Source organism: Vogesella indigofera (assembly GCF_003633895.1).
Taxonomy (GTDB): domain Bacteria; phylum Pseudomonadota; class Gammaproteobacteria; order Burkholderiales; family Chromobacteriaceae; genus Vogesella; species Vogesella indigofera.
In genome coordinates this window covers 109,449-154,179 of sequence record NZ_RBID01000001.1, presented here as the reverse complement: position 1 = coordinate 154,179, position 44,731 = coordinate 109,449, and the positions used below count along the sequence as shown (strand labels likewise).

Genomic DNA, 44,731 nt, shown 5'->3' with positions numbered 1-44,731 from the left:
CGGCAAGATCCAGTGGCTGAAAGACTGGGAAAGCAATGTGCCGCCACCGCTGCCTGGCGAGGCGCGCATAGTCGAGATGGCCAGGGCCAAGGGGCTGGACCCGGTTACCGGCATACCTGTTACCACGACAACGCCATGAATCTGCTCCGTCCCGGTTACCGTTTCCTGGCATTGCGGCCAACGCTGGCCGCAATCTGCCTGTTGCTGGTCGCCTGCAGCGCTAGCGCCATCAAGAGCCCGGACATGGACACCATCGACAAGCTACCTACCAAGCTGGAAGAACAGCTGGCCTTTCGCTGCGCCTACGAGCAGGCGCGCACGCCGCAACGCGGCCCGGAAGCCGAGCAGCTGTTCCAGCACGCGCGCTGGCTGCAGAAGAAGAACCGGCTGAAGGACGAGGCGGCGAAATACTCGGCCTTCGAGCGGCTGTACTGCATCGCCGCCGCCTGGGACCACGACAAGGCGGCACACAATCTGCTGCTGATGCTGATGCGTGGCCAGAGCGCCAGCGAGCTGCCGATCACCGAGGGCGTGGATCTGGTGCAGAGGCTGGTGGATCGCGGCCTGCCGCTGGGCTACTACGACATGGGCGTGCTGCTGTACCAGGGGTATGGCGTGGAGGGGTGCGAAGGACTGGCATTACAGTACATGCGCCATGCCGCCGATCTGGGGCGCCCGGACGCGCAGCATTACATCGGGGACAAATTGACCAGTCTAGGTGTTGATTACCTAGAGGCCTACAAGGCTGGGAACCAGATGCTGAAATGTGCAGCGGAACAGGGAAATCAAGAAGCAGCTTTTGATTATGCTACTGATGTAAAAATTGACAAAAACTACTCCGAAGCGCTCAGGTACTACCAATTGGCAGTGAAAGCAGGGCGCTCGGCCGGTGCACTGTGGCTATCTGATGCATTTCGCGGCCCCTCTCCCAGTGACGAGTTGGATTACCTAGGACTGACCAAAGACGAAGAGCGCTCTCGTCGCTACAACATTCTGTCCGACATTCTGGGGCGCTATTCCTACTTCCACCCTACGGTAGACGACATCGACGATATTGTGCCCTTGCCACCGGCCAAGTTGCCGCCATGGGATGGCAAGATCCAGTGGCTGAAAGACTGGGAAAGCAATGTGCCGCCACCGCTGCCTGGCGAGGCGCGCATAGTCGAGATGGCCAGGGCCAAGGGGCTGGACCCGGCTACCGGCATGCCTGCAACCACGACGGGGCCGCCATGAGCGTGCTTAGTCCCTGTCTCCGGCGCCTGACATTGCGGCCAACGTTGGCCGCAGCCTTTCCGCGGCTGACGGCTACCTCCGACTACCTGGAAACACCGCATGCCGTTAGCTGCGGCAATGGGCGGGAGCACAATCCTGTAACCCGGAATACCTGACATGCTCGAATCCCTTCTCCCCTATTACGAACGTGAGCTTGGCCATCTGCGCGAGCTGTCGGGCGAGTTCGCCCGCCGTTACCCCAAGATCGCCGGCCGCTTGCAACTGGAAGGCGACCAGTGCGAAGACCCGCATACCGAGCGGCTGATCGAGGCGTTTGCCTTTCTGACGGCGCGGGTGCACAAGAAGCTGGATGACGACTACCCGGAGGTAGCCACCAGCTTTCTGGACGTGCTGTACCCACACTACCTGCAGCCGATGCCGGCGGCGACAGTGGTGCAGTTCGAATGCGATGCGCAGCGGCCGGAGATCGGCAAGCGCTACCGCATCGAGCGCGGGCAGCAGGTGCTGGCGCCAGCCATCCAGGGGGTGAACTGCAAGTTCCGCAGCGTCTACCCGGTGGACCTGTACCCGCTGCAGCTGCAGGAAGCCAAGCTGGAGTTGACCAGCGGCTCGCCCTACCTGCGCAGCCTGGCGCCGGATGCCGCCGCCGTGCTGACGCTGAAGCTGCAGACCCAGGGCGGGGTGGCGCTGAATGCCATCGATCTGCAGTCGCTGCGCTTTTTCCTCGATGGCGAGCCGGCCTTGATGCACCTGTTGTACGAGATGCTGCTGTCCAATGTGCTGCGGGTGCAGGCAGGGGACGGCAGCGAGGACCCGGCGCGCACGCGCACGTTGGCCGCAGACAGCCTGCAGGCGGTGGGTTTTGGCCGTGACGAGGGCATGCTGGAGTACGACGAGCGCTCGTTCATGGGCTACCGGCTGCTGTCGGAGTACTTCAGCTACCCGGACAAGTTCCTGTTCGTCGATCTGCTGAACCTGGCGCCGCTGGCGGCGCGCCTGACGGGCGACACCCTGCAACTGCGCCTGCACCTGCGCAGCTACCCGGACAGCGAGCGTCATCACCGCCTGCAAAGCCAGTTGCAGCCGGCGCACTTGAAGTTGGGCTGCACGCCGCTGATCAACCTGTTTGTGCAGCCGGGCGAGCCGGTTCGCGTCACCCACCAGAAAACCAGCTATCCGGTGCTGACCGACGCACGCAAGCAGCAGGCTTACGAGGTGGTGCAGATTCGTAAAGTGGTGCGGGTGGAGAAATCCGGCGAAGGCGAGAGCAGCGAAGAGGTGCTGCCGTTCTATGCCACGCGTCACGGTAGTGGGCAAGCGCCCCGCTTTTACTGGCATGCCAGCCGCGAACCGTCGGTACGGCAAGGGGACCGCGGTACCGACATGGCGCTGCACCTGGTGGATCTGCAGTTTGAGGCGGTACGACCGGCGGGCGAGGTGCTGAGTCTGACGCTGCTGTGCAGCAATCGTGACCTGCCGGAGCAGATTCCGTTTGGTGGCAGTCAGGCGACCCAGCGTACCGATTTCCAGTTGCCCGGGCATTCGGTGGTGAAGCGCGTGCGCCTGTTGCGCAAGCCGGGTGCCAGCCAGCGCAGTCCGCTGGGACGGGCGCTGCAGTGGCGCTTGATCTCGCACCTGTCGCTCAACTACATGTCGATTGTCGAGGCAGGGCGTGAAGCGCTGCAGGAAATGCTGACCCTGTACAACCTAGGTGAGGCTGCGGCCAACGTGCGCCAGATCCAGGGCATTGTCGGCATCTGCAGCCAGCCGGCGGTACAGCGCGTCAACGGCCGCCACTTTTCCGGCTTCGTGCGCGGCACTGAAATCACGCTGACGCTGGATGCCGATTACTACGTCGGCGGTAGTGTTTACCTGTTTGCTTCCCTACTGGAGCGCTTCTTTGCGCTGTACTGCGCCCCCAACAGCTTTACCCGCCTGCGGGTGAAAACCGTGCAACGAGACGAGGAGGTCGCCCTATGGCCAGCCCGAGCCGGCGAAGCCCTCGTGATCTGAGGCAGGCACTGGCGCAGGACGCCAGCCAGTTCAGTTTTTTCCAGGCGGTGCGCCTTCTGGGACTGTGCGAGGGCACGCGCCGGGCACGGCGCACGCTGCCGGCGCAACTGCGCTTTCGTACCCTGGCGTCGCTGTCGTTTCCGGCCAGCGAGCTGGTGCAGTACCGCCCCCTGCCGCAGGGCGAGGCGACCTCGCCGGCCGAGATGACCGTGAGTTTCATGGGGCTGACCGGCCCCAGCGGCGTGTTGCCGACCTCGTACACCGAGTTGCTGCTGGAGCGGCGGCAGCAATTCCGCGATAGCACCCTGCACGCGTTCCTGGACTTGTTCAGCCATCGCGCCATTGCCCTGTTCTACGGTGCCTGGCGCAAGTATCGCTTCTGGTTGGCCGAGGAGGCCGGCGAACAGGACGGTTTTGGCCGCAACCTGCTGGATCTGGCCGGAGTCGGCATCAGCCGGCTGCGTGGCCAGGCGAGCAGGGACGGCCTGCTGGACGAGCGCGTGTTCATTTATTACGCCGGTCTGCTGAGCCAGAAGCCGCTGTCGGCGCAGACGCTGCAAACGCTGGTGGAGGGGCTGTTCGCCACCCGTGCCCAGCTGCAGCAGTTTGCCGGCCAGTGGCTGGCGGTGCCGTTGGCCGAACAAAGCCGGCTGGGTGGCCAGTCGTGCGAGCTGGGGGTGTCGCTGTTTGCCGGTGAGCGGCAGTGGGACCGCCAGACCCGCTTGCAGCTGCGGCTGGGCAGCCTGCGCCGTGCGCAATTCGATGCGCTGTTGCCGGGGGGCGACGGAGCCCGCGCCCTGCAGGCACTGCTGCAGTTTGCCGTCGGGCATCAGCTGGCGGTGGATGTCTGCCTGGTGCTGGACAAACGCGACGTGCCGCCGGCGCGGCTGGATGCCGCCCTGCCGCCTCGACTGGGGGCCAGCAGCTGGCTGGGGCCGCAGGCGCAGGACCCGGACGACGTGCGCTATGCGCTGTTGCATTGAGCGGCGGCCGCTCTCTTTCTTTCTTATCTGGACGAAAACACCATGTCAGTACCCTTGAAATCCCTGATCGAGCGCCTGACGCCTCCTGCCCGCCACTGCGTGGAACAGGCGGCTAGTCGGGCGCTGGCGCGTACGCATTTTGAAATCGAGATCGAGCATGTGCTGCTGACCATGCTCGACCAGAGCAACAACGCGGCCATTGCCGCGCTGTTGGCGGCAGGGGCAGATCTGCCCGCCTTGCAGCAGGGGATGGAGCAGGAGCTGGACGGTTTCCGCAGCGGCAACAGCCGCAACCCGGTGCTGTCCGCCTGGCTGCCCAAGTGGCTGGAAAAAGCCTGGTTGCTGGCCAGCGCGGAGTTCGGCGAGGACAGCGTGTCCAGCCTGGACCTGCTGCTGGCGTTGCTGCGCGACGAATCGCTACGCCCGGCACTGCAGAGCGGTTGTCCGGCCCTGCTGCAGCTGGACAGCAGCCGTTTGCTGCCGGCTTATGCCGCACTGCGCCAGCATGGCGGCGAGAGTGCTGCTGCCGCGGCGCCTGCGGCCAACCCTGTTGCCGCCGAGGCGTCCCGGGCCGCGCGTGGCGGTGCCGCGCTTGACAAGTACACCATCGACCTCACCGCGCAGGCACGCGCCGGCAAGATCGACCCGGTGCTGGGCCGCGAGGCGGAAATCCGCCAGATGATCGATATCCTGATGCGCCGCCGGCAGAACAACCCCATCCTCACCGGCGAGCCGGGCGTGGGCAAGACCGCGGTGGTGGAAGGGCTGGCGCGCAAGATCGTGCATGGCGAAGTGCCGTCGGTGCTGGCTGGTGTGGTGCTGCGCACGCTGGACCTGGGCCTGCTGCAGGCCGGGGCCAGTGTGAAGGGCGAGTTCGAGAACCGCCTGCGCCAGGTCATCGACGAGGTGAAGGCCAGCCCGGTGCCCATCATCCTGTTCATCGACGAGGCACATACCCTGATCGGTGCTGGCGGTGCCGCCGGGCAGAACGATGCGGCCAACCTGCTCAAGCCGGCGCTGGCGCGTGGCGAGTTGCGCACCATCGCTGCCACCACCTGGGCCGAGTACAAAAAATACTTCGAGAAGGACGCCGCGCTGGCGCGCCGCTTCCAGGTGGTGAAGGTGGAAGAGCCGGCACCGGAGATCGCGGTGCAGATGGTGCGCGGTCTGGCACAGGCCATGGCCGAACACCACCAGGTGGAGATCTTGGAAGAGGCGGTGGCGGCGGCGGTGCACCTGTCCAGCCGCTACATCACCGGCCGCCAGCTGCCGGACAAGGCCATCAGCGTGCTGGATACCGCCTGCGCCCGCGTGGCGCTGTCGCGTGCCGGCAAACCGGGGCCGATCGAAGACGTGGCGGTGCTGATCGCCAACGTGGAGCGCGAGATTGCCGCGTTGCAGCGCGAGGAGGGTCATGGCGAGAGAATCGGTGAGCTGAAGGCCCGTCGCGAGCAGCTGCAGGATGATCTGGCGCAATTGCATGCCGCGTGGCAGACACAGCAGCAACTGGTCGCCGAGATCGACGCGGCTCACCAGCAGCCGGCCGAGAGCAAAGGCGGTAAAACCCGCAAGGTCAGCCCGTTGCAGAGCAAGCGCAAGGCATTGCGCGAGCTGCAGCAGACGCAACCACTGGCGTTCGAGTGCGTGGACGAAAACGTAATCGCCGACGTGATCTCCGGCTGGACCGGCATTCCGCTGGGACGCATGGTCAGCAACGAGCTGGCCCAGGTGCAGCAGCTGGCGCGCCTGCTGGGCGAGCGGGTAATCGGCCAGGATCACGCGCTGCGGCAGATCGCCGAGCGGGTGCAGATCGCGAAGGCCGGGTTGGAAGACCCGGGCAAGCCCAAGGGTGTGTTCCTGCTGGTGGGACCGTCCGGCGTGGGCAAGACCGAAACCGCGCTGGCGCTGGCCGAGGCGCTGTACGGCGGCGAGCGCAATCTGGTCACCATCAATATGTCGGAATACCAGGAGGCGCACAGCGTGTCCGGGCTGAAAGGCTCGCCGCCGGGCTATGTCGGCTACGGCGAGGGTGGGGTGCTGACCGAGGCGGTGCGGCGCAAGCCTTACTCCGTGGTGTTGCTGGACGAGGTGGAAAAGGCGCACCCGGATGTGCTGGAGCTGTTCTTCCAGGTATTCGATAAGGGCGTGCTGGAGGACAGTGAAGGTCGCGAGGTGGACTTCAAGAACACCATCATCCTGCTCACCTCCAATGCCGGCACCGAGCTGGTGATGCGCGCCTGCGAGCACGGCGTGACGGTAGAGGGCGAAACCCGCACCCCCGGTGCCGAAGATCTGGTAGAGGTGCTGCGGCCAACCCTGCAGCAGGTATTCAAGCCGGCCTTCCTTGGCCGTCTGGACATCGTGCCCTACTTCCCGATCAGCGATGACGTGCTACACGCCATCGTGCAGCTGAAACTGGAGCGCATCCGCCAGCGCATCGCCAGCAACCATGGCGCGCAGGTGGAGTTCCCGGACGAGCTGGCCGCAGCCATGGCCGCGCGTTGCATGGACGTGGACAGCGGCGCGCGCAATGCCGACGCCATCCTTACCCGCACCCTGCTGGCGCAGATCTCCAGCGACTTGCTGGCGCGCATGGCCAGCGGCAAGCCGGTGAAGAAGATCGCCGTGGCGCTGAAGGGCGACGCGCTTAAGGTGCGCGTGAGCTAGGAGGGCGGGACGCATGCTGAAACTACTGGCCCTGCTGGGGCTGTCCACCCTGCTGTGGTGGTCAGCGCTGTGGCTGCTGATCCCGGTGCACTGGCAGCAGCTCAGCCCCACTGTCATGCTGCTGCTGCACCTGCTGCCGCCCATCATGCTTACCGTGCTGGTGCAGCTCTGGCGATTGCGCCAGCAGCGGCAGGAGCAGACTGCCGCCCAGGCGCAAGCCGATGCAGAGGCCGCCGCCCAGCAGGAACGGCGCGATGCCGCCCGCACGCAGCACCAGGCGGCGCTGCACGAGCGACAGCAAACGATAGCCTGTCGCTGGTTATGGGGGCAGGCGCTGCCTCAGCGTGACGAACCCGCCTGGCTGGCGGCACTGCCTGACGCTTGCCAGTGGTCGGTGCTGACGGCGGAGGAGGTGGCCGAGGGCGCGGTGCTGGACAGCCTGCAAGCGAGTGTGGCCGACGCCTTGCTTGCCCTGTATGGCGAGCTGCCGGGTGCCGCTGCGTTGCCGTTGTTGCTGGAGGTGCTGCCGCAGATCTCCGGCATTGAGCAGGTTGGCCGCATGCGTGAGCTGCAGCAGCAAGCCTGGTTCAGCGCACAGGGCGATGTGCCGCAGCCGGACAGCGATTGTCGCTTTCTGCCCGGCAGCGGCCCGTTGGCCGAACGCGTCCTGTCGTTTCTGGCGCAGGACCCGACGTTGCCCGGAGTGGTGGTGCTGGCCGCCGATGCGCCGCGGGCATTGCTGGATGCGGATGAGGAGCCGGACAGCCATACCCGCCAGCAGTGGCGCCAGCTGGGGCGCCAGCTGGGGCGCCCCGGTGCCGCCGTGGTGCTGATGCTGTTCCTGCGCGAGGGGCTGCTGGCGGCGGAAGGGCACGCCCCTGCGGCCGGCGCTGACCCCTACCAGCCCTACTGGGAACGAAGTGCTACCGCCATCCCGGCGGGCTGGGGGCCGGTGCCGGCATCAGCTCAGGCGGCCCTGTCTGCCTTGCCCGTGCTCGCCTGCCTGGCCCCGTCCAGCGGGACGGCGCTGGCGCAGCAGGGAACCCTGCAGCTCACCCGCCAGTTGCAGGCGCTGCTGGACAACGCGCTGGTGAATGCGGCGCTGCTGGACTACCCGTTCAGCGAGGAAGACGCCCGGCCGCAGGACAACCGGGCCGACAGCGTGGCCTGGCTGGTGCACAACAGTGGTGATGTCGAGGTTGGTGGCGCGCGGCTGTCCGCCATTGCCAGCAATCTCACCCGCCATCAGATCGCGCTGCACCCTATCGACGAAGCCTGCAACCTGGTCCGCGACTGGGGCGATGTCGGTGCGGCTACGTCCGCCATGCTGGCGGCGCTGGCGGTTACCCATTGCGCCCGGCTGGCGGCGCCGGCGGTCATTACCCAATTTCATCACGATCATGCTGCCCTGGCGGTGGCGCGGCCGGCCTGCAAGGAGAACACTCTATGAAACGCGCCATTCGCCTGGGCGACCCGACCAGCCACGGTGGCAAGGTGGTGAGTGCCGCATCCACTACCGTACTGTTCGGCAAACAGGTCGCCCTGCTGGGCGACCAGGTAACCTGCCCGCAGCAAGGGCATGCCAATTGCACCATCGTGGAAGGTGACGGTAGCTGGCTGGTGGGCGGCAAGCCGGTAGCACTGGAAGGCCACAAGGTGAGCTGCGGTGCCATGCTGATCTCCACCCTGCCCGAACTGGGCAAGGGCTGAGGCGCACCGTGATCCGAACACAAGCAACAGGTACATTTGCATGACACCAGAACAACTACTGGCTCCGATCGCCGGGGCGCACCCTGCTGGCGAGGATATGGCCTACTCGGCACTGTTTGACCAGATACGCGAGGCCCGTCGCAGCGACGACCCGACCCTGACGCAAGGCGAGTGGGAACAGACCCTCAAGCAGGCCGAATGGCCGAAAGTGGTCAAATTGTGCGAAGAGGCCCTCGTCTCCTACAGCAAGGATTTGCAACTGCTGGTGTGGTATGCCGAAGCGCAGGTCAAGGTGGCCGGGCTGGCCGGCCTGCAGCTGGCGCTGGCGGCACTGGACGGCTGGCTGCAGCAGTACTGGGACAGCGGCTTTCCGGAGCTGGACCCGCACGATCTGGACGAGCGCGTCGGCAAACTGGAGTGGTTGAACCTGCAGCTGGGGCAGGGCGTGCGCGAGCTGCCGCTGATCCGTCCCGAATTCGGTGGCTACAGCTGGTTGCAATGGCAGCAGTCGCGCGAGGTGGACAACCTGGGACTGAAGAACCCGGAAGCGCGCGAAGCGGCCATCGCCGAAGGCAAGCTGGCCGGTGAGACCTTCGACAAGGCCGCGCAGCAGTCGGGGGTCGCCTGGTTCCAGCAATGCATGGAGCAGCTGGTGGCGGTGCTGCAGGCCTACGAGGCACTGGATGCCGGCATCGAGCTGCGCTTTGGCGAGCAGGCACCCAGCCTGGCCGAGCTGCGCAATGCCATCTACGCCTGCCAGGACCTGGTGCTGCGTTACCGCCAGCAGCTGGGTGGTGGTCAGACCGGCAGCACGCCGCCCGCGGCCACCGTAACCGAGGAGAAGAAGCCCGTGAGTCCGTCCCCCGCCACCATGACCCCGCCACCGCTTGCCGCACCGGCCATCGCCTTTGACGGCAACATTGCCAACCGCCAGCAGGCGGTACAGATGCTCACCGAGGTGGCGCGCTACTTCCGCCACAACGAGCCGCACAGCCCGGTATCGCTGCTGGCCGAGCGCGCGGCACGCTGGGCGGAAATGAGCCTGGAGGAGTGGCTGCAGCACGTGGTGAAGGATGATTCCACCTTGCGCCAGCTGCAGGAGCTGCTGGACGTGCGCCAGGATTGAGTCGTCGCGACTGTCTGCTTGACCCCTGCTGCGGCCAACGTGGTTGACCGCAGCAGGGGACATGCGGATAATCCACCTTCTTTTCAAATGCTTAGCGCAGCCTGTCGCCAGTTTCGATGACCGTAGCACCCTCCGCCTTACCCCCGCGCCGCCTGTCCGTGGCCCCGATGCTGGACTGGACCGATCGCCACTACCGCTATTTTGCGCGCCTGATCAGCAAGAACACCTGGCTGTACACCGAGATGGTGACCACCGGTGCGCTGCTGCACGGCGATGTGCCGCGCCATCTGCGCTACCACGACGCCGAACACCCGATCGCGCTGCAGCTGGGCGGCTCCGAGCCGCAGGAGCTGGCGCAGTGCGCCAGGTTGGCCGCAGAGTGGGGCTACGACGAGGTCAATCTCAACGTCGGCTGTCCGTCGGAGCGGGTGCAGAAGGGTGCCTTTGGTGCCTGCCTGATGGCCGAGCCGCAGCTGGTGGCCGATTGCGTGAAGGCGATGCGCGACGCGGTCGACATCGACATCACTGTCAAGCACCGCATCGGCATCAACGATATCGACAGCTACGACGCGATGCGCGCCTTTGTCGACGTGGTCGCCGACGCCGGCTGCCACACCTTTATCGTGCACGCGCGCAATGCCATCCTCAAAGGCCTGTCGCCCAAGGAAAACCGCGAGATTCCGCCGCTGAAGTACGAGTACGTGTATCGCCTGAAGCAGGAGCGGCCGGATCTGGAGATCCTGATCAACGGCGGCATCAAGAGCAACGAGGAAATCGCCGCTCACCTGCAGCACGTCGATGGCGTGATGGTGGGCCGCGAAGCCTATCACAATCCCTACCTGATGGCGGAGTGGGACGCGCTGTTTTACGGCGACGACAGCCGCCCGCTGTCGCGCGGCAAGGTGGTGGAGGCGTTGCTGCCCTATGTCGCGGCACGGCTGCAGGACGGCAGCAATGTGCGTCACATCGCGCGCCATGTGCTGGGGCTGTTCCAGGGGCAGAAGGGCGCGCGGCAATGGCGGCGCATGCTGTCCGACAGCAAGGAGCTGCACGGCGCCGACGAGAGCCTGTTCATCCGCGCGCTGCTGGCGACGCAGGGTTGAACTGTCCGCATTCCTTGTTAAGATACGTCAGACACCCCCACGCCCGGTTCGCCGGGCTTTTTGGTTTTCAGGCGCGTAGCGCTGGCGGCTGCAAGCTTGGCCGCGCTACCCGCCGTCGGAGCAAAGCATGATCGAAAAACTGGTGCTGGCCAGCAACAACGCCGGCAAGCTGAAAGAATTCGCCGCCCTGCTGGCGCCGCTGGGCATCGAGGTGATCCCGCAGGGCCGCCTTAACGTGCCGGAGTGCGCGGAGCCGCACTACACCTTCCTCGAAAACGCGCTGGAAAAGGCGCGTCACGCCAGCCACATGACCGGGCTGCCGGCGCTGGCCGACGATTCCGGCATCTGTGTCGAAGCGCTGGGCGGCAAGCCCGGGGTGCAGTCGGCGCGCTTTGCCGGCGAGCCGAAATCGGACGAGCGCAACAATGCCAAGCTGGTGGAAAAGCTGCAGGGCAAGGCCAACCGCCGCGCCTACTACTACTGCGTGCTGGTGCTGGTGCGCCACGCCGACGATCCGCAACCGCTGGTGGTCGATGGCGCCTGGTACGGCGAGGTGGTGGACACCCCGTCCGGTAACGGCGGCTTCGGCTACGACCCGCACTTCTGGCTGCCAAGCCACGGCTGTACCGTCGCCGATCTACCGGCGGGGGTGAAGAACGGCATCAGCCACCGTGGCCAGGCGATGCAGGCCTTGCTGGCGAAGCTGCAGGCGCAACTGGCATGAGCGTGATCGACCTGTCGGCGCTGAAGGGCGGCTTGAAAGAGTTGCCGCCGCTGTCGCTCTACATCCACTTCCCGTGGTGCGTGAAGAAGTGCCCGTACTGCGACTTCAACTCGCACGAGTTCAAGCCGGTGCCGGGCGCCATCGCCATCCAGGCCGCCGACAACGTTGGCCGCAGCCGCGTCGGCGACGGCTTCGACGAGATGGCCTATGTCGAGGCGCTGCTGCGCGACTTCGAGTACAGCCTGCCGGCCATCTGGGGACGGCCGATCACCACCATCTTCATGGGCGGCGGCACGCCCAGCCTGTTCTCGCCGGAGGCGATGGATGCACTGCTGGCCGGCTTGCGCGCGCGTGCGCGCATCCATCCGGACGCCGAAATCACCATGGAGGCCAACCCCGGCACCTTCGAGAGCGAGCGCTTCAAGGGCTATCGCGCCGCCGGCATCAACCGGCTGTCGATCGGCATCCAGAGCTTCGATCCGCTCCAGCTCAAGGCGCTGGGGCGCATCCATGACGGTGACGAGGCGCGGCGCGCGGTGGAGATCGCGCTGACGCACTTCGATAATGTGAACCTCGACCTGATGTATGCGCTGCCGAACCAGACGCTGGCCGAGGCGCTGGCCGACATCGACACCGCCATCGCCTTTGGCGTCACGCACATCTCCGCCTACCACCTCACCATCGAGCCGAACACGCTGTTCGCGGTGCAGCTGCCGGCCAACTTGCCGGACGACGACATTTCCGCCGACATGCAGGAGGCGATCGAGGCGCGGCTGGAGGGTGCCGGTTACGTGCACTACGAGACCTCCGCCTTCGGCAAGCCGGGCCGCTTTGCCCGCCACAACGTCAACTACTGGCAGTTCGGCGACTACGTCGGCATCGGCGCCGGCGCCCACGGCAAGATCAGCTCGCACGAGGGCGTGGTGCGCGAGATGCGCTACAAGCAGCCGGCGGCCTATCTGCAGGCGGTGGCGGACGGCAATCCGCTGCAAAGCAGCCACAAGGTTGGCCGCAAGGAACTGCCGTTCGAGTTCATGATGAATACCCTGCGCCTGACCGGTGGCTTCGAGACCAGACTGTTTAGCGAACGCACCGGTTTGCCGGTATCCTGTATCCAATCGCAATTGCGGCAAGCGCAGGCGGAGGGGCTGATCGAACAGGATCTCACCCATCTGCGGCCAACGTTGAAGGGCCAGCGCTTCCTCAACGACCTGTTAACCCTGTTCCTGCACGACGAAGGAGAAAATTGATGGCCAAAGAAATCATCCACACCGACAACGCCCCGGCGGCAATCGGCGCCTACTCGCAAGCGGTCAAGGCCGGCAACACCGTGTACCTGTCCGGCCAGATCCCGCTGGATCCGGTGACGATGACCGTGGTGGAAGGCGGCTTTGCTGCGGAAACCCACCAGATGTTCAAGAACCTGAAAGCGGTATGCGAAGCCGCCGGCGGCTCGCTGGACCAGATCGTGAAGCTGAATGCCTTCCTCACCGACCTGTCCAACTTCGGCACCTTCAACGAAATCATGGCGCAGTACATGAGCCAGCCGTTCCCGGCGCGTGCCGCCATCGGCGTTGCCAGCCTGCCGAAGGGCGTGCAGGTGGAAGCCGACGCGATCATGGTGCTGGGCGAGTAATTGCCGGTATCTGCGTATCGGGATGTAAACAAAGCGGCCTACGGGCCGCTTTTTGTTTCTCTGCGGTCAACGTGGCGGAGTGGGGCAGTTTATCCGGTAGAGAGTCTACGACATCATTTTCTCAGTTAAATATGCCATTTGATATATTTTGCGATACAGTATGCTTAGTGTGCAGCTCAGGCATCCCGGCGGTGCGTGTATCCATGGAGAAGATACTTTGATAAGTGATTGATCCAGCGCTGGGAATCAAAAGCGAAGCGGTTGCTTATGCATGGCAAGATCGATTGTGCACCGGCATAGACATCAATCTAACGTTGGAAATTGTTATGAAATTCACGAAAATTATTGCTTCTATAATTTTTTCGTCCATGCCTTTGGTATCGCTGGCTTCAACTCCAGTGGAAAATGCTGATATGGCTATGCAAATATTTTTCGATTCATGCGCAAAAAAATTATGGGAATAATTCTGCCTCGTCCAAATGGGCAAAAAACCATTTGACGCGTGCAAATCCAGATTTTGAAAACAAGATTCTTCGTGGCCAGTCTGGTGAGGTTTGGGGCGCGGCTGGAAACTTTCTCTTGGTTCTAACAAACAACAGTTGCGCTGTTTGGTCAAGAAGAGCCGATGCCCAGAAAGTTAATGCCAATGTGGAAAGACTAGTTCAAAAAATTGCACGTCCCGGTATCGAGGTAAAAAAAATCATCGATAAAATCTCCGAAGGGTATGGCGGTAAATACAGGCAATACGGTTTCCAATTGGCCGCACCAAATAAAAAGCAAGGGATGCTTGTCCTATCCACGACATCAGAATCGCCAGCGGCTGAAATTCAGGCTCGTATAACCTTATCTCCCGTAAAAATCTAATCCATCATTGAATAAACGCCACTCATTCAAGAGGGGTTTATGTTGACATCGAAACAATTTTTATTCTAATGACATGATGAAATCAAGCTATCGCAAAATCCATAAAGCCGAAATCGAGCGACGCATGTACAAGCTTGTTGACCGGCGTTGGGATGCTCTATTCGGCACATTCTGCGCCAGCATCGTTTTAGCAGGGTTTGGGGTTAATTTATGTTTCATTGCCCGCCCTGCAAATGATGTCGGTGCAGTAATTTTATTTGTTTTTGCGGCGTTAATTTTCACCTTGCATAAGTGGTCGCTTCGTATGCTAAGAAATCAAGGACATACACGCGACTGGCTTAAACCACTTGATCAGCTCATCGTTGTGGCCATGATTGGTCTTGCCATTGCTCTATCTGGCTTTAATTCTGGACTGTCGCTTGCGGGTATTATTGTGGCCGGTGTTTTTGGCACTTGGAGGGCCTGGAAATACGCACGTCCATATTGGCGATCCCACTATTTTCGGGCCGGGCGTGAGTATTTCCGGGAGATAAAGAGTTATCGTCCTAACAATGCAGTCAAGCAGGAGGCGTTGGAGACGGTGCGCCCCAGCCCGTAGCCCGGACAAGCGGTAGGCGCATCCGGGATTAAAATCTCCGTCAATTCCCCTCGGCGTGGTGGCAACTTTCCCCGGTTGCGGCTTCGCCTTAGCCGGGCTACGTCCCAGGCGGCCCGCGGCTGAGCGCAAGGTTGGCCGCAAGCCTTATCCGCCGCCACGGTGCAGAATTCTCTTTTTGCCAAACCGGCCTGTTACCGCCGCCGGCGTTGCGCTAGCGTGGGAGCGGTGATCAATGACGAAGAGGAGGGCGGGTCATGGTGGCGGGGTCGACGTTATCGCTGTTTCTGCTGGCGGTGCTGGTATTGATGTTGTCGCCGGGGCCGAACATGGCCTTCGTGCTGTCGCACGGCATGGCGCTGGGGCCGAGGGGCGGGCTGGCCGCGGCGCTGGGCATTGCCGCCGCCGATCTGGTGCTGACGCTGCTCACCGCCAGCGGTGTCACCGCGCTGCTGGCGGCGTGGGCGCCGATGTTCGACCTGCTGCGCTATCTCGGCGCGCTGTACCTGCTGTGGCTGGCGTGGCAGGCATGGCGTCAGCCCGGCGTCGTCCGCCTCGGCGCGCACGGGCGGGTGCCGCTGGGGCGGGTGTTCCGCATGGCGCTGCTGGGCAGCCTGCTCAACCCCAAGGCACTGCTGTTCTTCATGGTGTTCCTGCCGCAGTTTGTCGATGCCGGTCGTGGTGACATCGTGTTGCAGCTGACGCTGCTGGGCATGGTGCTGTCACTGGTGGCGCTGCTGTTCAACAGCGCGCTGGGCAGCTGCAGCGGCCAGCTGGGGCGTTTGCTGCAGCGCCATCCGCGCGCGGCATGCTGGCAGCGCTGGGCACTGGCGGCGGTGCTGCTGGGGCTGGCACTGCGGTTGCTGCTGCTGGAGCGGCCGCTGCCGCGCTGAGGCCGGACCAAGGTTGGCCGCAATAAAAAAGGCCCCATGCGGTGCCTTTTTTGCCGACGGCCGCGGCGCTCAGGCGCGGTGGCGTGCCAAGGCGGTCGGGTTCGGCCGTTTGTGCCGGCCGGAGCTGGACATCGTCAAGTCCAGGAGGCCGTGGCATATCGATGCGGCCAGGCTCGCTTCCGGCCACAAAAAAGCCCGCTCATCCGAGCGGGCTTTGTCCTTGCTGCAATCCTGAAACGCTTAGCCGTTCTGGCGTGCCAGTTGCGGAGCGGCTTCTGTTTCGGCCACGTCACCGGCTGCGATGCAGGCGGCGGCGGTGAACAGCACGTCGGTGGAGCTGTTCAGCGCGGTTTCGGCGGAGTCCTGCACCACGCCGATGATGAAGCCGACGGCGACCACCTGCATCGCGACATCGTTGCTGATGCCGAACAGGCTGCACGCCATCGGGATCAGCAGCAGCGAGCCACCGGCCACGCCGGAGGCGCCGCAGGCGGCAACGGTGGACAGAATCGACAGCAGCAGCGCGGTCGGCACGTCCACGGTGATGCCCAGGGTGTGCACTGCGGCCAGGCTCAGCACCGAGATGGTGATGGCGGCACCGGCCATGTTGATGGTGGCGCCCAGCGGGATCGACACCGAGTAGGTGTCTTCATTCAGCCCCAGCTTCTTGCACAGGTTCATGTTGACCGGGATGTTGGCCGCCGAGCTGCGGGTGAAGAAGGCGGTGACACCGCTTTCACGCAGGCAGGTGAACACCAGCGGGTACGGGTTGCGGCGCAGGGTCACACCGACGATCAGCGGGTTCACCACCAGCGCGATGAACAGCATGGCGCCGACCAGTACCAGCAGCAGCTGGCTGTAGCCCAGCAGCGACGACAGACCGGTGGTGGCCACGGCTTCAGCCACCAGGCCGAACACGCCGACCGGGGCAAAGCGGATGATCACGCCGACGATGCGCGATACGCCGTCGGCCAGCTCGTTCAGCAGGGTCTTGGTGCTGTCGCTGGCATGGTGCAGTGCCATACCCAGTGCCACGGCCCAGGTCAGGATGCCGATGTAGTTACCGGTCGCGATGGCGTTGATCGGGTTGTCCACGATCTGGAACACTAGGTTGTTCAGTACCTGGCCGATGCCGCTAGGCGGGGTGGTGCTGCCGGCGGCAGCCACCAGTTTCAGCGTGGTCGGGAAGACAAAGCTGGCCACGACACCGGTGACGGCGGCCAGGAAGGTGCCCAGCAGGTACAGGGTGAGCACCGGGCGCATATTGGTCTGCACGCCCTGTTTCTTGCTGGCGATGGCGCTGGCTACCAGCACGAATACCAGTACCGGTGCCACGGCCTTCAGGCCTTTGACGAACAGGCTGCCGAGGAAGGTCAGCGACTGGGCGGAGTCGGGGGCGAAGCTGGCCACCGCAATACCGGCCAGCATGCCGATCAGGATCTGCAGCACGATGCTGCCATTCATGATCCTGCTGATAATCGAAGGATTCTGCTGCATAAATTCCCTAAATCAAGATGTGTTGAGTTGCTATGGGGACGACAGCCGGCACGATGGCAGATTCTTTTTGTCATGCGGTGAGTGCTTGCGGCCAAGCTGCGGCGGCGGGGTGGAGCCCGTCACCTCGGGGCGTTGCGAAATGCCATGAAAAACAGGCACATCGGTGTTGCGGTGCGCAGTGTAACAAATTTTCCCCTGTAGAAAAAATCCAGTATCCAGGATGCGGCTGCATTGTCGCGGCCGGCGGAACAGGCTGTTTCCGCTGGCGGCCTTCTGCCGGCGCCGCAGGCTGTGGCCTAATGGGCGCTTTGCCGGGTGTGCCGCCGCGCCCCGACGCTGCGGCCAACCTTGCCGGCCGCAGTCATTTACAGGAGCCACCATGAGCCGCAGCTATGCCTACCAGATCGTCAACGTGTTTGCCGAAAGCCGTTTCGGCGGCAATCCGCTGGCGGTGTTTACCGATGCCAGCGGTCTGTCGGATGACGACATGCAGCTGATCGCGCGCCAGTTCAACCTGTCGGAAACGGTGTTCCTGCTGCCGGGCGATGCCGGGGCCGCCGCCAGCCTGCGCATCTTCACCCCCAGTTATGAACTGCCGTTCGCCGGTCACCCCACCATCGGCAGCGCCGCGGTGCTGCACGCTCAGCACGGGCTGGGCGAGCGCTTTACGTTGCGCACCCGCGCCGGGCTGATCCCGATCCATTGGCAGGATGGCGTGTTCCGCCTCACCGCGGTGCCGGCCAGCCAGCGTGCGGCCAACCTTGCGCCGGCGGACGCCGCCGCGATGCTGGGCCTTGCCGCCGCCGACATCGCCGCCGCACCGATGTGGGTGAACGCCGGCAGCGAGCAGCTGCTGATTCGCCTCGCCAGCCGCGAGGCGGTACTGGCGGCGCGGCCGGTGCACGAGCTGTTCGTGCGCCACGCCACGCTGCACCCCGGGCGCAGCATCGCCTACCTGTGGCATGTGGCGGACAACGTCGCCACCGTGCGGCTGTTTTTCGAGCAGCAGGGCGCCGTGATCGAGGACCCGGGCACCGGTAGCGCCTGCGCCAACCTCGGCGGCTGGTGCGCGCTGAACGGCCTGGCGCCGCTGTCGTGGCGCATCGAGCAGGGCGCGGCCATCCAGCGGCCGAATGTGCTGTATCTGGATGTGGCGGCCGATGGCACGGTGCAGGTCGGCGGCAAGGTGCAGCAGTTGGGCGAAGGCACGTTCCGCTTGCCCTGAATACGCCTTGTTGCCAATATCATGAAGCGGCCGTGTGGCCGCTTTCTCATTGGAGCATCCACCATGCTGCCCGATCGTTTTGCCGTCATTTCCGACATCCACGGCAACCTGCCGGCCTTGCAGGTGGTGCTGGCCGACATGCACGGCCGCGGCGTCAGCCACGCGGTGAACCTGGGCGACATCCTGTCCGGCCCGCTGTGGCCGGCGGAAACCGCCGACCTGCTGATGGGCCTGAATCTGCCGACCATCGCCGGCAACCACGAACGCCAGTTGCTGGCCTGTCAGAGCAAGCCCGGCGGCCCGTCCGACCAGTACGCCTTTGACCAGACCTCGCCGCTGCAGCGCGCGTGGCTGGCGTCCTTGCCGGGTGCGCTGCGGCTGGGCGACGTGCAGCTGACCCATGGCAGCCCGCACAGCGACCTGCAGTACCTGCTGGACGATATCGTTGCGGCCAACCTGGTGCCGGCCAGTCGCGAAACCGTGGCGCAGCGGCTGGGGCAGACCAGCGCCACGCTGCTGTTGTGCGGCCACAGCCACATGCCGCGCCTGTTGCAGCTGCCGGACGGCCCGCTGGTGCTGAACCCGGGCAGCGTGGGCCTGCCGGCCTACGACGACAGTGACGGCGGCTATCACCGCGTGCAGACCGGCGCGCCGCATGCCAGCTACGCCATTGCCGAGCGGGTGGCGACGGGCTGGCAGGTACAACTGTTGCGGATTGCCTACGATTGGCCGCAGGCCGCACAACGGGCGGCAGACAACGGCCGGCCGGACTGGGCCGACTGGCTGCAAAGCGGCATGGCGACCTAGCGCCGGCTACGGTCGCCTGAAATTCATACAAGTGATTGAACGATTGGCGTATCAAGGTTAGAGTCGTGACACCAAACCGGTGTTTGAAAAGGCATGAGGGGTGCCGGCGCCGGACAACACGAGGGAGATACGCACCATGAAGACACTAACCCAGCTTGCTACCGTCACCGCCTTGCTGCTGGCCAGCCAGGCGGCACTGGCTGCCGGTGCCGGCGGCACCTGGAAAACCATCGACGACGAAACCAAGCAGGCCAAGGCGCTGGTGGAAATCAGCGAAAGCGCCGGCGGCGAGCTGTCCGGCCGCATCGTGAAGCTGTTTGCCAATCCGGACGCGGTCTGCGACAAGTGCGACGGCCCGCTGAAGGGCAAGCCGGTGGTCGGCATGACCATCCTCACCGGCCTGAAAAAAGGCGGTGACGGCTGGGAGGGCGGCAAGATCCTCGACCCGAAATCCGGCAAGGTGTACAGCGCCAAGGCCAAGCTGGCCGAGGCCGGCAAGAAGCTGGAAGTGCGCGGCTTCATCGGCATGGCGCTGCTGGGCCGCACCCAGACCTGGGAACGCCAGTAAGCCAGCCGCCGCGGCCAGCGCAGTCGTGAGCTGCAGCAATCGACGGGACAGCCCGTTGTCTAGATAGGGGTTGGTATACCGAAGTAACCAAAATTGAGGCTTGGCAAGGTCATCTTGCCAAGCCTCAATTTGGTATATGTACCGTTAAATAGTATCACTATTATTGACTTGCTCTCTACGGAGTAACCTCGTTGAAGCAAATGCGATAATTAATCAGTCGTCGTCTAGCGGCACCGTCTGGACATCAATTACTTCTGCAGGCCCAGTTTACCCAGGCTCAGTGATCCCGAAGAATTTTGAACTTGCTCTTGACGGTGGGTAGTCAATTTGGATTGACTCAAATGCAACCAAACACATTGCAGAGTATGCTGCCTAAAAAGCGAAAGACTTCACTCCTCAGGCGGTTAAGCTGTCCAGCCAAGTGCAACTCAATAGCCTGAAAAATGCCATTGAACAAACACAGATCAATGGCATAAAATATCGCCAACTAATTGAAGTAGATGGGTGGGAATTAGTTTTTGCTCCTCCAAAAACCGTCGGGCAACTCCCCGTTTTGTACCATGCCGTTTATAAAAGGAGATAGTTATGATAAAAACAATTTCTTACAAGGCACCTTGTTCAAGTCTTATTAAAAATGAGGATTACCTGCCTTTTCACATCTCATTTCCTAGCGAAGAAACATCAACGCCAATCTATTGGAGGACTGGGAATTTCGAAAATAAACTTATAGAAATTGGGATAAATGAAAAAAGTGGTAGCATTTGTTCAATTGCATTAATTTTACCTGGAGGTATAAATCAAAAACAAGTCAAAAACACGGTCGAAAAAAAGACAATCCAAGGCTTTCCTATTTTTCAAATTTCCGAATTGCTCAAGGAAACGTATAAAGATGAACTTTGCGAATTTAATGTTTTCATAAAAAAAGCAGCATTATAATTGAATTTTCAAAAAAAAAGAAACCAATTTTGTTTACACATCTAATAATATTGAATTTGGGTTTGATTCCAATAGCTTCTTAATATGGATCAACATTGAAATCAACAAAGAGGACGCCTCCATATTTGACAAAATCCTAGAAAGTCAAATTTAGCTAATTGCCATACAATATTCGATTACAATTCCTACCTCACGCCACCGCTTGCCGAATAGGCGTGGCGGCCAGCACCGCTGCTGGGCGGACAGGGCACCAGCGACAGCGCCCGGTCGACCACCTTCGCCGCCATCAGCGACGGTGCCATCGAGATTCGCGGTAACGACCGGCAAGATCAGGATGTCGCCACCCCCAGCCGCGATGCCGAGCACGCCGCCAACGGCCTCTCCCCCATCTTCAACAAGCAGAAAGAAAGAGCTGGACCGCCTGCAGGTGGCCCAGCTACTAAGCGAGATCGGCGCCCAGGCTACCCAGGTCGTGATCACGCAGATGGCGATGCCCGCGCAGCTGAAGGGCGCGGAGGCCGCGACCGCCGCGCTACAAGGGCTGGCAGGCGGCAACCTGGCGCCCCATGATCAAGGATCTCACCACCGACAGCAATGGCCAGGTCAACACCGACGCCAATGCGATGGCGCATCGCCGTACTGGGCGCCGCGCTGGCCGAAGCGAAAGGTGGCAGCCCCGCTGGCAGCCAGTCTGCTGCTGGCACAGTTCTATCCCGACAAGAGTGTTGATCAGCTGACCGAGAGCGAGAAGCAAACGGTCTCGGCACTGACGACGTTGACCGGCACCCTGGCGGGAGCGCTAGTGGCGGGCAATAGTGCGGGTGCGGTGACGGCAGGGCAGACGGCGAAGAATGAGGTGGAGAACAACTTCCTGAGCCAGCAACAAATCAAGAACAAGCAGGCAGAATTAGCCCGAGCGGCCACCCCAGAACAACGGAAGGCCATTGAAGAACGTTATGCGGCGTTGGACAAGCAGCAGCGTCGGGAACTGGTAACGGAATTGATGAGTAACGAGCTGGGGGTCATGATACCGGTTCGTGCCGAGCAGATTCGTGACGGTCTGAAGCAACTACTGACAGATCCAACTTGTACGGCCAACTGTCGTCGTGATGTCCAGACCAGCATAATGGAGTTGGACGTACAGCTAAGCAACAACCAAAACCAGCAGAGTTGGAAACCTAATGTACAGCCAACGCTGAATTTGGCAGAAAGTGTAATTGGTATACTCGCCATAGTCGGCCCTGGCGCAAGCAAAGGATTAAAGGGGATAATTGGCCTCGCACCGGGTAGCAGACTTGGTGTCGAGGCTGAAGCTAAAATTGCCAATCAGTTCTATAAAGATGGTAATAAATGGGCAGATACCAATGGCGCTTTGGTCTGGCCAAAAAGCAATGGTTTTGTAGACCTCCCGAAGCTTGAAAATCTCAAGCCGGGGATCCGCCTCGACCGTTATGGTGGAGACTCTGGCCGTTTCCTATCTCCAGCAGGAACGCCATTTGAGCAGCGTGCTATACCGAATGCATCGAAAAATGAGCTATACAAAGTATACGAAGTGGTGAGGCCATTTGAAGTGCAATCTGGGAAAATTGCCCCCTGATTTGATCAACTAGGCATGGGAACTCAATACTTATCTGAAAAATAAAATTTAAATAGAATAATTAAAAATGGATATATTTAGGAAATAAAATGATAAAGATTGATGGCGATCTGGATATTGATTTTTCAACTCTCCCGGATAACCAAGATTTACTCGAAAAAGACTCAAGCCAGAAAAAGCTATTTTCATGCATTCATGAATGCCTGAACAACAATGGAATAAAATCTGGCTATACCCTAGGCTACCTTGGAGGAAATGAGGAATATAGTCTTTTTAAGAGATCGGGGTACTGGATAGTAGCTTTTTCAGAAAGAGGCCGACACGATGCCATAGCAGTGTTTATGGACTTTCATGATGCCACCGAATTTTTCTTAGGCAAAATGCTTGATTTGAGTAACAAGTACTTTGACTGGGAAAAGGTTTTTAATTGACAAATAGTGCACGATCTTACACTACCTAGCTTGGGCTGTCCCGTTTTGCATGGGTACAATGCCGCCATGAACTCTCCTGCCGATATCGCCGGCCAGCCGCCGCTGGCCGCGCCCGCCACCGCCAAGAAACTGGAGAAGCTGGGCATCCGCCGCCGCTTCGACCTGGTGCTGCACCTGCCGCTGCGCTACGAGGACGAGACCCACCTCTACCCGATCGCCCAGGCGCCGTACGGCCAGGCGGTGCTGGTGGAAGGCGAGGTGACGCAGTGCGAGGTGCAGTTCCGCCCGCGGCGGCAGCTGGTGGTACAGATTGAGGACAAGAGCGGCAAGCTGGTGCTGCGCTTCATCCACTTCTACGGCAGCACGCAGCAGCAGCTGGCCAAGGGTCGCCGCGTGCGGGCGCTGGGCGAGGTGCGCCGCGGTTTCTTCGGCGACGAGATGGTACATCCCAAGATCCGCGAGGTGCACGAGGGCGATCCGCTGGCCGACAGCCTGACCCCGGTCTATCCCACCGTCAACGGCCTGACCCAGCCGGTGCTGCGCCGCCTGATCCACGCCGAGCTGAAGGCGCAGCCACTGCCGGAAACGCTGCCGGACGAGATGCGTCGCAGCCTGGGGCTGATGCCGTTTGCCGATGCGGTGCAGTTGCTGCACCGCCCCGGCCCGGAGTATTCCGCCACCCAGCTGACCGACGGCAACCTGCCGGCGTGGCAGCGGCTGAAGTTCGACGAGCTGCTGGCGCAGCAGCTGTCGATGCGGCTGGCCTACCGCGCGCGGCGGCAGGGCAGTGCGCCGGTGATCGCCGGCGACGGCAGCCTGCGCGCGCAGCTGCTGGCCAGCCTGCCGTTCGCGCTGACTGGCGCGCAGCAGAAGGTGCTGGCCGAGATCGTCAGCGACATCGCGCTGCCGCATCCGATGAACCGCCTGCTGCAGGGCGACGTCGGCAGCGGCAAGACCGTGGTGGCGGCGATGGCGGCGCTGGCGGCGATCGAGGCCGGTTTCCAGGTGGCGCTGATGGCGCCGACCGAGATCCTGGCCGAGCAGCACTACGTGAAGCTGGCCGCGTGGCTGGCGCCGCTGGGCATCGAGGTGGCGTGGCTGTCCGGCAGCCTGCGCAAGAAGGCGCGCGGCGAGATGGCCGCCAAGATTGCCGGCGGTGAGGCGCGACTGGCGGTCGGCACCCACGCGCTGTTCCAGGACGACGTCAGCTTCGCACGCTTGGGACTGGTGATCGTCGACGAGCAGCACCGCTTCGGCGTCGGGCAGCGCCTGGCCTTGCAGGAGAAGGGCGCCGCCCCGCACCAGCTGATGATGTCGGCGACGCCGATCCCGCGCACGCTGGCGATGAGCTTCTACGCCGACCTCGACGTGTCGGTGATCGACGAGCTGCCGCCGGGGCGCACCCCGATCGTCACCAAGCTGATCAACGCCGCGCGCCGCGACGAGGTGGTGGCTTTCGTCGACAAGGCCTGCCGCGAGGGCAACCAGGTGTACTGGGTGTGTCCGCTGATCGAGGAGTCGGAAACGCTGCAGCTGCAGACTGCGGTCGATACCCACGCGGTACTGGTGGAGGACCTGCCGCAGTGGGGCGTCGGGCTGGTGCACGGCCGCATGAAGGCGGCGGAAAAGGCGGAGGTGATGGGGCGCTTCATCCGCAACGAGCTGCAGCTGCTGGTGGCGACCACGGTGATCGAGGTCGGCGTCGACGTGCCCAATGCCAGCCTGATGGTGATCGAGCACGCCGAGCGCATGGGGCTGGCGCAGCTGCACCAGCTGCGCGGCCGCGTTGGCCGTGGCGCGGCGAAGAGCAGCTGCGTGCTGCTGTTCGAGACACCGCTGTCGGAGCTGGCCAAGGCGCGGCTGAAGGTGATCTACGAGAACACCGACGGCTTCGAGATCGCGCGCCAGGACCTGAATATCCGTGGCCCCGGCGAATTCCTCGGTGCGCGGCAGAGCGGCCTGCCGATGCTGCGCTTTGCCGATCTGGAGGCGGACATCGAGCTGCTGGAGGCGGCGCGCGAACTGGCGCCGCAGCTGCTGCAACGTTGGCCGCAATACGCCGCTGCGCACCTGACGCGCTGGCTGGCCGGACGCGAGCACTTCCTCAAGGCCTGATGCCGCGCTCGTCAGCCTGCGGCCAACCTTGTCGGCATGAAAAAGGGCTGCCCGCGGGCAGCCCTTTTTGTTTGCGTGGTCGCGCTTACACGAACAGCTTCACGCCGACGTAGTACAGGCTGATCGCCAGACCCATGCTCACCGGCAGGGTCAGTACCCAGGTGGTGAGGATGGTCTTGATGGTGGACAGCTGCACGCCGGAGCGGTTGACCACCATGGTACCGGCGACGGCACTGGACAGGATCTGGGTGGTGGACACCGGCGCGCCGATCACACTGGCCAGACCGATGGACAGCGCCGACATGGTCTGCGCCGCCATGCCCTGTGCGTAGGTCATGTCCTTCTTGCCGATCTTCTCGCCCACGGTGTTGACCACGCGCTTCCAGCCGACCATGGTGCCCAGGCCGATGGCCAACGCCACGGCGACGATCACCCAGGTCGGTGCGTATTCGGTGGTTTGGGTCAGGTCTTTCTGGATGCCTTTCAGCTGCTTCAGGTCAACGTCGTTGATGCCCGGCACCTTGCTGATCTTCTTGGCGCCGTCGGCGAGGCAGATCAGCTGGGTGCGCACGTTCCAGCGTTGCGCTTCCGGCAGGGTCTGGAACGACTTGGCGTCACCGATCGCGCTCAGCAGCGCGCCGGCTTCTTCCACGATCTTCGACGGTTCGCACTGGTGGTTGCCCTTCACCGGGTACTTCAGGTCGATGATGACCTGGTTGCGCTGGTACAGCTCTTTCAGCTGGATGGCGGCAATCTTGGTGTGCTCGATCTGGATCGGCTCGGCTTCGAGGTTGACCACAAAGTGGGCCGGCGCCAGCGCGATCAGCACCAGCATCACCAGGCCGACACCCTTCTGGCCGTCGTTGGAGCCGTGGGTGAAGCTCATGCCCATCGACGATACGATCAGCATGAAACGTGCCCAGAACGGCGGATGCTTGCGGCCTTCGATCTGCTGGCGCTGGAATGGCGATTTGTGGATGTTGGACAGCGGGCGAACCTTCATCAGCGTAAACAGCATCAGGCCGGCGAGGCCGGCACCGAACAGCGGCGACAGGAACAGCGACAGGAACACGTCGATGGCCTTGCTCCAGTTGATGCCGTTGACGATGGAGTCGCCGGTCAGCAGCGCGTTGCCGATGCCGACGCCGAGGATGGCGCCGATCAGGGTGTGCGAGCTGGAGGCCGGGATGCCGAAGTACCAGGTGCCGAGGTTCCACACGATGGCGGAGGTCAGCAGCGCGAACACCATCACCATGCCCTGCGCCGAGTTGATGTTCAGCAGCAGGTCGGTCGGAATCAGGTTGACGATGGCGTAGGCCACGGCCAGACCGCCAAAGAACACGCCGAGGAAGTTGAAGAAGCCGGACAGCAGCACGGCGGTCTCCGGTTTCATCGACTGGGTGTAGATGACGGTTGCAACGGCGTTGGCGGTGTCGTGAAAGCCGTTGATGAATTCAAAGGCGAGCACGAAGGTGATCGACAGCACCAGCGTGATCGCGAGCAGTGTGTCGAGTCCCGAAAGAAGTTCCAGCATGATTTATGTGTCAGGCGTTATCCGAAAGGCGGGATTCTTGGGGTTGGCAGATGACACGTCAAGAGCTTGTAACAATCTTTTTGCGGTGCGTTTGAAATGTGCCAAAGGCATGAGTTTACGGCTTGACAGTGTTGTATTTTGGCAGGGTTTAGTGGCTTGATTTGAAAAGAAAAATGCCTCCGTTCTGGAGGCATCGGAAGGGCTGTAATAAAACAGTAATATTCAGCCGAATTTGCCGGTGATGTAGTCTTCGGTTTCCTTGCGCTTGGGCGCGGTGAAGATATCGTCGGTGGCGCCGAACTCCATCAGCTCGCCCAGGTACATGTAGGCGGTGTAGTCGGAGACCCGGGCCGCCTGCTGCATGTTGTGGGTGACGATGGCGATGGTGTAGTCCTGTTTCAGCTCGTGAATCAGTTCTTCGATGTGCGCGGTGGAGATCGGGTCCAGCGCCGAGGTCGGCTCGTCCAGCAGCAGCACTTCCGGGCGGGTGGCGACGCCACGCGCGATGCACAGCCGCTGTTGCTGGCCGCCGGACAGCGAGTTGCCGGACTGTTTCAGCTTGTCCTTCACTTCATTCCACAGCGCCGCCTTGCGCAGCGCCCATTCCACGCGATCGTCCATTTCGCTGCGCGACAGGTTTTCGTACAGTTTCACGCCGAAAGTGATGTTGTCGTAGATCGACATCGGGAACGGCGTCGGCTTCTGGAACACCATGCCGACGCTGGCACGCAGCATGTTCACGTCGACCGACTTGGCGAGGATGTTCTGGTTGTCGAGCAGGATCTCGCCTTCGGCGCGCATGCCGGGATACAGCTCAAACATGCGGTTGAAGGTGCGCAGCAGCGTCGATTTGCCGCAGCCGGACGGGCCGATGAAGGCGGTGACCTTGCCGGCCGGGATGTCGAGGTTGACCTTCTTCAGTGCGAGGAAGTTGCCGTAGTAAAAGTTGAGGTCTTTTACCTTGAGCTTGATTGCTTGTTCAGTCATGGTGCGTCAAGCCTTAATGAGATTGGGTTTTCTGACTGCCCAGCCAGCGGGCAACGATGTTCAGGGTCAGTACGCTGAGCGTGATCAGCAGGGCGCCGGCCCAGGCCAGTGCGTGCCAGTCTTCGTACGGGCTCATCGCGAACTGGAAGATCACGATCGGTAGGTTGGCCATCGGCTGGTTCATGCCGCTCCAGAACTGGTTGTTCAGCGCGGTGAACAGCAGCGGCGCGGTTTCGCCGGAAATGCGTGCCACCGCCAGCAGGATGCCGGTAATCACGCCGGCCTTGGCCGAGCGCAGCGTCACGTACATGGTCACCTTCCACTGCGGTGCGCCGAGGGCGATTGCCGCTTCGCGCAGGCTGTTCGGCACCAGGCGCAGCATGTTCTCGGTGGTGCGCACCACCACCGGAATCACCAGCAGCGACAGCGCCAGCGCGCCGGCCCAGCCGGAGAAGTGGCCCATGGTCACCACGTACATCTCGTAGATGAACAGGCCGATGACGATGGACGGTGCCGACAGCAGGATGTCGTTGATGAAGCGGGTGGCCGGCGCCAGCCAGCCGCGCTCGCCGAATTCCGCCAGGTACACGCCGGCGAGGATGCCGATCGGGGTGCCGAGCAGGGTGCCGAAGAAGGTCATCTTCAGCGAGCCGGCGATGGCGTTGATCAGGCCGCCTTCGGAGCCGGGCGGCGGCGTGATCTTGGTGAACACGTCCACGCTCATGCCGGCGAGACCGTTGACGAGCAGGGTGTACAGGATCCACGCCAGCCAGAACAGGCCGAACCCCATCGCCAGCAGCGAGGCGGTCATGTTGAAGCCGTTGACGAAACGGCGCCGGGCGTAGATGGCGTTGTTGCGCGAATTTTTGCTTGGTTGTGCCGACATGGTGTGATCCGTGTTGGGCGAACGGGCGGTCAGGGTGGTAGTCATCATGCTCCCGCTCAGGAATTACGGCCTTCCTGCTTCTTCAGTTGCAGCAGCAGCAACTTGGAGCAGGACAGTACGACAAAGGTGATGAAGAACAGGATCAGGCCGAGTTCGATCAGCGCGGCCATGTGGAATTCGCCGGTGGCTTCGGCAAACTCGTTGGCCAGCGCCGAGGCAATCGAGTTACCGGGGTCGAACAGACTGGTGGACAGGTTGGTGGAGTTGCCGATCACGAAGGTGACCGCCATGGTCTCGCCCAGCGCGCGGCCCAGCCCCAGCATGATGCCACCGATGACACCGGTCTTGGTGTACGGCAGTACCACGTTACGCACCACTTCCCAGGTGGTGCCACCCAGGCCGTAGGCGGATTCCTTCAGCATCGGCGGTACCACTTCGAACACGTCGCGCATCACCGAGGCGATGAACGGGATCACCATGATGGCCAGGATCAGGCCGGCGGTGAAGATGCCGATACCCATCGGCGCACCCTGGAACAGGAAGCCGATCAGCGGCCATTCACCGAGGTTTTCCATGATCCATGGCTGCACGTGGTCGCCGAACAGCGGCGCAAACACGAACAGGCCCCACATGCCGTAGATGATGGACGGGATGCCGGCCAGCAGTTCCACCGCGATGCCCAGCGGCCGCTTCAGCAGCGGCGGGCAGATCTCGGTCAGGAAGATGGCAATGCCGAAGCTGACCGGAACCCCGATCAGCAACGCGATAAAGGAGGTCACCAGCGTGCCGAAGATCGGCACCACCGCGCCGAAGTTTTCCGATACCGGATCCCACTCGGTGCTGGTCAGGAAGCCCCAGCCAAAGTGCCGGATGCTGGGCATGGCGCCGATGACCAGCGAGATCAGGATGCCGACCAGCAGGGCCAGCACCAGGAAGGCAAAAAACCGGGTGGTCATGCGGAACAGCGAATCCAGCATCATCTGACGTTTCAGGTTGGCGCTGTTGCTTAGTTTTTCCATGAAAATCTCTTGGTCTGATTGGCAGACAAAAAGCCGAGGAGTCTCTCCCCGGCTTGTACTTCAGTGCTGCAACTGCAGATTACTTCCAGACCGGGGCGCCGGAGGTGGCGGCAATCTGTTTCCAGCTGTTGCGGATTACCGTCTTCACATTGGCAGGCATCGGCACATAGTCAAGCTGGGTGGCAATGGCGTCGCCGCCCTTGTAGGCCCAGTCGAAGAACTTCAGGGCTTCCTGTGCCTGTTCCGGCTTGTCCTGTTTCTTGTGCATCAGGATGAAGGTGGCGCCGGAGATCGGCCAGCTGTCCTTGCCTGGCTGGTTGGTCAGGATCAGGTAGAAGCCTGGTGCCTTGGCCCAGTCGGCGTTGGCCGCAGCAGCCTTGAAGGTGCTGTCATCCGGATTCACGAAAGTACCGGCCGCGTTCTGTACCTGGGCGTGCGCAATCTTGTTCTGCTTGGCGTAGGCGTATTCTACATAGCCGATGGAGCCTTTGATGCGGGTTACGTAGTTGGCGACGCCTTCATTGCCCTTGCCGCCGACACCGGTCTTCCAGTTCACCGCGGTGTTTTCACCGATGGCGGATTTCCATTCCGGCGATACCTTGGACAGGTAGTTGGTGAAGATGAAGGTGGTGCCAGAGCCGTCGGAGCGGCGTACCACGGTAATCTTCTGGTCTGGCAGCTTCACGCCCGGGTTCAGCTTGCCGATGGCGGCATCGTTCCAGTTGGCAACCTTGCCGAGGTAGATGTCGGCCAGCAGCGGGCCGGTCAGTTTCAGCTGGCCGGCGCCGATGCCAGGGACGTTGACCACCGGTACTACGCCGCCGATCACGGTCGGGAACTGGGTCAGGCCGTGCTTGCTCAGCTCTTCCGGCTTCAGCGGCATGTCGGAGGCACCGAAATCAACGGTCTTCGACTGAATCTGCTTGATACCACCACCCGAACCGATCGACTGGTAGTTCATGTTGTTGTTGGTCTGCGCCTTGTACGCTTCCGCCCATTTGGCGTACAGCGGGTACGGGAAGGTGGCGCCAGCGCCGGTGATGTCGGCCGCAAACACATTGCTTGCAACAAAACCGGAAACCACCAGCGTGGTAGCCCAACGAATAGAATGTTTCATGCTTGCTCCTAGAGTTCACGACTTGTTTCGATGTGCGCATCCTAAGGGAGACTCTTTGCAGAAATATTACAGTCATGACTATGCACAGCAATGTAGTACCCGCTGATATAATTTGCCCATTAAAAACAGCAATCAGGGTATTCGGCATGACGGGCAAACTGGTAATCGGCAACTGGAAGATGAACGGGCGGCTTGCGGCCAACCTTGCACTGATAAACGCGCTGCAGGACGATGCGGCGGTGCGGGTGGCCCAGGTGGCGGTGACGCCACCGTTTGCCTACCTTGGTCAGGCCGCCGCGTTGCTGGCTGGCAGCAATATCGCGCTGGCGGCGCAGGATGTCAGCGCCTTTGACAAGGATGGTGCCTACACCGGCGAAGTCAGTGCCGCGATGCTGGCCGATGTCGGCTGCCGCTATGTGCTGATCGGCCACTCCGAGCGCCGCCAGTACTTTGCCGAAGACAATGCCTTGCTGGCGCGCAAGCTGCAGGCGACCGTTGCCGCCGGCCTGGTTCCCGTTTATTGCGTCGGCGAGACGCTGGCCGAGCGCGAAGCCGATGCCTATAAGGCGGTAATCGCCGAGCAGCTGACGGTGCTGGCCGCGCTGGCCGGCCACGACTACGTGGTGGCGTACGAGCCGGTCTGGGCGATCGGTACCGGCAAGGTGGCCAGTGTCGAGCAGATCGACGACGTGCACCAATATATCCGGGCGACTTTGTTGCAATGCCATGGGGCTTCTGATAGTATTCGCGTCCTCTACGGAGGCAGCGTCAAGGCGGACAATGCGGATGCGATTTTTTCGCTGCAAAGTGTCGGTGGCGCCTTGGTTGGCGGGGCATCTTTAGATGTTGAGAGCTTTGGGCGAATTTGCCAGGCTGCTGAAAAAACGGTATAGTATGGAACTTCTGAATACATTAGCACTCGTCGCCATGTTGGTTTCTGCGCTGGCGATCATCGTCCTTGTCCTGATGCAGCATGGCAAGGGTGCGGACATGGGTGCTGCTTTCGGTAGTGGTGCATCGGGTAGTCTGTTTGGTGCCACCGGTTCCGCGAATTTTTTGAGTAGGGCTACTGCGATTGCAGCAGTCGTATTCTTCTCGTCCTTGATGGTTATTGGTTTCTTTCACTCCTCGGCCAAGACGGAATTGGGCGTGATGGGTGGAGTGTCCAGCCAGTCTGCATCGCCACTCCCGAGCGACGCTGATAAGAGCAAGGCCTCTGGTTCTGTGATTCCAGAGTAAAAATTGAGTTTGTATAGTGCCGACATGGTGGAATTGGTAGACACGCTATCTTGAGGGGGTAGTGGCCATAGGCTGTGTGAGTTCGAGTCTCACTGTCGGCACCACATTCAAAAAACAGGCCATCGGGAAACCGGTGGCCTGTTTTACTTGGAGCCAAGGAGGTCTTTGACCTCCTTTCTTTTAGAGGTGCGCGGGAAATGCTGCAAAATTACTTTCCCATTCTGATGTTCGTTGTCGTCGGCCTGCTGGTTGGCGTCGGTCCATTGCTTCTGGGGTGGCTGTTGGCCCCGAATCGTCCTGATCCTGAAAAGCTTTCTCCATACGAATGCGGCTTCGAGGCATTTGAAGATGCGCGTATGAAGTTTGACGTCCGGTACTACCTGGTCGCCATTCTTTTCATTCTCTTCGATCTGGAAATTGCCTTTCTCTTTCCGTGGGCGGTTGTGCTCAAAGAACTGGGCATGTATGGCTTCGGCGTCATGATTGAGTTCATCACGGTGCTGACCATCGGTTTCGTCTACATGTGGAAAAAGGGAGCTCTGGAATGGGAGTAGAAGGCGTTCTTGAAAAGGGCTTTGTCACCACCACGGCTGACAAGCTCATTAACTGGACCCGTACTGGTTCCCTGTGGCCGATGACCTTCGGCCTGGCCTGCTGTGCGGTGGAGATGATGCATGCGGGTGCTGCCCGTTATGACCTCGACCGTTTCGGCATCGTGTTCCGTCCCAGTCCACGCCAGTCCGACCTGATGATTGTTGCCGGTACCCTGTGCAACAAGATGGCCCCGGCCCTGCGCAAGGTGTACGACCAGATGGCCGAGCCACGCTGGGTGATCTCCATGGGCTCCTGTGCTAATGGCGGCGGCTACTACCACTACTCTTATTCTGTCGTTCGCGGCTGTGATCGTATTGTTCCGGTTGACGTCTATGTGCCGGGCTGTCCGCCGACTGCAGAGGCGTTGCTTTACGGCATCATCCAGCTGCAGAACAAGATCAAGCGTACCAATACTATCGCCCGCTGAGGTTAAACCATGGCATCCAGAATGGAAGTGCTCAAGTCGGCGGTAGAGCGTGTGCTTGGCGACAAGGTTGTATCGGCCAAGATTGCGCTCGGTGAGCTGACTATCGTCTGTAAATCCGTGAACGTGACCGAAGCAATGACCACATTGCGCGATCACCCAGAGCTGGCGTTCGAGCAGTGTATCGACGTCTGTGGCATGGACTACAGCACCTACCAAGACCAACCACAAGACGGCCTGCGTTTTGCGGTGGTTTATCATTTGCTGTCCCTGACGCACAACACCCGCCTGCGCGTGCGCGTGTTTGCCGAGGATGACGATTTCCCGGTCGTGCCGAGCGTGGTGGAAATCTGGAATACCGCCAACTGGTTCGAGCGCGAGGCGTTCGACCTGTTCGGCATCATCTTCGAAGGCCATCCGGACCTTCGTCGCATCCTTACCGACTACGGTTTTGTCGGTCATCCATTCCGCAAGGACTTCCCGCTGTCCGGTCATGTCGAAATGCGCTACGACGCAGCTCAGCAGCGCGTGATCTACCAGCCGGTCACCATCGAACCGCGTGAGATTACGCCACGCATCATTCGCGAGGAGAACTACGGTGGCTGACATCCGTAACTACACCCTGAACTTCGGTCCGCAGCACCCGGCCGCGCACGGCGTGTTGCGCCTGGTGCTGGAGCTGGATGGTGAAGTGGTACAGCGTGCGGACCCGCATATCGGTCTGCTGCACCGCGGTACCGAGAAGCTGGCCGAAAGCAAGACCTTCATCCAGTCGCTGCCGTACATGGACCGTCTCGACTACGTGTCGATGATGTGCAACGAGCACGCCTACTGCCTGGCGATCGAAAAGCTGGCCGGTATCGAAGTGCCCGAGCGTGCCCAGTACATCCGCGTGATGTTCGCCGAGATCACCCGTATCCTCAACCATCTGTTGTGGATCGGTGCGCACTCCATCGATATCGGCGCGATGACCATGTTCCTGTACGCGTTCCGTGAGCGTGAAGACCTGATGGACTGCTACGAGGCCGTCTCCGGTGCCCGCTTGCATGCCGCCTACTTCCGTCCGGGTGGTGTCTATCGCGACCTGCCGGACAGCATGCCGCAGTACAAGGCGTCCAAGATCCGCAACGCCAAGGAAATCGCACGCCTGAACGAAACCCGCAAGGGCTCGATGCTCGATTTCATCGAAGACTTCACCAACCGTTTCCCGGCCTGTGTCGACGACTACGAGACCCTGCTCACCGATAACCGTATCTGGAAGCAGCGTACCGTCGGTATCGGCGTGGTCACGCCGGAGCGTGCCAAGAATCTGGGCATGACCGGTCCGATGCTGCGTGGTTCCGGCATCGCCTGGGACCTGCGCAAGATGCAGCCGTATGACGTGTACGACCGCATGGAATTCGACATTCCGGTTGGCGTCACCGGCGACTGCTATGACCGCTATCTGGTGCGTGTCGAAGAAATGCGCCAGTCCAACCGCATCATCCAGCAGTGCGTGAAGTGGCTGAAGGCCAACCCTGGTCCGGTCATCACCGACAACCACAAGTTCGCCCCACCTAGCCGCGAAGACATGAAGAGCAATATGGAGGAGCTGATCCACCATTTCAAACTCTTCACCGAAGGCATGCATGTGCCGGAAGGCGAAGCTTACGCCGCTGTAGAGCATCCAAAAGGCGAGTTCGGTATCTATCTGGTTTCCGATGGTGCCAACAAACCTTATCGTCTGAAAATCCGTGCGCCGGGCTATGCCCATCTGGCCAGTCTGGATGAAATGTCTCGTGGCCACATGATCGCCGACGTTGTCGCCATCATTGGTACTCAGGACGTGGTATTTGGGGAGATCGACCGCTGATGCTATCCGCACAATCGCTTGCAAAAATTGACCGCGAACTGGCCAAGTATCCTGCCGACCAGTTCCGTTCGGCCATCATGGGCGCGTTGCGCATTGCACTGGTCGAGCGTCGTGAAACCGGCAACACGCCGGAAGAGCGCTGCCTCAATGCCGACGTGATCGAATTCGTGGCCAACTACGTGGGTATCCCGCCGGTTGCCGCCTATGAAGTGGCTACCTTCTACAACATGTACGACATGAAGCCGGTCGGCAAATACAAGCTGACCGTCTGCACCAACCTGCCTTGCGCACTGCAAGGCGGCGTCAATGCCGCGCACTACATCGGTGAAAAGCTGGGTATCGGCATCGGTGAAACCACCGCCGACGGCAAGTTCACCCTGCTGGAAGGGGAGTGCATGGGCGCCTGTGGTGATGCACCGGTCCTGCTGGTGAACAACCACAAAATGTGCAGCTTCATGACGCGCGAAGCTATCGATAAGAAACTGGCGGAGTTGGAATAATGGCAGTTTTCGTCAATGGCGTGATTTTCGAGGGCGTGGACACCGCCGCTCCGGACTGCTGGCGCCTCGAGGCCTACATGGCTCGCGGTGGCTATCAGGCCCTCAAGAAAATTCTTGATAACAAGATCCCCCAGGAAGACGTGATCGCCGAAGTGAAGAACTCCGGCTTGCGTGGTCGTGGCGGTGCAGGTTTCCCGACCGGTCTGAAGTGGAGCTTCATGCCGCGTTCCTTCCCCGGTGACAAGTACGTGGTCTGTAACACCGACGAAGGCGAACCGGGCACGTTCAAGGATCGCGACATCATCGTCTACAACCCGCACGCGCTGATCGAAGGCATGATCATTGCCGGTTACGCCATGGGTTGCAAGGCGGGTTACAACTACATCCACGGTGAAATCTTCGAAGCCTACGAGCTGTTCGAAGAGGCACTGGACGAGGCACGCAAGGCCGGTCTGCTGGGACAGAACATCCTCGGCACCGACTTCAGCTTCGACCTGTTCGCGCACCACGGCTACGGCGCCTACATCTGCGGCGAAGAAACCGCGCTGCTGGAATCGCTGGAAGGCAAAAAAGGCCAGCCGCGCTTCAAACCGCCGTTCCCAGCCAGCTTCGGCCTGTACGGCAAGCCGACCACCATCAACAACACCGAGTCGTTCGCCTCCGTGCCGTTCATCATCCGTGACGGCGGCCAGAAGTTCCTGGAAGCGGGCAAGCCGAACAACGGCGGCACCAAGCTGTTCTCCATCTCCGGTCACGTCAACCGTCCTGGCAACTACGAGATTCCGCTGGGCACCCCGTTCGCCACGCTGCTGGAAATGGCCGGCGGCATGAAGGATGGCAAGAAGCTGAAGGCGGTGATTCCGGGTGGTTCGTCTGCGCCGGTACTGCCGGGCGAGGTGATGATGGAGCTGACCATGGATTACGACAGTATTTCCAAGGCCGGTTCGATGCTGGGGTCCGGCGCGGTCATCGTGATGAACGAAGACGTGTGCATGGTCAAGGCGCTGGAGCGTCTGGCCTACTTCTATCACGAAGAATCCTGCGGCCAATGCACGCCATGCCGTGAAGGTACCGGCTGGCTGTACAAGGTGATCCATCGCATCGCCAACGGCGAAGGCCGTGACGGCGATCTGGAGTTGCTGGAATCTGTCGGGAACAATATGGCGGGCCGCACGATTTGCGCTCTGGCTGATGCCGCCGTGTTCCCTGTTCGTAGTTTCACCAAGCACTTCCGCAATGAGTTTGAACATCTCATTACGCACAAGAAGGCCTTGGTGGATCACAAATGGTGTTGAGCGATGCTTGAAATCGAAATCGACGGAAAAAAACTGACGGTCAATCAGGGCATCACCATCATGGATGCTGCCCACACCGCCGGTACACATATTCCTCACTTCTGCTACCACAAGAAGCTGTCCATTGCGGCCAACTGCCGCATGTGCCTGGTGGAAGTGGAAAAGGCTCCCAAGCCTTTGCCGGCCTGTGCCACGCCGGTCACCGACGGCATGAAAGTGCATACCGCCTCGCCGCTGGCCAAGAAGGCCCAGGCTGGCGTGATGGAGTTCCTGCTGATCAACCACCCGCTGGATTGCCCGATCTGCGACCAGGGCGGTGAGTGCCAGCTGCAGGATCTGGCCGTGGGCTACGGCAATTCCTCGTCCCGTTACCAGGAAGAAAAACGCGCCGTGGTCGGCAAGGACATGGGGCCGCTGGTTTCCGCCGAGGAAATGAGCCGCTGCATCCATTGCACCCGCTGTGTCCGCTTTACCGAAGAGATCGGTGGCTACCAGGAAATCGGTATGGCCAACCGCAGCGAATTTTCGGAAATCCTGCCGTTCCTCGGCAAGACCGTGAATTCGGAAATCTCCGGCAACGTCATCGACCTGTGCCCGGTCGGTGCGCTGACCTCCAAGCCGTTCCGCTACGCTACCCGTGCCTGGGAGCTGTCGCGCCGCAAGTCGGTCAGCCCGCACGACGGTCTGGGCAGCAACCTGATCGTGCAGGTCAAGCAGAACCAGGTGATGCGCGTCCTGCCGCTGGAAAACGAAGACATCAACGAGTGCTGGATCGCCGACCGCGACCGCTTCTCGTACGAAGGCCTGAACAGCGCCGAGCGCCTGCAGAAGCCGATGATCAAGTTTGACGGCAAGTGGCACGAAACCGACTGGCAGACGGCACTGGACTACGTGGTCAAGGGCCTCAACGGCGTGGCCAACGACCACGGCAAGGATGCCATCGGCTTCCTAGCCAGCCCGCACAGCACCACCGAAGAACTGTATCTGGCGCAGAAACTGGCGCGCAGCTTCGGCGTCAACAATATCGATGCCGCACTGCGTCGCAGCGACAAGCGTGTCGCCGCGGCACAGCAGGGCGCACTGTGGCTGGGTTCCAGCATCGTCGAGCTGCTGGCCGCCAAGTCGGTGCTGATGGTGGGTTCCACCCAGCGCCAGGAGCAGCCATTGCTGGCATCGCGTCTACGCCAGTCGGTCAAGAAGGGCATGGCACTGAACGTGATCCATACCAGCGACGACGAGCTGCTGACCCGCATCAACGCCAAGCTGATCGTATCGCCGCTGGCCCTCGTTAATGCGCTGGCGCAGGTGCTGAAAGCCGCGGTGGAAATCAAGTCCGCGTCGACCACGCTGGACCTGTCTGCGGCCAACGTTGGTGCCGAGGCGCGTGCCATTGCCGATAGCCTGTGCGCCGCCGAATCGGCTGCCATCGTGCTGGGCAACGTGGCACAACATCACCCGGCGTTTGCCGAGCTGCTGTCGCTGGCCCAGGAAATCGGCCGCGTCACTGGCGCCCGTTTCGGTATCGCCGCCGAAGCCGCCAACAGCGTCGGTGCCGACATCGCCGGTGTCAATCCGCAACGTGGCCCGCTGGGCAAGACCGTCTCTGCCGGTATCGGTGTCAGCGAGATGCTGGCCGCGCCGCGCAAGGCTTACGTGCTGCTCAACAGCGAGATCGAAGCCGACGCCTACAACAGCCAGCAAGCCGTTGCCGCGATGAAGCAGGCTGCCACCGTGATTGCCCTGACCGCATTCAAGGGCGAAGCGCTGCTGGACTACGCCGACGTGCTGCTGCCGATCGCGCCGTTCTCCGAAACCGCCGGCTCCTTTGTCAACATGGAAGGCAAGCTGCAGCCGTTCAACGGCGTGGTGCGTCCGCTGGGCGAGACCCGTCCGGCCTGGAAAGTGCTGCGCGTGCTGGGCAACATGCTCAACCTGTCCGGCTTCGATTTCAACAGTGCGGAAGACGTGCGCGCCGAGTTGCTGGCGCATGGTGACATCGCTGCGGCACTGAACAACCAGTTGACCAGTGTTGCGGCCAACGTTGTGGCTGACGGCACGCTGGTACGTATCGGTGAAGTGCCGATGTATCAGGCCGATGCCATCTGCCGTCGCGCCGAATCGCTGCAGAAGACCGCCGCGGCAGCCGCGCCCGTGATTGCCCTCAACCCGCAAGACATCGCCAAACTGGGTCTGGAAGCAGGTCAGCCTGCCATCGTCAGCCAGGGTGAGGCCGAAGTTCGCCTGCAACTGGTAGCCGACGCTGCCGTTGCCGCCGGTGCGGTCCGTGTCGCTGCTGCCCATCCGGCAACGCAGGCACTGGGTGGTCTGTTCGAACCGATTCAGATCAAGCGAGGATAAGTCATGGAATTGCTGCAAAACTTGCTGGGGACCGAGGCCGGTCTGGCGGTGTGGACACTGCTGAAGATTCTGGCCATCGTTGCCCCGCTGATGATCGGTGTGGCCTACCTGACGCTGGCAGAGCGCAAGGTGATCGGCTACATGCAGATCCGTATCGGCCCTAACCGTGTCGGCCCGAAAGGGCTGCTGCAGCCACTGGCTGACGGCGTGAAGCTGCTGATGAAAGAGATCATCCTGCCAACCAAGTCGAGCAAGGGTCTGTTTCTGGTGGCGCCGGTGCTGTCCATCATGCCGGCACTGGCGGCCTGGGCGGTGATCCCGTTCACCGACACCATGGTGCTGGCCAATATCGATGCGTCGCTGCTGTTCATCATGGCGATCACTTCGATGGGCGTGTACGGCGTGATCGTGGCCGGCTGGGCGGGTAACTCCAAGTACTCCTTCCTGGGAGCACTGCGTTCCTCGGCCCAGATTGTGTCCTACGAGATCTCGATGGGCTTCGCGCTGGTCGGCGTGCTGATGGTGTCCGGCAGCCTGAACCTGGTTGAGATCGTCAACCAGCAGGGCCACGGTATCGGTGGTGGTTCGGTGCTGTCCTGGAACTGGCTACCGCTGTTCCCGCTGTTCCTGGTGTACCTGATTTCCGGTGTTGCGGAAACCAACCGTGCCCCGTTCGACGTGGCGGAAGGTGAATCGGAAATTGTCGCCGGTTTCCACGTGGAATACTCCGGCATGGCCTTCGCCGTGTTCTTCCTGGCGGAATACGCCAACATGATCCTGGTGTCGGCACTGACCGCCATCATGTTCATGGGTGGCTGGCTGTCGCCGTTCCCGGCATCGTGGGGTGCGCTGGGCGCGTCCGGTGTGATCTGGCTGCTGGCCAAGATTTCCCTGGTGCTGTTCCTGTTCCTGTGGTTCCGTGCCACCTTCCCGCGCTATCGCTACGACCAGATCATGCGTCTGGGCTGGAAAATCTTCATCCCGGTATCGCTGGTTTGGGTGCTGGTTGTCGGCGCCTGGATGATGAGCCCACTGTCGCTGTGGAACTGATACGGATTGGATGAATAGCATGGAAATGATCCGAAATTTTTTCAAAACCTTCCTGCTGGTAGAACTGGTGCAGGGCCTGATGGTGACCGGTCGTCACTTCTTCGCCCGCAAGATCACCGTCCAGTTCCCGGAAGAGAAGACCCCGATCTCGCCGCGCTTCCGTGGCCTGCACGCGCAGCGCCGTTACGCCAACGGCGAAGAGCGCTGCATCGCCTGTAAGCTGTGCGAGGCAGTATGCCCGGCGCTGGCCATCACCATCGAGTCGGAGCAGCGTGACGACGGTACCCGTCGTACCAGCCGCTACGACATCGATCTGACCAAGTGCATTTTCTGCGGTTTCTGTGAAGAAGCCTGCCCGGTCGACGCCATTGTGGAAACGCACATTTTTGAATACCACGGCGAAAAACGTGGCGACCTCTACTACACCAAGCCGATGCTGCTGGCGGTGGGTGACAAGTACGAGGCTGAAATTGCGGCCAACAAGGCTGCTGATGCCAAGTATCGCTAAGGGGGAGACATGAGCTTTCAAGCTGTTGTGTTTTATGTGCTGTCGTTGATCCTGATCGTTGCCGCGTTCCGCGTGGTGACGGCCAAAAACCCGGTTCATGCAGCCTTGTATCTGGTGCTGGCGTTCTTTACCGCCTCCGGCCACTGGCTGTTGCTGCAGGCGGAGTTCCTCGCCATTGCGCTGGTGCTGGTCTATGTCGGTGCGGTGATGGTGTTGTTCCTGTTCGTGGTGATGATGCTCGACATCAACATCGAGAAGCTGCGCGAAGGCTTCTGGCAGAACTTCCCGCTGGCCGGTACCGTGGCGCTGGTGATGGTGGCCGAAATGCTGCTGATCCTGTCCAGCCCGGAGGCCAACCTTGCCGGTTTCCAGGCCGGGCCTGCGGTGGCGGCCGATGCCAGCAACGTGCGCGAGCTGGGTCGCCAGCTGTATACCGTTTATCTGCTGCCATTCGAGGCTGCGGCGGTCGTGCTGCTGGTGGCGATGGTTGCCGCCATCGGTATCACCATGCGCAAGCGTGCTGACAGCAAGTACATCAATCCGGCGGAGCAGGTGCGGGTGCGTCGTAATGACCGCGTGCGTGTGGTTCAGGTTCAGGCGGTGAAGCCTGAAGTGGACACTGCTTCTGACACCAACGAGCAACAGGCCTGACGGCCGATTAGGAGGACACGTGCTTTCACTCACACACTTCCTGGTTCTGGCCGGCATCCTGTTTGCCATCAGCGTACTGGGTATTTTCCTGAACCGGAAAAACCTGATCATCCTGCTGATGGCCATCGAACTGATGTTGCTGGCGGTGAACTACAACTTCATCGCGTTTTCGCACTATCTGTCTGATACGGCTGGGCAGATCTTCGTCTTCTTCATCCTTACCGTTGCGGCGGCAGAATCGGCGATTGGTCTGGCGATTCTGGTGGTGCTGTTCCGTAAACTGGACAGCATCAACGTAGAAGACTTGGGCAGCCTCAAAGGCTAAGGCAACCGGATACCACTTTAAAAAGCACGACAAACATGGATATGAAGAGCTTATACCTGCTGATTGCGCTCTCACCACTGGTGGGGTCGGTCATTGCAGGCCTGTTTGGATGGGCGATTGGTCGCCGTGCTGCACACGTTGTTACCATTCTTGGCGTGGCAGTTTCGGCGGTTCTCTCGATTGGCGTACTGAAGGGCTTCCTTGACGGCAGCACCCAAGTATTCAATGCCCCTGTATACACTTGGCTGACGGTCGGTGGTTTCGAGTTCTCCGTCGGCTTCCTCGTTGACTCGCTGACCGCGATGATGCTGGTGGTGGTAACCAGCGTGTCGCTGATGGTGCATATCTACACCATCGGCTACATGCACGAAGATCCGGGTTACCAGCGCTTCTTCAGCTACATCTCGCTGTTTACCTTCTCGATGCTGATGCTGGTGATGTCCAACAACTTCATCCAGCTGTTCTTCGGCTGGGAAGCGGTGGGTCTGGTCTCCTATCTGCTGATCGGTTTCTGGTTCAAGCGTCCGACTGCGATCTTCGCCAACCTGAAGGCGTTCCTGGTGAACCGTGTCGGTGACTTCGGCTTCCTGCTCGGTATCGGCCTGGTACTGGCCTATTTCGGCGGTTCGCTGAACTACAGCGACGTGTTCGCTGCGGCGCCGGCGCTGGCCAGCAAGACCATCCAGATCATCCCTGGCGTGGAGTGGTCGCTGCTGACCGTGACCTGCATCCTGCTGTTCATCGGCGCGATGGGTAAATCGGCGCAGTTCCCGCTGCACGTGTGGCTGCCGGACTCGATGGAAGGCCCGACGCCGATCTCCGCGCTGATTCACGCGGCGACCATGGTGACCGCCGGTATCTTCATGGTATCGCGCATGAGCCCGCTGTTCGAAATGTCGGATACCGCACTGAACGTGGTGATGGTGGCCGGCTCGATCACCGCGCTGTTCATGGGTTTCCTCGGTGTGGTACAGAACGACATCAAGCGTGTGGTGGCTTACTCTACCCTGTCGCAGCTGGGTTACATGACCGTAGCACTGGGCGCGTCCGCCTACTCGGTGGCCATGTTCCACGTGATGACGCACGCGTTCTTCAAGGCCTTGCTGTTCCTTGGCGCCGGTTCCGTGATCATGGGCATGCACCATGACCAGGACATGCGCAATATGGGCGGCCTGCGCAAGTACATGCCGATTACCTGGATCACCTCGCTGCTGGGCTCGTTGGCACTGATCGGTACCCCGTTCTTCTCCGGCTTCTACTCCAAGGATTCCATCATCCTGGCCGTGGAACACAGCAACCTGGCGGCTTCCGGCTTTGCCTACTTTGCCGTGATCGCCGGCGTGTTCGTGACCGCGTTCTACTCTTTCCGCATGTATTTCCTGGTCTTCCACGGCAAGGAACGCTGGATGGAGAACCACGGTTCGCACCACGCTCATGAGGGCGATCACGATGACGAAGAGCCGTCCGATGACCACCACCATGGCCTGGGTCCGAACGACAAGCCGCACGAGTCGCCATGGGTGGTGACCCTGCCACTGGCACTGCTGGCGATTCCTTCGGTGCTGATCGGTTTCTTCGCCATTCATCCGCTGGTCGGTGGCGAGTTCTTCAACGGCGTGATTTTCACCAATCTGGAAGCACATCCGGGCCTGGAAGCAGCTATGCACCATGCCCACGATGCAATGGCCATGGGCCTGCACGCCTTCGTGACCCTGCCGTTCTGGTTGGCCGCAGCGGGTGTGGCACTGGCCTGGTTCTTCTACATGAAGGCGCCGCACATTCCGGCCGCCATCAAGCAGAAGTTCTCCGGTGTGCACACGCTACTCGAGAACAAGTACTACATGGACGAGCTGTACTTCGCTGTGTTTGCCAAAGGTTCGCGCGCACTGGGCACTTTCTTCTGGAAAGTCGGTGACATGCTGCTGATCGATGGCTTGCTGGTGAATGGCAGTGCCCGTCTGGTCGGCTCGGTATCCAGAGCGGTCCGCAAGCTGCAAACCGGTTTCATCTACAGCTACGCTGCGGTGATGATCATCGGGGTGCTGGTTCTGATGACGTACTGGTTCAAGCCGCTGATCCTCCGTTAAGGATCGGTACCGGAATCGATATAACAAATTAGGTTCTCGATATGTTTGCTAATCCTTTGAGTCTGGTGATCTGGACCCCCATCGTAGCCGGCCTGCTGGTGCTGGCGACCGGTGGCGACCAGCGCGCACCGCTGGCGCGCTGGCTGGCGCTGGCTGGTGCCGTGCTGGGGTTCCTGGTATCGCTCCCGTTGTTTACGCAGTTCGACAACCTGCATGGCGGCATGCAGTTTGTCGAAAACATGCCGTGGATCGAATCCCTCGGTATCAACTACCACCTGGGGGTGGACGGCATCTCGATGCTGTTCATCGTGCTGAACAGCTTCACCACGCTGATGGTGATCCTGGCCGGCTGGGAAGTGATCCAGAAGCGCACCGCGCAGTACATGGCCGCGTTCCTGATCATGTCGGGCCTGATCAACGGTGCTTTCGCCGCGCTGGATGCGATCCTGTTCTACGTGTTCTTCGAGGGCATGCTGATCCCGATGTACCTGATCATCGGTGTGTGGGGTGGTCCGCGTCGCGTTTACGCCTCGATCAAGTTCTTCCTGTACACGCTGCTGGGTTCGCTGCTGATGCTGGTAGCGTTCATCTACCTGTATTTCCAGGCCGGCAAGACCTTTGACATCCAGGCCTTCCAGGCACTGAAGCAGATCCCACTGCAGGTCCAGATCCTGCTGTTCATCGCCTTCTTCCTGTCATTTGCGGTGAAGGTGCCGATGTGGCCGGTACACACCTGGTTGCCGGATGCCCACGTGGAAGCGCCGACCGGTGGCTCCATGGTGCTGGCGGCGATCACGCTGAAGATCGGTGCTTACGGCTTCCTGCGATTTGCACTGCCTATCGTGCCGGATGCCTCGATCGAGCTGGCCCCGATCATGATCGGCCTGTCGCTGGTGGCGGTGGTGTACATCGGTCTGGTGGCACTGGTACAAACCGACATGAAGAAACTGGTGGCTTACTCCTCCATTTCCCACATGGGCTTCGTGACCCTGGGCATGTTCCTGTTCACCGGTAGCCAGATGAATGCGTGGGCGGTGGAAGGTGCACTGGTACAGATGGTGTCGCACGGCTTCGTCTCCGCCGCGATGTTCTTCTGCATCGGCGTGATGTATGACCGCGTGCACAGCCGCAACATCGCCGACTACGGTGGTGTCGCCAACAAGATGCCGATTTTTGCCGCCTTCATGATGCTGTTCGGCATGGCCAACTCCGGCCTGCCTGCCACCTCCGGCTTCGTCGGCGAGTTCATGGTGATCATGGGTGCGGTGCAGGTGAACTTCCTGGTTGCCGCGCTGGCTGCCACCACGCTGATCTTCGGCGCCGCCTACACCCTGTGGATGTACAAGCGCGTGATTTTCGGTGATGTGGGCAACCACCACGTGGAAGAGATGAAGGACGTCAACAAGCGTGAATTCCTGATTCTGGTGATCCTGGCCGTGACCGTACTGGGTATGGGTCTGTACCCGCAGCTGTTCGTTGAGAAGATGCACCTGTCTGTCAATGAACTGATCGCGCACGTTGCGCAAAGCAAGCTCTAAGAGGCCACAAGGAATACGAAATGAATTGGGCTGATCTCAATCTG

The 44,731-nt window shown here is 61.2% G+C and carries 44 protein-coding genes and 1 tRNA gene (1 of these 45 running past the window's edge); 39 read left to right on the top strand and 6 right to left on the bottom strand.

Going from position 1 to position 44,731, the window contains the following annotated elements; translation table 11 throughout:
* Positions 1-7 precede the first annotated feature (7 nt).
* The 15 genes from C8E02_RS17785 to C8E02_RS00710 all read left to right on the top strand — a co-directional run bounded on the left by C8E02_RS17785 (position 8) and on the right by C8E02_RS00710 (position 15,547).
* Positions 8-139 carry a DUF6396 domain-containing protein gene (locus C8E02_RS17785; protein WP_425451926.1) on the top strand — a complete coding sequence of 44 codons (132 nt, stop codon included), beginning with the start codon at positions 8-10 and terminating at the stop codon, positions 137-139.
* Entirely contained in the window at positions 136-1,233 is a 1,098-nt protein-coding gene (locus C8E02_RS00765) for an SEL1-like repeat protein (RefSeq protein ID WP_147424402.1), read from the top strand. Before C8E02_RS17785 ends, C8E02_RS00765 begins: the two co-directional genes overlap by 4 nt.
* A gap of 156 nt (positions 1,234-1,389) precedes the next feature.
* On the top strand, positions 1,390-3,246 hold the full coding sequence (gene tssF, locus C8E02_RS00760) for a type VI secretion system baseplate subunit TssF (protein WP_120809269.1): 1,857 nt from the start codon (positions 1,390-1,392) through the stop codon (positions 3,244-3,246).
* Positions 3,210-4,229, top strand: a complete 1,020-nt coding sequence (gene tssG, locus C8E02_RS00755) for a type VI secretion system baseplate subunit TssG (protein ID WP_120809268.1) — start codon at positions 3,210-3,212, stop codon at positions 4,227-4,229. Before tssF ends, tssG begins: the two co-directional genes overlap by 37 nt.
* A gap of 42 nt (positions 4,230-4,271) precedes the next feature.
* A complete protein-coding gene (gene tssH, locus C8E02_RS00750; RefSeq protein ID WP_120809267.1) occupies positions 4,272-6,896 on the top strand; it encodes a type VI secretion system ATPase TssH in 2,625 nt (874 codons plus the stop codon).
* Between the two features lie 13 nt (positions 6,897-6,909).
* Positions 6,910-8,346, top strand: a complete 1,437-nt coding sequence (locus C8E02_RS00745) for a hypothetical protein (protein ID WP_120809266.1) — start codon at positions 6,910-6,912, stop codon at positions 8,344-8,346.
* Positions 8,343-8,606, top strand: a complete 264-nt coding sequence (locus C8E02_RS00740) for a PAAR domain-containing protein (protein ID WP_047966906.1) — start codon at positions 8,343-8,345, stop codon at positions 8,604-8,606. Before C8E02_RS00745 ends, C8E02_RS00740 begins: the two co-directional genes overlap by 4 nt.
* Positions 8,607-8,646: 40 nt before the next feature.
* Positions 8,647-9,732 carry a type VI secretion system protein TssA gene (gene tssA / locus C8E02_RS00735; protein WP_120809265.1) on the top strand — a complete coding sequence of 362 codons (1,086 nt, stop codon included), beginning with the start codon at positions 8,647-8,649 and terminating at the stop codon, positions 9,730-9,732.
* Between the two features lie 116 nt (positions 9,733-9,848).
* Positions 9,849-10,835 (top strand): tRNA dihydrouridine(20/20a) synthase DusA, encoded by a 987-nt coding sequence (dusA, locus tag C8E02_RS00730; RefSeq protein WP_120809264.1) that lies wholly within the window; start codon positions 9,849-9,851, stop codon positions 10,833-10,835.
* A gap of 127 nt (positions 10,836-10,962) precedes the next feature.
* Positions 10,963-11,559: an RdgB/HAM1 family non-canonical purine NTP pyrophosphatase gene (gene rdgB / locus C8E02_RS00725; protein ID WP_047966909.1), complete on the top strand. Its 597-nt coding sequence runs from the start codon at positions 10,963-10,965 to the stop codon at positions 11,557-11,559.
* Complete coding sequence (hemW, locus tag C8E02_RS00720) at positions 11,556-12,809, top strand: radical SAM family heme chaperone HemW (RefSeq protein WP_120809263.1); 1,254 nt, start codon at positions 11,556-11,558, stop codon at positions 12,807-12,809. The genes rdgB and hemW overlap by 4 nt, the downstream gene beginning before the upstream one ends.
* Positions 12,809-13,195 (top strand): RidA family protein, encoded by a 387-nt coding sequence (locus tag C8E02_RS00715; RefSeq protein WP_120809262.1) that lies wholly within the window; start codon positions 12,809-12,811, stop codon positions 13,193-13,195. Before hemW ends, C8E02_RS00715 begins: the two co-directional genes overlap by 1 nt.
* A gap of 405 nt (positions 13,196-13,600) precedes the next feature.
* Positions 13,601-14,059 carry an NMCC_0638 family (lipo)protein gene (locus C8E02_RS17100; RefSeq protein ID WP_147424401.1) on the top strand — a complete coding sequence of 153 codons (459 nt, stop codon included), beginning with the start codon at positions 13,601-13,603 and terminating at the stop codon, positions 14,057-14,059.
* A gap of 124 nt (positions 14,060-14,183) precedes the next feature.
* Entirely contained in the window at positions 14,184-14,657 is a 474-nt protein-coding gene (locus tag C8E02_RS17095) for a hypothetical protein (protein WP_170152068.1), read from the top strand.
* A gap of 254 nt (positions 14,658-14,911) precedes the next feature.
* Positions 14,912-15,547: a LysE family translocator gene (locus tag C8E02_RS00710; RefSeq protein ID WP_120809261.1), complete on the top strand. Its 636-nt coding sequence runs from the start codon at positions 14,912-14,914 to the stop codon at positions 15,545-15,547.
* A 240-nt stretch (positions 15,548-15,787) separates the two neighbouring features.
* Here the strand turns inward: C8E02_RS00710 and sstT are convergent, their stop codons facing one another.
* Positions 15,788-17,044, bottom strand: a complete 1,257-nt coding sequence (sstT, locus tag C8E02_RS00705) for a serine/threonine transporter SstT (RefSeq protein ID WP_120809260.1) — start codon at positions 17,042-17,044, stop codon at positions 15,788-15,790.
* A 379-nt stretch (positions 17,045-17,423) separates the two neighbouring features.
* Between sstT and C8E02_RS00700 the strand changes: the two genes are divergently transcribed.
* The 7 genes from C8E02_RS00700 to recG all read left to right on the top strand — a co-directional run bounded on the left by C8E02_RS00700 (position 17,424) and on the right by recG (position 24,723).
* Complete coding sequence (locus tag C8E02_RS00700; RefSeq protein ID WP_120809259.1) at positions 17,424-18,269, top strand: PhzF family phenazine biosynthesis protein; 846 nt, start codon at positions 17,424-17,426, stop codon at positions 18,267-18,269.
* A gap of 63 nt (positions 18,270-18,332) precedes the next feature.
* A complete protein-coding gene (locus C8E02_RS00695; protein ID WP_120809258.1) occupies positions 18,333-19,076 on the top strand; it encodes a metallophosphoesterase family protein in 744 nt (247 codons plus the stop codon).
* A 136-nt stretch (positions 19,077-19,212) separates the two neighbouring features.
* Positions 19,213-19,644, top strand: coding sequence for a DUF2147 domain-containing protein (locus C8E02_RS00690; protein WP_120809257.1), 432 nt, complete (start codon positions 19,213-19,215; stop codon positions 19,642-19,644).
* 585 nt (positions 19,645-20,229) lie between these two features.
* Positions 20,230-20,580, top strand: coding sequence for a hypothetical protein (locus tag C8E02_RS17090; protein WP_147424399.1), 351 nt, complete (start codon positions 20,230-20,232; stop codon positions 20,578-20,580).
* A gap of 427 nt (positions 20,581-21,007) precedes the next feature.
* Positions 21,008-22,177 (top strand): glycohydrolase toxin TNT-related protein, encoded by a 1,170-nt coding sequence (locus tag C8E02_RS00685; RefSeq protein WP_170152067.1) that lies wholly within the window; start codon positions 21,008-21,010, stop codon positions 22,175-22,177.
* A gap of 89 nt (positions 22,178-22,266) precedes the next feature.
* Positions 22,267-22,608: a hypothetical protein gene (locus C8E02_RS17085; protein WP_147424398.1), complete on the top strand. Its 342-nt coding sequence runs from the start codon at positions 22,267-22,269 to the stop codon at positions 22,606-22,608.
* A 66-nt stretch (positions 22,609-22,674) separates the two neighbouring features.
* A complete protein-coding gene (recG, locus tag C8E02_RS00680; protein WP_120809255.1) occupies positions 22,675-24,723 on the top strand; it encodes an ATP-dependent DNA helicase RecG in 2,049 nt (682 codons plus the stop codon).
* 85 nt (positions 24,724-24,808) lie between these two features.
* Here recG and C8E02_RS00675 read toward each other — a convergent pair whose 3' ends face one another.
* From C8E02_RS00675 to pstS, 5 genes are all read right to left on the bottom strand, one after another.
* The gene (locus C8E02_RS00675; RefSeq protein ID WP_120809254.1) at positions 24,809-26,257 is read right to left on the bottom strand and encodes an inorganic phosphate transporter; all 1,449 of its coding nucleotides are present in this window, start codon (positions 26,255-26,257) and stop codon (positions 24,809-24,811) included.
* Between the two features lie 222 nt (positions 26,258-26,479).
* Entirely contained in the window at positions 26,480-27,244 is a 765-nt protein-coding gene (pstB, locus tag C8E02_RS00670; protein WP_047966920.1) for a phosphate ABC transporter ATP-binding protein PstB, read from the bottom strand.
* Between the two features lie 13 nt (positions 27,245-27,257).
* Positions 27,258-28,130: a phosphate ABC transporter permease PstA gene (pstA, locus tag C8E02_RS00665; protein ID WP_047966994.1), complete on the bottom strand. Its 873-nt coding sequence runs from the start codon at positions 28,128-28,130 to the stop codon at positions 27,258-27,260.
* Positions 28,131-28,186: 56 nt separating this feature from the next.
* Positions 28,187-29,149, bottom strand: coding sequence for a phosphate ABC transporter permease subunit PstC (gene pstC / locus C8E02_RS00660; RefSeq protein ID WP_047966921.1), 963 nt, complete (start codon positions 29,147-29,149; stop codon positions 28,187-28,189).
* Positions 29,150-29,228: 79 nt separating this feature from the next.
* On the bottom strand, positions 29,229-30,266 hold the full coding sequence (gene pstS / locus C8E02_RS00655; RefSeq protein WP_120809253.1) for a phosphate ABC transporter substrate-binding protein PstS: 1,038 nt from the start codon (positions 30,264-30,266) through the stop codon (positions 29,229-29,231).
* Between the two features lie 146 nt (positions 30,267-30,412).
* Between pstS and tpiA the strand changes: the two genes are divergently transcribed.
* From tpiA to nuoN, 17 genes are all read left to right on the top strand, one after another.
* Positions 30,413-31,159 (top strand): triose-phosphate isomerase, encoded by a 747-nt coding sequence (tpiA, locus tag C8E02_RS00650; protein ID WP_120809252.1) that lies wholly within the window; start codon positions 30,413-30,415, stop codon positions 31,157-31,159.
* Between the two features lies 1 nt (position 31,160).
* Positions 31,161-31,505: a preprotein translocase subunit SecG gene (secG, locus tag C8E02_RS00645; protein ID WP_047966922.1), complete on the top strand. Its 345-nt coding sequence runs from the start codon at positions 31,161-31,163 to the stop codon at positions 31,503-31,505.
* 18 nt (positions 31,506-31,523) lie between these two features.
* Positions 31,524-31,609, top strand: a tRNA-Leu gene (locus C8E02_RS00640).
* A gap of 93 nt (positions 31,610-31,702) precedes the next feature.
* Entirely contained in the window at positions 31,703-32,059 is a 357-nt protein-coding gene (locus C8E02_RS00635; protein WP_047966923.1) for an NADH-quinone oxidoreductase subunit A, read from the top strand.
* Positions 32,050-32,526 (top strand): NuoB/complex I 20 kDa subunit family protein, encoded by a 477-nt coding sequence (locus tag C8E02_RS00630; RefSeq protein ID WP_047966924.1) that lies wholly within the window; start codon positions 32,050-32,052, stop codon positions 32,524-32,526. Before C8E02_RS00635 ends, C8E02_RS00630 begins: the two co-directional genes overlap by 10 nt.
* A 9-nt stretch (positions 32,527-32,535) precedes the next feature.
* On the top strand, positions 32,536-33,129 hold the full coding sequence (locus tag C8E02_RS00625) for an NADH-quinone oxidoreductase subunit C (protein ID WP_120809251.1): 594 nt from the start codon (positions 32,536-32,538) through the stop codon (positions 33,127-33,129).
* Positions 33,122-34,375, top strand: a complete 1,254-nt coding sequence (locus C8E02_RS00620) for an NADH-quinone oxidoreductase subunit D (RefSeq protein WP_047966926.1) — start codon at positions 33,122-33,124, stop codon at positions 34,373-34,375. Before C8E02_RS00625 ends, C8E02_RS00620 begins: the two co-directional genes overlap by 8 nt.
* A complete protein-coding gene (nuoE, locus tag C8E02_RS00615) occupies positions 34,375-34,875 on the top strand; it encodes an NADH-quinone oxidoreductase subunit NuoE (protein WP_047966927.1) in 501 nt (166 codons plus the stop codon). Before C8E02_RS00620 ends, nuoE begins: the two co-directional genes overlap by 1 nt.
* The gene (gene nuoF / locus C8E02_RS00610; RefSeq protein WP_047966928.1) at positions 34,875-36,170 is read left to right on the top strand and encodes an NADH-quinone oxidoreductase subunit NuoF; all 1,296 of its coding nucleotides are present in this window, start codon (positions 34,875-34,877) and stop codon (positions 36,168-36,170) included. Before nuoE ends, nuoF begins: the two co-directional genes overlap by 1 nt.
* A 3-nt stretch (positions 36,171-36,173) precedes the next feature.
* Positions 36,174-38,528: an NADH-quinone oxidoreductase subunit NuoG gene (gene nuoG / locus C8E02_RS00605; RefSeq protein WP_120809250.1), complete on the top strand. Its 2,355-nt coding sequence runs from the start codon at positions 36,174-36,176 to the stop codon at positions 38,526-38,528.
* A 3-nt stretch (positions 38,529-38,531) separates the two neighbouring features.
* Positions 38,532-39,578: an NADH-quinone oxidoreductase subunit NuoH gene (gene nuoH / locus C8E02_RS00600; RefSeq protein ID WP_047966930.1), complete on the top strand. Its 1,047-nt coding sequence runs from the start codon at positions 38,532-38,534 to the stop codon at positions 39,576-39,578.
* Between the two features lie 28 nt (positions 39,579-39,606).
* Entirely contained in the window at positions 39,607-40,086 is a 480-nt protein-coding gene (gene nuoI / locus C8E02_RS00595; protein WP_202902727.1) for an NADH-quinone oxidoreductase subunit NuoI, read from the top strand.
* Positions 40,087-40,095: 9 nt separating this feature from the next.
* Positions 40,096-40,737: an NADH-quinone oxidoreductase subunit J gene (locus tag C8E02_RS00590; protein ID WP_047966931.1), complete on the top strand. Its 642-nt coding sequence runs from the start codon at positions 40,096-40,098 to the stop codon at positions 40,735-40,737.
* 19 nt (positions 40,738-40,756) lie between these two features.
* Positions 40,757-41,062, top strand: coding sequence for an NADH-quinone oxidoreductase subunit NuoK (nuoK, locus tag C8E02_RS00585; RefSeq protein ID WP_047966932.1), 306 nt, complete (start codon positions 40,757-40,759; stop codon positions 41,060-41,062).
* Between the two features lie 35 nt (positions 41,063-41,097).
* Positions 41,098-43,149 carry an NADH-quinone oxidoreductase subunit L gene (gene nuoL / locus C8E02_RS00580; RefSeq protein WP_120809249.1) on the top strand — a complete coding sequence of 684 codons (2,052 nt, stop codon included), beginning with the start codon at positions 41,098-41,100 and terminating at the stop codon, positions 43,147-43,149.
* 41 nt (positions 43,150-43,190) lie between these two features.
* A complete protein-coding gene (locus C8E02_RS00575) occupies positions 43,191-44,687 on the top strand; it encodes an NADH-quinone oxidoreductase subunit M (protein ID WP_120809248.1) in 1,497 nt (498 codons plus the stop codon).
* A 20-nt stretch (positions 44,688-44,707) separates the two neighbouring features.
* Positions 44,708-44,731, top strand: partial view of an NADH-quinone oxidoreductase subunit NuoN gene (gene nuoN / locus C8E02_RS00570; protein ID WP_120809247.1) — the 5' end (the start) only. 1,431 nt of this gene lie beyond the right edge of the window; the window shows 24 of its 1,455 coding nt (coding positions 1-24); it begins with the start codon at positions 44,708-44,710; its stop codon lies beyond the right edge, outside the window.

Bases quoted from the DNA above. Each gene is read 5' to 3' on its own strand.
- C8E02_RS00765 (WP_147424402.1), top strand. From the start codon at position 136: ATGAATCTGCTCCGTCCCGGTTACCGTTTCCTGGCATTGCGGCCAACG.
- tssF (WP_120809269.1), top strand. From the start codon at position 1,390: ATGCTCGAATCCCTTCTCCCCTATTACGAACGTGAGCTTGGCCATCTG.
- tssG (WP_120809268.1), top strand. From the start codon at position 3,210: ATGGCCAGCCCGAGCCGGCGAAGCCCTCGTGATCTGAGGCAGGCACTG.
- tssH (WP_120809267.1), top strand. From the start codon at position 4,272: ATGTCAGTACCCTTGAAATCCCTGATCGAGCGCCTGACGCCTCCTGCC.
- C8E02_RS00745 (WP_120809266.1), top strand. From the start codon at position 6,910: ATGCTGAAACTACTGGCCCTGCTGGGGCTGTCCACCCTGCTGTGGTGG.
- C8E02_RS00740 (WP_047966906.1), top strand. From the start codon at position 8,343: ATGAAACGCGCCATTCGCCTGGGCGACCCGACCAGCCACGGTGGCAAG.
- tssA (WP_120809265.1), top strand. From the start codon at position 8,647: ATGACACCAGAACAACTACTGGCTCCGATCGCCGGGGCGCACCCTGCT.
- dusA (WP_120809264.1), top strand. From the start codon at position 9,849: ATGACCGTAGCACCCTCCGCCTTACCCCCGCGCCGCCTGTCCGTGGCC.
- rdgB (WP_047966909.1), top strand. From the start codon at position 10,963: ATGATCGAAAAACTGGTGCTGGCCAGCAACAACGCCGGCAAGCTGAAA.
- hemW (WP_120809263.1), top strand. From the start codon at position 11,556: ATGAGCGTGATCGACCTGTCGGCGCTGAAGGGCGGCTTGAAAGAGTTG.
- C8E02_RS00715 (WP_120809262.1), top strand. From the start codon at position 12,809: ATGGCCAAAGAAATCATCCACACCGACAACGCCCCGGCGGCAATCGGC.
- C8E02_RS17100 (WP_147424401.1), top strand. From the start codon at position 13,601: ATGCTGATATGGCTATGCAAATATTTTTCGATTCATGCGCAAAAAAAT.
- C8E02_RS17095 (WP_170152068.1), top strand. From the start codon at position 14,184: ATGTACAAGCTTGTTGACCGGCGTTGGGATGCTCTATTCGGCACATTC.
- C8E02_RS00710 (WP_120809261.1), top strand. From the start codon at position 14,912: ATGGTGGCGGGGTCGACGTTATCGCTGTTTCTGCTGGCGGTGCTGGTA.
- sstT (WP_120809260.1), bottom strand. From the start codon at position 17,044: ATGCAGCAGAATCCTTCGATTATCAGCAGGATCATGAATGGCAGCATC.
- C8E02_RS00700 (WP_120809259.1), top strand. From the start codon at position 17,424: ATGAGCCGCAGCTATGCCTACCAGATCGTCAACGTGTTTGCCGAAAGC.
- C8E02_RS00695 (WP_120809258.1), top strand. From the start codon at position 18,333: ATGCTGCCCGATCGTTTTGCCGTCATTTCCGACATCCACGGCAACCTG.
- C8E02_RS00690 (WP_120809257.1), top strand. From the start codon at position 19,213: ATGAAGACACTAACCCAGCTTGCTACCGTCACCGCCTTGCTGCTGGCC.
- C8E02_RS17090 (WP_147424399.1), top strand. From the start codon at position 20,230: ATGATAAAAACAATTTCTTACAAGGCACCTTGTTCAAGTCTTATTAAA.
- C8E02_RS17085 (WP_147424398.1), top strand. From the start codon at position 22,267: ATGATAAAGATTGATGGCGATCTGGATATTGATTTTTCAACTCTCCCG.
- recG (WP_120809255.1), top strand. From the start codon at position 22,675: ATGAACTCTCCTGCCGATATCGCCGGCCAGCCGCCGCTGGCCGCGCCC.
- C8E02_RS00675 (WP_120809254.1), bottom strand. From the start codon at position 26,257: ATGCTGGAACTTCTTTCGGGACTCGACACACTGCTCGCGATCACGCTG.
- pstB (WP_047966920.1), bottom strand. From the start codon at position 27,244: ATGACTGAACAAGCAATCAAGCTCAAGGTAAAAGACCTCAACTTTTAC.
- pstA (WP_047966994.1), bottom strand. From the start codon at position 28,130: ATGTCGGCACAACCAAGCAAAAATTCGCGCAACAACGCCATCTACGCC.
- pstC (WP_047966921.1), bottom strand. From the start codon at position 29,149: ATGGAAAAACTAAGCAACAGCGCCAACCTGAAACGTCAGATGATGCTG.
- pstS (WP_120809253.1), bottom strand. From the start codon at position 30,266: ATGAAACATTCTATTCGTTGGGCTACCACGCTGGTGGTTTCCGGTTTT.
- tpiA (WP_120809252.1), top strand. From the start codon at position 30,413: ATGACGGGCAAACTGGTAATCGGCAACTGGAAGATGAACGGGCGGCTT.
- secG (WP_047966922.1), top strand. From the start codon at position 31,161: ATGGAACTTCTGAATACATTAGCACTCGTCGCCATGTTGGTTTCTGCG.
- C8E02_RS00635 (WP_047966923.1), top strand. From the start codon at position 31,703: ATGCTGCAAAATTACTTTCCCATTCTGATGTTCGTTGTCGTCGGCCTG.
- C8E02_RS00630 (WP_047966924.1), top strand. From the start codon at position 32,050: ATGGGAGTAGAAGGCGTTCTTGAAAAGGGCTTTGTCACCACCACGGCT.
- C8E02_RS00625 (WP_120809251.1), top strand. From the start codon at position 32,536: ATGGCATCCAGAATGGAAGTGCTCAAGTCGGCGGTAGAGCGTGTGCTT.
- nuoE (WP_047966927.1), top strand. From the start codon at position 34,375: ATGCTATCCGCACAATCGCTTGCAAAAATTGACCGCGAACTGGCCAAG.
- nuoF (WP_047966928.1), top strand. From the start codon at position 34,875: ATGGCAGTTTTCGTCAATGGCGTGATTTTCGAGGGCGTGGACACCGCC.
- nuoG (WP_120809250.1), top strand. From the start codon at position 36,174: ATGCTTGAAATCGAAATCGACGGAAAAAAACTGACGGTCAATCAGGGC.
- nuoH (WP_047966930.1), top strand. From the start codon at position 38,532: ATGGAATTGCTGCAAAACTTGCTGGGGACCGAGGCCGGTCTGGCGGTG.
- C8E02_RS00590 (WP_047966931.1), top strand. From the start codon at position 40,096: ATGAGCTTTCAAGCTGTTGTGTTTTATGTGCTGTCGTTGATCCTGATC.
- nuoL (WP_120809249.1), top strand. From the start codon at position 41,098: ATGGATATGAAGAGCTTATACCTGCTGATTGCGCTCTCACCACTGGTG.
- C8E02_RS00575 (WP_120809248.1), top strand. From the start codon at position 43,191: ATGTTTGCTAATCCTTTGAGTCTGGTGATCTGGACCCCCATCGTAGCC.